The sequence below is a fragment of the Anabaena azotica FACHB-119 genome, from assembly GCF_014697625.1.
Classification (GTDB): Bacteria; Cyanobacteriota; Cyanobacteriia; order Cyanobacteriales; family Nostocaceae; genus Trichormus; species Trichormus azoticus_A.
Window position 1 is genome coordinate 1 of sequence record NZ_JACJSG010000063.1, and the last position, 40,882, is coordinate 40,882.

General features: G+C 40.2%; 28 protein-coding genes. 25 read left to right on the top strand and 3 right to left on the bottom strand.

Features of this window, described 5'->3' with window-relative positions:
• The first annotated feature begins 206 nt into the window (after nt 1–206).
• Nucleotides 207–482: a hypothetical protein gene (locus H6G83_RS30625; protein ID WP_190479159.1), complete on the top strand. Its 276-nt coding sequence runs from the start codon at nt 207–209 to the stop codon at nt 480–482.
• Nucleotides 483–813: 331 nt separating this feature from the next.
• Complete coding sequence (locus H6G83_RS30630; RefSeq protein WP_190479161.1) at nt 814–1,089, top strand: peptidoglycan-binding domain-containing protein; 276 nt, start codon at nt 814–816, stop codon at nt 1,087–1,089.
• Nucleotides 1,090–1,254: 165 nt separating this feature from the next.
• On the opposite strand, the gene H6G83_RS30635 is transcribed toward H6G83_RS30630, so the two are convergent.
• Nucleotides 1,255–2,262 (bottom strand): methyltransferase domain-containing protein, encoded by a 1,008-nt coding sequence (locus H6G83_RS30635; RefSeq protein WP_190479162.1) that lies wholly within the window; start codon nt 2,260–2,262, stop codon nt 1,255–1,257.
• 678 nt (nt 2,263–2,940) lie between these two features.
• Between H6G83_RS30635 and H6G83_RS30640 the strand changes: the two genes are divergently transcribed.
• The 19 genes from H6G83_RS30640 (at nt 2,941) to H6G83_RS30730 (ending at nt 34,610) form a co-directional block, all read left to right on the top strand.
• A complete protein-coding gene (locus H6G83_RS30640; protein WP_190479164.1) occupies nt 2,941–3,609 on the top strand; it encodes a caspase family protein in 669 nt (222 codons plus the stop codon).
• Between the two features lie 319 nt (nt 3,610–3,928).
• Nucleotides 3,929–5,743, top strand: a complete 1,815-nt coding sequence (locus H6G83_RS30645) for a fatty acyl-AMP ligase (RefSeq protein ID WP_190479167.1) — start codon at nt 3,929–3,931, stop codon at nt 5,741–5,743.
• A 130-nt stretch (nt 5,744–5,873) separates the two neighbouring features.
• Nucleotides 5,874–6,188, top strand: coding sequence for an acyl carrier protein (locus H6G83_RS30650; RefSeq protein WP_190479169.1), 315 nt, complete (start codon nt 5,874–5,876; stop codon nt 6,186–6,188).
• Nucleotides 6,189–6,430: 242 nt separating this feature from the next.
• The gene (locus H6G83_RS30655; RefSeq protein ID WP_190479171.1) at nt 6,431–7,846 is read left to right on the top strand and encodes a hypothetical protein; all 1,416 of its coding nucleotides are present in this window, start codon (nt 6,431–6,433) and stop codon (nt 7,844–7,846) included.
• A 387-nt stretch (nt 7,847–8,233) separates the two neighbouring features.
• Nucleotides 8,234–12,355, top strand: coding sequence for a type I polyketide synthase (locus tag H6G83_RS30660; protein ID WP_190479173.1), 4,122 nt, complete (start codon nt 8,234–8,236; stop codon nt 12,353–12,355).
• Entirely contained in the window at nt 12,345–13,586 is a 1,242-nt protein-coding gene (locus tag H6G83_RS30665; RefSeq protein WP_190479175.1) for a beta-ketoacyl synthase N-terminal-like domain-containing protein, read from the top strand. Before H6G83_RS30660 ends, H6G83_RS30665 begins: the two co-directional genes overlap by 11 nt.
• A gap of 4 nt (nt 13,587–13,590) precedes the next feature.
• The gene (locus H6G83_RS36310; RefSeq protein ID WP_190479177.1) at nt 13,591–14,850 is read left to right on the top strand and encodes a hydroxymethylglutaryl-CoA synthase family protein; all 1,260 of its coding nucleotides are present in this window, start codon (nt 13,591–13,593) and stop codon (nt 14,848–14,850) included.
• A 2-nt stretch (nt 14,851–14,852) separates the two neighbouring features.
• Entirely contained in the window at nt 14,853–15,617 is a 765-nt protein-coding gene (locus H6G83_RS30675; RefSeq protein WP_242044956.1) for an enoyl-CoA hydratase/isomerase, read from the top strand.
• Nucleotides 15,605–22,216, top strand: coding sequence for a polyketide synthase (locus tag H6G83_RS30680; RefSeq protein WP_190479181.1), 6,612 nt, complete (start codon nt 15,605–15,607; stop codon nt 22,214–22,216). Before H6G83_RS30675 ends, H6G83_RS30680 begins: the two co-directional genes overlap by 13 nt.
• Before the next feature lie 236 nt (nt 22,217–22,452).
• Nucleotides 22,453–23,574 carry a type III polyketide synthase gene (locus tag H6G83_RS30685; protein ID WP_190479182.1) on the top strand — a complete coding sequence of 374 codons (1,122 nt, stop codon included), beginning with the start codon at nt 22,453–22,455 and terminating at the stop codon, nt 23,572–23,574.
• Nucleotides 23,575–23,585: 11 nt separating this feature from the next.
• On the top strand, nt 23,586–24,185 hold the full coding sequence (locus H6G83_RS30690) for an isoprenylcysteine carboxyl methyltransferase family protein (RefSeq protein WP_190479185.1): 600 nt from the start codon (nt 23,586–23,588) through the stop codon (nt 24,183–24,185).
• A 408-nt stretch (nt 24,186–24,593) separates the two neighbouring features.
• Entirely contained in the window at nt 24,594–26,672 is a 2,079-nt protein-coding gene (locus H6G83_RS30695; RefSeq protein ID WP_190479187.1) for an SBBP repeat-containing protein, read from the top strand.
• Between the two features lie 303 nt (nt 26,673–26,975).
• A complete protein-coding gene (locus H6G83_RS30700) occupies nt 26,976–27,284 on the top strand; it encodes a hypothetical protein (protein WP_190479189.1) in 309 nt (102 codons plus the stop codon).
• Entirely contained in the window at nt 27,284–28,891 is a 1,608-nt protein-coding gene (locus H6G83_RS30705) for a GMC oxidoreductase (RefSeq protein WP_190479190.1), read from the top strand. The genes H6G83_RS30700 and H6G83_RS30705 overlap by 1 nt, the downstream gene beginning before the upstream one ends.
• On the top strand, nt 28,888–29,583 hold the full coding sequence (locus tag H6G83_RS36100; RefSeq protein ID WP_190479193.1) for an aldo/keto reductase: 696 nt from the start codon (nt 28,888–28,890) through the stop codon (nt 29,581–29,583). Before H6G83_RS30705 ends, H6G83_RS36100 begins: the two co-directional genes overlap by 4 nt.
• Nucleotides 29,584–29,597: 14 nt before the next feature.
• On the top strand, nt 29,598–29,882 hold the full coding sequence (locus H6G83_RS36105; protein ID WP_190479195.1) for an aldo/keto reductase: 285 nt from the start codon (nt 29,598–29,600) through the stop codon (nt 29,880–29,882).
• Between the two features lie 163 nt (nt 29,883–30,045).
• Nucleotides 30,046–31,344: a glycosyltransferase gene (locus H6G83_RS30720; protein WP_313937471.1), complete on the top strand. Its 1,299-nt coding sequence runs from the start codon at nt 30,046–30,048 to the stop codon at nt 31,342–31,344.
• Nucleotides 31,345–31,603: 259 nt separating this feature from the next.
• The gene (locus H6G83_RS30725; protein WP_190479198.1) at nt 31,604–32,947 is read left to right on the top strand and encodes an acyltransferase; all 1,344 of its coding nucleotides are present in this window, start codon (nt 31,604–31,606) and stop codon (nt 32,945–32,947) included.
• 154 nt (nt 32,948–33,101) lie between these two features.
• Entirely contained in the window at nt 33,102–34,610 is a 1,509-nt protein-coding gene (locus tag H6G83_RS30730; protein WP_190479200.1) for an aromatic ring-hydroxylating dioxygenase subunit alpha, read from the top strand.
• 88 nt (nt 34,611–34,698) lie between these two features.
• Here H6G83_RS30730 and H6G83_RS30735 read toward each other — a convergent pair whose 3' ends face one another.
• Nucleotides 34,699–35,976 carry a glycosyltransferase gene (locus tag H6G83_RS30735; RefSeq protein WP_190479202.1) on the bottom strand — a complete coding sequence of 426 codons (1,278 nt, stop codon included), beginning with the start codon at nt 35,974–35,976 and terminating at the stop codon, nt 34,699–34,701.
• A gap of 263 nt (nt 35,977–36,239) precedes the next feature.
• On the opposite strand from H6G83_RS30735, the gene H6G83_RS30740 reads away from it, so the two are divergent.
• Both H6G83_RS30740 and H6G83_RS30745 read left to right on the top strand, forming a co-directional pair.
• Nucleotides 36,240–36,443: a hypothetical protein gene (locus H6G83_RS30740; protein WP_190479204.1), complete on the top strand. Its 204-nt coding sequence runs from the start codon at nt 36,240–36,242 to the stop codon at nt 36,441–36,443.
• Nucleotides 36,444–37,097: 654 nt separating this feature from the next.
• Nucleotides 37,098–37,979: a M48 family metallopeptidase gene (locus tag H6G83_RS30745; protein ID WP_190479206.1), complete on the top strand. Its 882-nt coding sequence runs from the start codon at nt 37,098–37,100 to the stop codon at nt 37,977–37,979.
• A gap of 22 nt (nt 37,980–38,001) precedes the next feature.
• Here the strand turns inward: H6G83_RS30745 and H6G83_RS30750 are convergent, their stop codons facing one another.
• Nucleotides 38,002–38,205, bottom strand: a complete 204-nt coding sequence (locus tag H6G83_RS30750; RefSeq protein WP_190479209.1) for a hypothetical protein — start codon at nt 38,203–38,205, stop codon at nt 38,002–38,004.
• 362 nt (nt 38,206–38,567) lie between these two features.
• Here H6G83_RS30750 and H6G83_RS30755 point away from each other — a divergent pair, with 362 nt between their 5' ends.
• A complete protein-coding gene (locus H6G83_RS30755) occupies nt 38,568–40,643 on the top strand; it encodes a prolyl oligopeptidase family serine peptidase (RefSeq protein ID WP_190479211.1) in 2,076 nt (691 codons plus the stop codon).
• Between the two features lie 32 nt (nt 40,644–40,675).
• Nucleotides 40,676–40,882, top strand: a 207-nt coding sequence (locus H6G83_RS35025; RefSeq protein WP_206759009.1) for a hypothetical protein, incomplete at its 3' end; no start/stop codon positions are given.

Genomic DNA, 40,882 nt, shown 5'->3' on the forward strand with positions numbered 1-40,882 from the left:
TTTGAACTCGTAGACAATCATGGATATCGACCAATTAACCACATGCTTATGCTATCACAAAAAGCATAAAGCCGTCGTAGAACGACGGGGTTTTAAACCCATTTTTCTGATAAATAGCCTTTACTACTTTAATCTCAGCAATTGGATGGTGGGTAGGAGATTTATCTAAATGTTTGAATATATTTAAAGAATTGGAGTCAAAGATAATGGAAAGTACGTTTTTTGATAAGACGTTTCGTGATAGCGAAGGCAACATTGTTGTAGCTCAAGCGCCAAACCCACCCCTGATTGTTTGGATAGTAGCCAGTTTATTCAGTCTGATATTTACAACTGGCCAAATCAATACAGTATTAAACTTTGTGGCAAACGCCTCCTTATTTACTTGGGCATGGATGGAATTGTTTCAAGGTGTTAATTATTTTCGGAGAACGCTGGGTCTTGTGGTATTGATGGGTTTAATTGCATTACAAGTTATCCGGTAAGGCTTTTGATTTGCTAGCTTAATTTTATAGCAGACAACGGGAAACAGGAAAAAGTTTGAGCGTTAACTTAATAAGCTAACAAAGAAACGCAGAGGGTAGAAGGCAGGAGCAAATGGTGGCTTCTGCCTTTTGCCTCTTGCTTTATATGAGTGTAAATCTGCATTGCTTCAATTACCAACTTTAGATAATAAATCTTTCTTATCTTTGTAAATAACTTATCTTTCTTCACCATCAAATATGGTGGCAAGCAGCAAACTCAATATTAGTGGTGCTGAGAACAGTAACTCACCCATAACCAAACTAAACATCATTAAAAAAGGAAGAAATACTCATGGCTACTGAAAATAAAATTGCGATCGCCAATCTTACTGATGATTTGTTACAGCTGCAAAAACCTGTGTACTCCAGTTTAACAGTTGCTATCTTACAACAACTTCTAATCTCAGAAGGCTACGGTAATTTACCCGATGGGACAACCTTACCTGTAACTGGCAACTATCTGGACGAAACTGTTACTGCTGTCGAAAACTTCCAACAAGCTATGGGGCTTTCGGTCGATGGTGTTGTTGGTGCAAATACCTGGACTGCGTTAGTCCCAAATCAGTAATTAATCAGAATTTTTAGCATTCTGGGAAAAAGTTCATTAACGGTTGACTGTCAACAGTCAACCGTCAACAGCCAAGACGAAAAGATGTGCTTAAATACCTGAGAGGTGATTACTGCATATATCCTCAATATCAAGCTTGAGTAAAGAAGGTGAAAAATATGCTGTCTACCACTTCTTAACCAAGCTGGAAGGATTTTGCTCAACCAAGTTGCTGTCCATCAATTCTGTAGGTGAGTTCGCCCGTACAGCACGGAACATTCCAAATCGGCACAAACCTGTACCAAATGCTAAACGCATCAGCAAAAAGGTGGGAACCTCACGTAAAGATTTGACAAAACCAGATAGTCCAAAACGCAGCAAACCTTCCGGTCTGGCTATCCCTTGCCAGATTGAGTCTAACCAAGAAGGAAGGGTTTCTTTTGTCCAATCTGTTGTTATTACCTCTCCTTCGACTAATTTTGTCTGTTCTAGAAGCTCACTAAAGCCTTCTATGCTGGAAAAAGCTGGATGAGACCATTGGTCGAGGAGTTGCCGCATTACTGGTTTTTCCCAAAAATTTAGCGGCTGGCGGCGGTCATCTCTCTGATTCCAGTCAGCTACAACCAACAGTCCACCAGGCTTTAACACCCGCATTAATTCTCTGGCAAAAACGGCTTTATCAGGCATATGCGGGCCTGCTTCAATCGACCAGACTATATCAAAACTGGCATCTGGAAACGACAATGCCATTGCATCATCGACCGCAAACTGGGCGTTTAGCCCTTGGGGCGTTAAGTCCTGGGCGCGTTTTACCTGCTGTGGGCTGATCGTGATCCCTGTGACAGCAAACCCATAATCTCGCGCTAAAATCCGACTACTACCCCCAATGCCGCAGCCCACATCTAAAAGGGTGGTTCCGGGTGGTAACTTATCTAAACCACCCCATTTCACCATTTCATGTACAAAGTCAGATTTAGCTGCCAAAAAATCTTTCCTTCGTGGCGGCGAACCGTAGTGACCGAGGTGAATGTGTTCTCCCCAATAAAACTCTAGGATGCCGTCTACAGTCCACTCATCATAGGAGTTGGCGACTGTAACAGAAGATTGATACTTGCGAGGAGTTAGGAAATAAGCTGCAAGTGCGATCGCTAAAAACAGAAGAACACCAATTACAAAATATAGCAAGGTTGACATTGTTTTGAAAGCTGCCTATACACTTAACGTAGCTGGTTGACTAAAAAAACTCAAGTAGCATGGCCCTATGACTGACCATAAACTGCTAACACCACTGACAGTTCCACCTCCCTAGTTGCTCAATCCGATGGGACAACGAGCTAGCTGTCTGTGCCGAGGTAATAGCCAGTATGGACTTTAGCAATTCTATTCACGCTGAAATAAATGTACTTATTTATACGTCAAGCTATTAACTGCAAGTATGGCGTAATCTGCAAAGTTTGTTTACCTGTCGGCTTATTCATAAGCAAATTTTATAGATTGTTATAAAGGTATCATGTATTACTTTTTTATATTTACAAAAATTTACATTTATTTAACTTGAAGTTGCTTTTTATTCTGAAAGCCAGGAATTTTCTAGAAAATCACGAGTTACAAGACAAAAAATAAGTTAAGAAATTTAGCTTCTTTAGATTTTCTTCACATTACCTACTATCGTAAATTTACGGGTACTGGTAAGATTGTGTTGAAAGCTGTTCTGATGATTTGTACGAAAAAAATTTTAAAGCTAGCTGCTATGCACATAGCTCTGCATACGTCTGAAAACGTATGAAGTGAGGCATAAGATTGCTGCTTATGTTTTGACTGGGCTGAGTATGAGCCAGTTTTTGGTAGAGTAAATCAATCCAAAAATGAATCATGCAAATTGAACTGATTGAAACAGATCGTCAAGAAAAGACTTTTGTGGCAATTATGACAGATAGTCTATGTGTTGTTCCCTTTGGTATTGATGAATATGTAACTTGTTTTCGTCCATTGCAGGGCTGTGTAAAAGATGTAACTGCAATTGAAGAGTATTTACAAGGACAGGTAAACACTGATGAATACAAGTTACATCTGTGTGCATTATTGAACAAAGATGCTGCTCAAGAGGCAATCATTGATGGTTGTTGTCAGCATCTAAGCCAAGCCAGGAAAGAAGATGTGAGATTTCTGTATTATGCAGAGCATACTTCTCACAAGGAAACTGCGGAAGAGTTTTGGCCTATCCAACCAGATCGAATCAATGAAACGTTGGTTTGTGACGACAGCCAAAGTCCAGATAGATGGGACTTGGCAACTCAGGAAATGGCAAAGCTGAATGTAGAGGTAGCCCAGGAAAACCTTCATGCTACTATTGTTATTGTTAAGGATAATTGTCCCTCAAACTTGGATATTCGTAGTTGTATAGAAGCAAACACCGCAGAGCCTAACGCTCGTATTTATAGACCAAAAAGGCTATTAGATAGGTTGAGCTTGTCATATTTAGAAGTAGAACAACTATTAACTGAGGGCAGTCTGGCAAAATATCTCCATAGCTGGAATTGATCACAAGAAAAATTTATTTTTCTTGCAACTGGCTGCTTTCGCTGTTCAACGAAAGAATATCAAACCTGTAGCCATGATGAAAATCAAAGCTAAGAATTTAGGAAAAACCAGCATTGATTAAGTTAATTAATCATCGCAATCTGAGGGCGATCGCCTAAATATTGGTCAATAAGTTAACTAGAGATTAATAAAATAATTTTGAACTCTGTTGTCAATAGAGCAAGATTATTGACATGACTTATTTTTCCAGATCAACTACAAGCAACATATGTTTTTTATTGTTTTATTACTTAACAAAGAATAAATAAAGGAGCAATAGATGCAACTACTAAAGCCAGAAAGAACATCTTTGATAGATATCATCAGTTATAGATCCCAATCTCAACCTGATAAACAAGCTTATATCTTTCTGCAAAACGGAGAAGAAGAAACAGCAAGTTTTACCTACGAAGAGTTGGACAAACGCTCAAGAGCGATCGCCGCCTATCTCCAACCTTGGAAAGGAGAACGTGCTTTATTGTTATACCCCTCTGGATTAGAGTTTATTACAGCCTTCTTTGGCTGTTTGTACGCTGGGGTAATAGCAGTGCCTGTTTATCCTCCCAAACGTAATCAAAAGTTATCTCGATTGCTTTCCATCGTTAATGATTCCCAGGCTAAATTAGCACTGACAACCTCATCAATATTGCTAGACATTAGTCAAAGGTGGCAAGAAGAAACAGACTCATTAACTCAGTTGAACTGGGTGGCTACAGATAAGGTAGAAGCTGATCCTCAAGATTTTGTCCCTCAATTAATCACACCTGAGAGTCTGGCGTTTTTGCAATATACTTCCGGTTCTACGGGAACACCTAAAGGGGTGATGGTGACTCATCATAACCTGGTACACAATTCCGAGTGCATTAAACAAGCATTTGAACTCACATCAGACAGCGTATCAGTGAGTTGGTTGCCCACTTTTCATGATATGGGACTGATTGATGGCGTAATTCAACCTTTGTACACAGGTTTTATCGGTTATCTCATGCCACCAGTCGCTTTTCTCATGAAGCCGGCTTGTTGGTTGCAGGCAATTACCCGATACAAAGCCACTCATTGTGGAGGCCCAAACTTTGCTTATGATTTGTGTGTGAACAAAGTGAATGCCGAACAACTCAAAACACTTGACCTTAGTAGTTGGTATTCTGCTTACAGTGGGTCAGAACCAGTTCACAACACAACGTTGAAGCTCTTTGTTGAGAAATTTAGAGATTGTGGTTTTCAAGAGAAATTTTTCTATCCTTGTTATGGCATGGCAGAAGCAACTCTATTTATATCTGGAGGCTTCAAACAATCTCCACCCATCGTCAAATGGGTACAAACAAAAGCTTTAGAGGAAAACAAAATAGTAGATGTAACTCATCCCCATCCATCCTCTGAAGAAGGAACTAAACCGATAGTTGGATGTGGTCACAGTTGGTTAGATTATAAAATTGTGATAGCTGATTTAGAGTCTTGTGAACTTTGTGCCGATGGACAAGTTGGAGAAATTTGGGTATCTAGTGCTAGTGTGACTAAAGGCTATTGGAATCGTCCACAACAGACTCAAGAAACTTTTGAGGCTTATTTGAAAGATGGTTCAGGGCCATTTTTACGCACAGGGGATCTAGGCTTTCTGCACGATGGGGAGTTGTATGTTACGGGACGAATTAAAGACATTATTATCATCAGAGGACAAAATCATTATCCCCAAGATATCGAACTGACAGTTCAGAAAAGTCACCCTGGGCTGCGGCTGAATTGCGGAGCTGCCTTTACCATAGAGGTCAAGGGTAAAGAGCAATTAATAATTGTTCAAGAGGTAGAGCGTACTTATCTGAAGAAGTTGGATGTAAATCATGTAGTACAGATCATCACTCAAGCGGTGGCAGCAGAGCATGGTATACAGGTTTATGCCACAGTCTTAGTTAAGACTGGCAGTATTCCTAAGACTTCTAGCGGCAAAATTCAACGTCATGCTTGTCGGACTAAATTCTTGAATGGCAGTTTAGAAGTAGTCGAAGATTGGAGCGAAAATCCTCAATATAAATCTGGATTCATCCGTCTTCAAGATGAAGTTGAATCTATCTTCAATACTTTTGCCAAAAAAAGTTGAGCAAAGCAGAAGTCAGATGTAGTAGAGAAATTGCTTCTCACAAGGGAAATATTGTATCTGTTTCTATACTCTTCAATAATATTAAGATGATAGAAACCCGAATAAACGAACTACAACCATAGAGAGAAAGATGGAAACCTTAAATAATCAGATTAATTCAATTTCCAGCGATCGCGCAGTTGCCAAAAAACTACCCACAAAGGTAGAAATTCAAAATTGGCTCGTTAACTACCTAGTGGAACAGCTAGACTTAAACCCAGCCAGAGTAGATGTCTCAATTCCTTTTGATCGCTACGGAATTGATTCTGCTGCGGCAATAGTATTGGTAGGTGACTTAAAAGATTGGTTGGAAATAGACCTAGAACCAACTTTAATCTATGATTATCCATCTATTGAAGAGTTGGCTCGACACTTGAATGATTCCATCAGAGCAGAATATTTATGATCAAGTTGTCAGTATCAGCAGTCATCAACCATAAATTTTAAGCATAATATGATGCTGCTGGAGAGGTTGTGGGAAAAGTCGATATTTTCAAACATCCTCTGGGTTGCTTAGTAAAAAACTTCTCTACTCTTGTAGCTTTTCCATCCCCTTGAGAATATCTGGAACTGAATTAAGCTTCCTTGACGTTACCTGATGGTAATGAATCAACATTTCCTATTATTGACTTTGAGGTAAAACCAACAATGACTAGCGTTAATGTAAGGCTTAAAGACGAGGAATCGTCAACCCTAATAGAGAACAATAAAAACAAGCATCTAAAAGTCACTGAAATCACTTACAAGAACAACACCGAATCCAACTACACAGAAAAAATAGAGGAGTTGGATAAAAGCTTTAACTACAGTGCTAACAGTAATCATTACTGGAGCCATCCTGAACTGTCAATTCTTTACGGCACTCCGCTTTATGCAGAAGCCTCACACTCACAAAGAATTGCTCTCAATCATCTTTATTGGGTGACGCAGTATAGCCAGATTGCTGCTAGTGAAGCAAACACCATACTTTACAATGATGTAACGAATGGAGTGTTTTTCGCTATTGGTGGCTATGAAATGCTCTGCAAAGAATTACATTTGGAAAGCGACCAGGAAAAATCCCACATTCATGCTTTTCATACCATCAGTTATAAAACTAAGAAAGCTCTGCTGGGAAAAGCAGCATTCACTACTCCTGTAGAGTTAAATCAAAGCCAAGCTCTGGAAAATAATTCCCAAGAGAATGCAGCTAGCAAAGCTTTGCAAAAATTATTAGGTTACAAGCCCCTAAGTTCGACACCTTTAGCTTTAGAAGATGCTGCCCTCCGCTTACTAAAAAATATCAGACTCAAAAGCAAAGCAGACTGCTATTCCCCCTATTTAAATGAATTGGAGAAGAAAGATTTATTTCTTCCAGGCCCCAGAACAGGGATATTAAGAGTATTTCCTAGATATCTGCTGAGGTTGTTTACCTTAAGTTGGGGAAGTTCATCTTTCTTAGCTTCTCAATATTACTGCTTCCGCTACATAGCCAATATGCTGCTCAAAACAGCTGAATATGAATACACAAGGCATTACAGAGACTTAGAAAAAACAGGAGAATTCATCCCAACGCCAACAGAAGTTTCCCGTTACCATTTGTTGGATGAATCTTACCACACCACAATGTCCAAGCTGATTGCACAAGATGTATACAAGGATTTTGCTAAACCAACAGCATATGAAAGATACATGGGCAATTTGTCAGTCAAGGTAACGCAAAGTCGTCTGCTTGGTGGTCTTTCTGGCGGTTTACCTGCCATATTCCAAGACGATTCTTGGTTCACAATTTCATACTACAAGTTACTCCGCAGTCCTGTCTTCGATATGTCTCACGAAGAAACTATGCACTGGTTGGAGAAATGCTTGTGTCATGAACATGAAGGTTTTCATGTCAATCTCAAGTATCACCATCGCTTGTTAACAGACCTGCGTTACTTTTTCGGCGAATTCGATTATATGTGGCCTGTCAACCGGGAAATGAGTTTGATGGCTGAAGGGGGATCGATGGAAAAAGCCATCCAAAGAAATATCGAGTCCTTTAGAGACTTTTCTAAATCCTTTACTGCGGGGGCGAGTAAATAACCTGAAAATTGTGATTAAGGCTTAAATTCTTACTTAGGGATCAAAGCCAACAACATAAGGTAGTTGCATAATAAAGGGATGAATTGAATATATATAGGAATCCGATTTGATTTCTGTATCCCTTACGGGAGCGTAGCCATAAACATCTCACTACCTGTAAGCCGATGCACTGCTCACCACAAACATGATAAGGTGGGCTACGTATATTTCAAAAATCAAGTATGAATCCTATATATTTGCAATGTCCATACTGTAGCTCTAACTAAAACTACAGTATGAAAACGCAATAAAATAAATTCATCCCTTTGTCTAGCAACAATAAAAATAAATCTGCTTTTTGCAAAATCAATGTTTGTAGGAAGAGGTCAAGATATGAGGATAAGCACAATGGAAGCAATAGCTATTATTGGCATAGGTGTTCGCTTCCCTGGCGCTCAAAACCCTGAATCCTTCTGGCATCTCCTACGTGAAGGTGTAGATGCGATTACTGAAGTCCCCCCAGAACGGTGGAATGTAAATGAATTTTATGATCCGAAACCAGCCACACCGGGTAAGATGATTACTCGCTGTGGTGGGTTTTTGGATGATGTAGGTAGTTTTGATGCTGGTTTCTTTGGCATTTCCCCCCGCGAGGCGGAATGTATAGATCCCCAGCAAAGACTGGTTTTAGAAGTAGCCTGGGAAGCCTTAGAAAACGCAGGTATAGCACCACAAACATTGAATAGTAGCCAAACTGGTGTTTTCGTAGGGATTGGCAACTACGATTATGGCAGGTTGCAAAGCTGGCATTTCTCTCGCCTCAACGCCTACGATGGCACAGGGACAACCCTTGGCGTTGCGGCTAATCGCTTATCCTATGTACTGAACCTGCAAGGCCCAAGTTTAGTTGTAGAAACCTCTTGCTCTTCTTCCTTGGTCGCAGTTCACTATGCTTGCCAAAGTTTACGCACCCAAGAATCCAATCTGTGCTTAGTTGGTGGTGTCAGTTTAATGCTGTCGCCGGAATCACATATTATTTTTTCCCAAGCGAAAATGATGGCTCCCGACGGTCGCTGCAAAACCTTTGATGCTAGTGCTGACGGTTATGTTCGGGGAGAAGGATGTGGTGTAGTTGTTCTTAAGCGTCTGGGTGATGCGCTGAGGGATGGAGACAACATTCTGGCTACCATTAGAGGTTCAGCAGTTAATCAAGATGGTCGCAGCAACGGACTCACCGCCCCCAATGGGCCAGCTCAACAGGCAGTTATCCGTAAAGCTTTAGAAAACGCTGGAGTGACGGCGGATCAAATTAGCTATGTGGAAGCGCACGGTACGGGAACAGCCTTGGGAGATCCTATAGAAGTCAACTCTTTAAAAACTGTATTAATGAAGGGTCGCCAACCCAATCAAACTTGTTATATTGGCTCAGTTAAAACAAATATAGGTCATTTGGAACCAGCTGCGGGGATTGCTGGTTTAATTAAGGTGGTATTAGCGTTGCAAAATAAGCAGATACCACCTCACCTGCATTTTCAGCAGTTGAATCCATATATAAAAATTAATAATACTCCCTTGACAATTCCCACAGAACTACAAGAATGGAACGTCAATCAAGGCTCGCGTTTAGCTGGTGTTAGTGCCTTTGGTTTCGGTGGGACAAATGCTCACGTCATTTTGGAAGAAGCTCCTGAGTCGGTGGGAGTAGTAAAAAATATAGAGCGTCCTCAGCACTTACTCGCCCTATCTGCCAGAAGTGGAAAGGCGCTGCAAGAACTGGTAGAAAGATATGAAGAGTATATTGAATCCCATCCTGAGCGATCGCTAGAAGATATATGTTACACCGCTAATACTGGGCGATCGCATTTTCCCCATCGCCTAGCTATCATCGCCGACCACAAACAAGAATTAGCTGACAAACTATCTAAAATTATTGCAGAGCAAGAAGTTAATCAAGTATTTTTTAGTCAAAATTCTGGTGATAGCATCTCGCCTAAAATTGTCTTCCTGTTCACTGGGCAAGGTTCTCAGTACATCAACATGGGAAGACAACTTTATGAAACTCAAACCGTCTTCCGTCAAACCATAGACAAGTGCGATCGCATTCTCCAATCCTATTTAGACAAATCTCTTTTAGACATTCTTTATCCTGAAGATAACCAACAATTAAATAAATCACTCATTGACCAAACTGCATACACTCAACCCGCTCTATTTGCCATTGAATATGCTCTAGCCCAACTATGGCAATCTTGGGGCATCAAACCAGATGTAGTCATGGGTCATAGTGTAGGAGAATACGTAGCCGCAACAATAGCAGAAGTATTTAGTTTAGAAGATGGCTTAAAACTGATTGCTCATCGGGGACGCTTAATGCAGAGTTTACCTGATGGAGGTGAGATGTTAGCAGTGATGGCAACAGAGGAAAAAGTCAATCAACTCATAGCCCCATACAAAGAAAAAGTAGCAATAGCAGCCATCAATGGGCCTTTTAGCATTGTCATTTCTGGTGCAGGAGAGGTTATAAGCACAATCAGGGACAGCTTAAACGCCCAAGAAATTAAGACACATCAGCTACAAGTATCCCATGCCTTCCATTCGCCCTTAATGGAACCGATGTTGGCAGAATTTGAGGCAATAGCTAATACAATCACCTACAATCAACCTCAGATTTCACTGATATCAAACATTTTCGGAACCAAAGCACAAGAGAATATTGCCACAGCCAACTACTGGGTAAATCATGTACGCCAACCCGTGCATTTTGCCCAAAGTATGGAAGTCTTGCACCAAGAAGGTTACGAAATCTTTCTAGAAATTGGCCCCAAACCAATTTTGTTAGGAATGGGGCGCGAATGTCTCATAGGAAATAAAAAGCTATGGTTGCCAAGTTTGCATCCTAGTAGACCAGACTGGCTACAAATGCTGCAAACTTTAGGGCAGTTATACGCACAAGGAGTCAAGGTAGATTGGGCAGGATTTTATCAAGATTATTCCTGTCAGAAAGTAGCTTTACCCACATATCCTTGGCAACGAAAAAGGTATTGGATTACAAATTTTCAGGAAAGCCAAAATCAAGACAAAATTAGCTCTATATTCGAGGGGGAAACAACAATAACTAATGGACATATACAATTGCAGGAAAGACAAATGAATGAAAACGAAATATTACAAAAACCAAAATTAACATTATCCAATCCAGAGTTACTGTCTTTTCCCAAATCTCCATCAAAAGCAGAAGAAACTCCCATAAAACAGCTATCTCAGACAGTTCCAGCAATTCAGTCCAAACCTGCCGAATCTCATCAGCCACAAGTTGAATCGGCAAATATTGCCCAAACACCAAGCAGAACAACATTAAATAATGGCAATGGTAATCTTGCTCAAATCAAACAAACTCTTAAGGAAAGTCTAGCCTCAGCCTTGTATACAGATATTAGTGAAATTGCCGAAAATCAGAAATTTATTGATTTAGGCTTAGACTCTATCGTCGGGGTGGAATGGATTACCACCATCAATAAAAAATACAATTTAAATCTCAAAGCTACCAAGCTCTACGATTACCCAACCTTATTAGATTTGGCGAAATACATCAACCAAGAAATTTCCTCAGAAGAAACTCCCACAAAACAGCTAGCTCAGACAGTTCCAGCAATTCAATCCGAACCTGCTGAATCTCATCAGCCACAAGTGAATATTGCCCAGACACCAAGCAGAACAACATTAAATAATGGCAATGGTAATCTTGCTCAAATCAAACAAACTCTCAAGGAAAGTCTAGCCTCAGCCTTGTATACAGATATTAGTGAAATTGCCGAAAATCAGAAATTTATTGATTTAGGCTTAGACTCTATCGTCGGGGTGGAATGGATTACCACCATCAATAAAAAATACAATTTAAATCTCAAAGCTACCAAGCTCTACGATTACCCAACCTTATTAGATTTAGCAAAATATATCACCCAAGAAATTTCTTCTGTCTGTGACAGCAGATTACCCCAAGATAGTCAAGAATCTGCGAAAGCATCTTCACAAAATAATGGTTCATCTGGAGATGCAGGTGAATACACATTAAGCCAAGATAGTCAAGAATCTGCAAAAGCATCTTCACAAAATAATGGTTCATCTGGAGATGCACAGGCAGATTTGCGGCTGCAATTACGCTCAATCCTAAATAAGGTAGCAAATAAAGAATTAACTGTTGAACAAGCAAATCAAATCATTCAAGAACTCAAACAAAAAGCTGCATCAAGTAGTAAAGTTCAAGGTGATAGCACAAATAATAATCGCATCTTGCAAATAATTAAAAAATCCGTTTATGAGGTAGAACCAAAATTAGAAAAATACCCCCTCAAAACTACTGATAGCCTAAAACAATTAGGCGTTGATTCAGTTAATCGGGCAGAAATTCTCACAATGGTGATGGAAGAGCTAGATTTGCATATTCCCCTAATTCAATTAGCTGGAGCGCAAAACATTGGAGAGTTAGCTGATTTATTTGCAACTAAATTGGAAGCGCATCATGGGATATAGTTCCGCACCAATAAGAATAGAGATAACTGGTATGGGAATTGTTACTCCTATTGGGCAAGGAGTAGCAGCTTTTCATGATGCTCTGTTGGCTGGGAAAACTCAGTTTGGTTATCTCCAACGATCTGGACGTGAAGGGTCTAGATCATTTATTGGTGCAGAACTTCCAGATATTAGTGCTAAATCTTTGCTACCTGAACATAGCGGGCTGTTACGCACTGCTTCATGGAGTAGTCAAATAGCTAGCGTAGCTGTTGCTGAAGCTTGGGAAGATGCACAACTATCTTTAGGTAGATTTAACCCCGAACGTATAGGAATTGTCGTCGGTGGTTCAAATTTCCAAGAACGTGAAAAACAACAAATCTGGCAGCGTTACCAATCGAACCCTGAGTTTATCCGACCAACTTATGGCGTTACTCTTTGGGACACTGATGTGATGAGTTTGATTTCTCAGTGTTTTGGGATACAAGGCGAAGGGTATAGCGTGGGTGCAGCTTCTGCTAGTGGTGCAGTTGCTATCATTCACGCTGCTCGACAAATTTTAATGGGAGTGACTGACGTAAGCATTGCTGTTGGCTGTTTGTTTGACATCTCGCAATGGGAATGTCAGGGATTCACAAATCTGGGAGCGATGGGAACTGTGCGTTTTGCTGATGCGCCTCATCTTGCTTGTCGCCCATTTGACCGAGATCATGATGGCTTTATTTATGGAGAAGGTTGTGGGGTTGTAGTGCTGGAAAGAGCTGACCATGCTCAACAAAGAGGAGTCAGGTCTCATGGGCAACTTCTGGGTTGGGGATTAGGTTTAGATGGAAAACGGACTCCTGAACCATCTCAAAAAGGAGAAGAACAAGCCATGAATGCTGCCTTGGCGATCGCACAACTCCAGCCAGAGCAAATTGATTATATCAATACTCACGGCACAGGCTCTCCTTTAGGTGACAAAACAGAAGTAGCTGCGTTGAAATCTGTAGGATTATCTCACTGTTTACTCAATTCCACAAAGTCTCTCACAGGTCACTGTTTAACAGCAGCCGGAGTGGTGGAGGTCATTGCCACTTTATTGCAAATGAAGTTTGGTTTTTGTCATCCTACCAATAACTTAGTTAATCCCATTGATCCCAGCCTAAATTGGGTCAAAGAAACCTCTATTAAAGCTGATATTCAATATGCCATCAGTAACAGTTTTGCTTTTGGCGGCATTAATACAGCTTTATTAATCAAAAAGGAGTAAATCTGTGCAACAAGTGGGAATTGAAGCTCTAAATATATATGGAGGCGCAGCTCAATTAGATGTGCAAATGTTAGCACAGGCACGTCACTTGGACACAAGCCGCTTCGATAATTTGATGATGAAAGAAAAAGCGGTTTCTCTCCCCTATGAAGATCCAGTTTCTTATGCTGTGAATGCCGCCAAGCCAATTATCGATCGCCTCAGCGATGCTGACAAGCGACGGATAGAAATGGTGATTACCTGTAGCGAGTCTGGTATTGACTTCGGCAAGTCGATGAGTACCTATATCCAAGATTACTTGGGTCTGAGTCGTAACTGCCGGATGTTTGAACTCAAACAAGCTTGTTACTCAGGTACAGCCGGCTTGCAGATGGCAATCAACTTTATTTTGTCGCAAACATCCCCAGGCGCTAAAGCTTTAGTTATAGCCACCGATATTTCTCGGTTTACCCTGGCAGAAGGTGGAGAAGCGTTGAGTGAAGATTGGTCTTTTGCCGAACCGAGCAGTGGTGCAGGAGCAGCCGCGCTTTTGGTGAGTGATGTTCCCTACATTTTGCAAATTGATGTGGGATGCAACGGTTACTATGGCTATGAAGTCATGGATACCTGCCGACCCAAGCCAGACTCAGAAGCCGGAGATGCAGATTTATCATTGCTTTCTTACTTAGACTGTTGTGAAAATGCCTACCTGCATTATCAAAGCCGAGTTGAAGGTGTAGACTACCAAAAATCTTTTGATTACTTGAGCTTTCATACCCCTTTTGGTGGCATGGTCAAAGGAGCGCATAGAAATATGATGCGTAAGCTAAAAAGGGCGAAACCACAAGAAATTGAAGCCGACTTTCAAAGAAGGGTGATGCCGGGATTAGTCTATTGCCAACAAGTAGGTAATATTATGGGGGCGACAGTATTTTTATCCCTAGCTAGCACAATTGACAATGGAGATTTCAGCCAACCTCGCCGAATAGGGATCTTTTCTTATGGTTCTGGCTGTTCCTCAGAATTTTATAGTGGGGTTGTTAGTCCAGAAGGGAAAGAAATTCAAGCTCAACAAAGGATTTCCTCACAGTTAACAGCACGCTATTCTTTAAGCATCGAAGAATATGAACAGTTACTCCAATACAGTCGTGCAGTAGCCTTTGGCACTCGCAATGTCACCCTAGATTACAACATCTTTCCTGGTTTGTGGCAACAAATTGAAGGTAAGGGTCGATTAGTGCTGAAACAAATCAAGGAATTTCACAGAGAATATGAATGGGTGTAACTATGAACTATCAAACTTTAAAAATTGATTATCAAAGTGCTGTACAAAGGATTCAAATATATCGACCCGAAGCAAACAATAGCATCAATAGTCAACTGATTCAAGAATTATTGTCAGCTTTACAAGCTGCGGAAGCAGATGAAACAGTGAAAGTGGTAATTTTAGAAGGGCTACCTGATGTTTTTTGTACAGGGATGGATTTTCAAGAAGTAGCTGACGGCACAAACATCGATGCCAAAGCGAGTTCTCATGATTACTACAACATCCTCAAACAAATGTCTCAAAGTAGCAAAGTGATTGTGTCACTTGTACGAGGCAAAGTACAAGCTGGGGGAGTAGGTTTAGTAGCAGTCAGTGATATAGTTATCGCCGATGAAACTGTGACATTTGTGTTATCAGAATTATTATTTGGTTTATTACCAGCTTGTGTTTTACCATTTTTGATTCGGCGTATAGGATTTCAAAAAGCTTATCGTTTAGCATTAACAACTCAGGAAATATCTGCATCGGAAGCTTATACCTTGGGCTTGGTTGATGAATATGGCAGTAATACTAATAAGTTAATTAGTCAATATGTTAAACGTTTAAAATATTTACCTTCATCTGGTGTAAAAGAGTTAAAAAACTATATTAGTCAGTTATGGATTATTCAATCAGAAACTCAAGAATTAGCTGTTAATAAAATTTCTAGTTTGTTAGGCGATCCTACTGTTCAAGCAAAAATTAAGCGCTTTAATAATGAGGGTGTATATCCGTGGCAAGCATAAATTTTAAATTAGATTCAGTTAAGAGCAGTTCCGAGGTAGTACAACTGCTAGATTTGGGTAACGGTGTTGTTCAAATTACGATGCAAGATGAGGAGAATTGTAATACCTTCTCTTCACAAATAATTGATGGATTATACAAATGTTTTGGTGCAGTTGCTCAAAATAAGAGTTATAAAGTAGTGATTTTGACAGGCTATGGAAATTACTTTTGTTCGGGTGGGACAAAGGAAGAGTTAATTAAAATTTATAAGGGAGAACTGCAATTTAATGAGTTAGATTTTTTTAGAATTTTACTAGATTGTGAAATCCCAGTAATTGCCGCCATGCAAGGACATGGTATTGGTGGTGGTTTTGTTTTTGGTTTATATGCTGATTTAGTTGTGTTGAGTCAAGAAAGTATTTACACAACTAATTTCATGAAGTATGGTTTTACTCCTGGGTTGGGATGTACATTCATTGTACCTACAAAATTAGGCTCTGTATTAGGTCAGGAAATGATGTACACAGCCCAAAATTATCGGGGGGAAGAGTTAGCCAACAAAGGTATTCCTTTTCCTGTTGTACCGAGAAAAGAGGTATTAAACCATGCTCTCACTTTGGCGCATAAAATTGCCGAAAAACCCAGATTATCTTTAGTAACCTTAAAAGCACATTTAACTGCGGAAATTAGAAAGAAATTACCAGAATTTCTAGAAAAAGAACTAAAGATGCACGATATTACTTTCCATCAATTAGAGGTAGCAAATCGGATTGAGGCAATTTATGGTGAAACTAATGTTAGTAGTCAGTCAGAAATTTTAAATCAAACAGATATTCAAAATCAAGTGTCTCCAATTTCGAGACAGAATCATAAACAAGAAACTATAGAAAGTTCTCCTGCTTTTGAACAGGTTCAATTAAAAATATCTAGTTATGGCTTATTAAATAGTTTAACTTTAGCACCTTTGCAACGTAAGGTTCCGGGATATGCTGAGGTTGAGGTGCAAGTCAAAGCTGTGGCTGTTAATTTTCGGGATGTAATTAACGCCCTTGGGATGCTCAAAGAGTACAATGAGCAAAAATTTGGCATTACCAATGAGGAAAATCTCACCTTTGGTTTTGAAGGTGTGGGTACTATCGTAGCTGTTGGGGAAGGGGTGAGACAGTGGCGAGTCGGCGATGAGGTGATGGTCATCGGCGTGCATGACGCATTCAGTAGCTTTATTGTTTGCCCAGTCAATAACCTAGTGGCTAAACCTGCTAACCTGAGCATGGTGAGTGCAGCTACTATTCCCATACCCTTTTTTACGGCGGCTCACGGTTTGTATAACTTAGCCAAAATTCAGCCAGGGGAAACAGTTTTAATTCATGCGGCTGCAGGTGGGACTGGACAAGCGGCTGTTCAGTTAGCTCAACTCATGGGAGCGGAAGTATTTGCTACCGCTAGTCTAGGTAAGATGGATTTTCTCAAGAACCAGGGAATCAAGTATATCATGAATTCTCGGACTACGGAGTTTGCCGAGCAGGTGATGGAAATAACTCAGGGTCGCGGGGTGGATGTGATTTTCAATAGCCTGACTCATGGAGAGTACATCCAGAAAAATATAGATATCCTGGCTTTGGGTGGACGATATGTGGAAATTGGTAAGCTGAACATCTGGAGCCATGAGCAGGTTGCTCAAAAGCGTGCGGATGTCAAGTATTTTCCTTTTGATTTAGGGGATGAATTTGCTCAGAATAATCAATTATTCTCGCAAATTTGGGGCAAGTTGGCTCAAAATTTTGAGCGCGAACACCTGAAGCCATTAAATTACAAAGAATTTGCGATCGCCGATGTTGTTGAATCCTTCCGTTATTTACAGCGTAGTCAGCATATTGGTAGGGTGGTAGTAACCATGCCAGAGTCTACCTATTGGCAGGAAGAATTAAATGGCGATCGCTTACATAATCAAAACCAATTGGTAAATCAGGAAGATGTACTGCATCAATTACAATCAGGTACAGTTTCTTTAGAAGCAGCAGAAAATCTTTTATTAGGCTTAACTCAAGAAGAACCACAGCCAGTTGAAAATGGTCATAACCAACTGGTAAATCAAGAAGATGTACTGCATCAATTACAATCAGGTACAGTTTCTTTAGAACAAGCAGAAAATCTTTTATTAGGCTTAACTCAAGAAGAACCACAGCCAGTTGAAAATGGTCACAACCAACTGGTAAATCAGGAAGATGTACTGCATCAATTACAATCAGGTACAGTTTCTTTAGAACAAGCAGAAAATCTTTTATTAGGCTTGACTCAACCAGAACCACAGCCAGTTGAAAATGGTCATAACCAACTAACTAATCAAGAAGATGTACTGCATCAATTACAATCAGGTACAGTTTCTTTAGAACAAGCAGAAAATCTTTTATTAGGCTTGACTCAACCAGAACCACAGCCAGTTGAGAACGGTCACAACCAACTGATTACTAAAGATAACTCAGAATCAATATTATCTTTACAAAATGCAAGAGAAATAACTGGAGAAAAAGCTGAGAACCTCTTATTAGAAGAAGTAGAATCAGCAACTAAAACAAATACTGTTATTTCCCGTCCTGTTAAAAACACAGATATAGCTATTATCGGTATTTCCTGCCGATATCCGGGGGCTAAAAATTGGCGAGAATTTTGGGAAAATTTAAAAAATGGAGTTGACAGCGTAACAGAAGTTCCCCCTGGAAGATGGCAAGAAAAAGAATGGTATCATCCAGACCCAGAACATCCCGGAACTTCCTATTCAAAATGTGCTGGTTTCTTAGATGAAATTGACAAATTTGACCCCTTATTTTTCCAGATTTCACCAGTAGAAGCTCAGTTTATTGAACCTCAGCAAAGAATCTTTTTAGAGGAAGCTTACCACGCGATTGAAGATGCTGGATATGCTGCTGATTCTCTTAAGGGTAAACAGTGTGGAGTGTTTGTTGGTGCAGGAACCAACGGTGATTATAACAGGTTGTTGTCACTTGCCGGATTAGATACTAACAGACTGGCGCTCACAGGAAATTTGCTGTCGATGATACCAGCAAGAATTGCATATTTCCTTGACCTGAAAGGCCCAGTAGTTGCTCTTGATACTGCTTGTTCATCTTCACTAGTCGCTGTGCATCAAGCTTGCGAAAGTATTCAACGGGGAGAGAGTGAACTGGCGATCGCTGGCGGAATTGCTATCATGGCCACAGCAGACTTCCAAGTATTATCGAGCCAGTTTCAAATGTTATCGGCGGCTGGTCGTTGCAAAACTTTTGATGCGTCAGCATCGGGAACAGTTTGGAGCGAAGGTTGCGGTGTTGTCCTCCTCAAAAGCTATGACCAAGCCATTCGTGATAACGATCATATTTATGGCATTATCAAGGGTACAGGCGTTAATTATGATGGTAATACAAATGGCATTAGCGCCCCCAGTGGTCAGTCGCAAACAAGTTTAGAACAAAGGGTTTATCACAAGTTTGGCATTAATCCCGAAACTATTAGTTATGTAGAAGCGCATGGTACAGCCACACCACTAGGCGATCCTATCGAGGTGGAAGCTTTAACAGAAGCATTTTCGCAATGGACAAGCAAGAAACAGTTTTGTGCGATCGGCTCGGTAAAAACTAATATTGGTCATGCAGCAACCTCTGCGGGAATTTCCGGTTTAATTAAGACAGTTTTATGCCTCAAGCACCAGAAATTAGTGCCTTCGTTACATTTTGACCAAGCCAACCCACATATTGATTTTGAGAATAGTCCCTTCTATGTCAACACAGAATTGAAAGATTGGCAAGTAAGCGATCGCCATCCCAGACGAGCGACAGTTAGTTCCTTCGGTTTTAGTGGTACAAATGCTCATATAGTCGTAGAAGAAGCACCTTTGAATCTTCAAGGTAGCAATTTGAGTGAGCGATCGCACCATATCTTAACCATATCTGCTAAGTGTGAGCCAGGTCTACAAGCGCTAGCACAAGATTATCAGCAATTTTTAGAGACTAATTCCCCAGATGCGATCGCAGATATTTGTTTCAGTGCCAATACGGGAAGGTCGCATTTTGATTATCGCCTAGCTTTAGTAGCTGAATCTAGAGAAAACCTAGTTCAACAGTTAAAAGCCTTTGCCACTGGGGAAGAAACAACAGGACTTTTAGCAGGTCAAACCACCAGCCAACCGCCCAAAATCGCCTTTTTATTCACAGGTCAGGGTTCGCAGTATGTGGACATGGGAAGGGAACTGTATTCAACCCAACCTGTATTCCGCCAAGCTTTAGAAGAATGCGATCGCATTTTACGCCATTATCTAGACAAACCCCTGCTGAACATTTTATATCCTGCATCCGGGGATACATCACCCATAGATGAAACTGCTTACACGCAACCAGCAATCTTTGCCATAGAATATGCCCTAGTGCAATTATGGCAATCCTGGGGAATTCAACCCGATGTAGTCATGGGTCACAGTGTCGGGGAATATGTAGCGGCTTGCGTGGCGGGAGTTTTCAGTTTAGCAGATGGGTTAAAGTTGATTGCCCATAGAGGTAAGCTGATGCAAGCATTACCTGCTAATGGCAAAATGGTATCCGTAATGGCGGATGAAGCAACGGTGAAAACGGCGATTTCTGCTAGTGGGTTAGAAGTGGCGATCGCCGCCTACAATGGCCCTGAGAGTATAGTCATTTCTGACCACAAAGACAAAGTGGATATAGTCAAGGCGCTATTAGAAGACAAAGGCATCAAAACCAAAGAATTGACTGTTTCCCACGCCTTTCACTCGCCCTTGATGCAGCCAATGCTGGCAGAATATGAAACCATAGCCACACAAGTCAGCTACAAAGACCCTCAAATTACCTTAATTTCTAACGTTACCGGGGAAAAGGTAGATGAAAGCATAACTACAGCCAAATACTGGGTGCGTCACGTCAAAGAACCAGTCAAGTTTGCCCAAAGTATGCAGACCTTGAACAAAGAAGGAAACTGCATATTTTTAGAAATTGGGCCGAAACCAATTTTATTAGGCATGGGTCGTCAATGTCTACCAGCCGATGCAGGCGTATGGCTACCTTCCCTCAGACCAGGAGTCAAAGATTGGCAACAGATATTAAATAGTCTGGGACAATTGTATGTGCAGGGAATAGAGGTAAATTGGTCAGAATTTGACCTTGACTATCCTCGTCGCAAAGTGACATTACCCACCTATCCATTCCAACGACAACGATATTGGGTAGAAGCTGCTGAGGATGAACAACAAAAAGTAGCATCTCTCCAGCAAGAGAATACATCCAGCCCAATTTATCATCTCTTGTGTAAAGGGGAAACAGAACTTGTCAGCAGCGAGTTAGAAAAATTAGGAGTACTTTCGCCAGAGGAAATTCAGCTATTACCCAAGCTACTAAAGCTATTAGTTGAACAACATCAACAACAGTTGAAAATAGCACCTACTCCTACCCAAAACGAATCTGCTAAAAGCGATGAAAAAACTACACCTTTCAAGTCAGCATCCAGTAATAAAGGTGAGGAAATCTTAGCAGCAGATTCAGAAACTCGCAAACAATTATTAAGGATTTATATTGGTCAATTATTAGCTAAAGTAGTAGGAATATCTCCTGCTGCTCTCAACTGGCAAAAGCGCCTTTCTGAACTGGGCTTTGACTCTTTGATGGCTACTGATTTAAGAAAAACCATCGAAAGCAACTTACAGGTGGCTGTTCCTGTAGAATATTTGTCAGAGCTAAATATTGAACAGTTCTTAATCCAAATACTTTACCTAATTGAACAGAAGTTTCCCAAGGGAAATGTGCAAACAGCCAATGCAACTATTGATGAACAAAAAAGTTCCATCAATTCAGTGGAAAAGGTTGTAGATAACAACCAAAAATGGGTTAAAATCTCACCGCGAAATTCTCAACCTCTGTTTCGTCTCTTCTGCTTCCATCATGCAGGCGCTAGCTCTTCTGTATTTAATTCCTGGTCAGAAAAATTTGCCTCAAAAATAGAAGTTTGCCCCATCCAATTACCTGGAAGAGGGAATCGACTTAAGGAACCTGCTTTTACTAAAATCAAGCCTCTAGTGCAAACTCTTGCACCAATTATCAAGCCATACCTAGACATTCCTTTTGCCTTTTTCGGTCATAGTATGGGAGCGCTAGTAAGTTTTGAATTAACTCGTGAACTGCGCCGACAAAATTATCCTACTCCCGATTACTTATTTGTAGGCGGGTATCGTGCGCCCCATATCCCAGATTTAAAATCACCAATTTATAAACTTCCTGAACCTAAGTTTATTCAAGCTCTTTCTGGTTACGGGGGAATACCTGAAAATATGTTGCAAGACCAGTTCTTCTTGCAAACTTTTCTGCCGACTTTCAGGGCTGATTTTGAGCTTCTAGACACATACTTTCACACAAAGGAAGAACCCCTAGAAGCTCCTATCTATGTATTTGGTGGTCTTGAAGATCATACCGTTGGCATCAAAGAACTTTCTGGTTGGGAGGAACAAACTAAAGCTAACTTCAAGCTGAAAATGTTTACTGGCGACCATTTCTTTTTACGGGGAGTGGAGGATGAAATCATCAAAATTATTGAAGAAACTATTTTCTGTACAATTAATTAAGGAAAATAGAAAGTAATGAGTTGGGGATTTATATCATGTCCGCTTAAATACTTATCATATATTGGGGGCTGGTAATAGGTAATCGGTAATAGGTAATGGCTCACAACAATTATCTATTAGCTATTACCAATTACCGACCAAAACAACCATATTATAAGTAATTAGCCGAACTTGATATTAGACCCAAACTCATTAAGAGTTTTCCAGTCAAACAAATAAAACAAGTAAAATTTGCCATGAGTTATATAGTTTCTACAACAACAGCATTTCCCGAACAGTACTATCCTCAAACAGTATTAGCTGCTGCTTTACGCAGGTTTTTTACTGTAGCAGATTTAGATTTTGATCTAGATCAGATTGATCGTTTTTTCACAAACGTTAAAATCGACGGTCGTTACTTTGCTCTACCATTAGATTCCTTACTCGACCCGCCCACATGGGAAGTAAGTATCAATAGAGGTTTGGAAGCTTCTTTGAGTTTAGCTGAAACTGCTATCAATAAATTGCTGGAAAAAACCAACATCCAACCTCAAGATATATCTTTGTTGGCATCTGTCTCTATGACTCCAGCAATTCCCTCTTTAGATGGGCGGTTAATGAACCGAATTCCCTTTTCTTCTACCATAAAAAGATTACCCATGAATGGGGTAGGTTGTATGGGTGGAGCTTTTGGGATTTCTCGCGTTGCTGATTATCTGAAAGCACATCCAAAAGAAGCAGCAATTCTATTTGCAGTAGAGATTTCTTCTGCTTTATGGCAAGGTTCTTTACAAGCAAATTTAACTTCATTAATTCGCCGCCTTCCAGAAAATCCCTCTTTATATAGTGAGATTATTATGGATATTATTACTGCTGCTTTGTTTGCAGATGGTTGTGGCGCAATTTTAATGGTAGGAAAAGAGCATCCTTTAGCGAAATCAGGACTACCTCAAGTCATTGATAATCGTTCCTTTTTAGTTCCTAATACAGTGGAAATAATGGGACTGGATGTAGTTGATAGTGGTTTTAGAAATATTCTCAGACCAGAAGTATCGGATCATCTCAAACAAGGATTAAGACCATTAATTAATGGTTTGCTGGCTGATAATAAGATTGAACCTGAGAACTTATATCGTTGGATTGTACACCCTGGAGGCCCGAAAGTAATCGATACAGTTGAAGCAGAATTTGGATTAGATAGTCGCACTTTGCAATTGAGTCGAGATACTTTAGCAGAGGTGGGGAATATCTCTTCTGCAACAGTGCTTTATATGCTAGAGAAAGTGCTATCAGGGGAACAGTCTCCTCCTGACTCCTATGGACTGGTGGTAGCAATGGGGCCTGGTTTTGCACAGGAAGCAATTTTACTCAAATGGTAGGAGGGCATGATATGTTAACGAGGTATATCTTCCTGGGGATCATTTTTGTAGTTTTTCTGCAACGAATGATCGAGTTGCGGATCAGCAAAAGTAACGAAGCGTATATGCTAGCTCAAGGAGCAAAAAAGCATAGCGATAATTTACTAGGTGCAGTGAAAGTGCTACAAATTAGTTGGGTAATAGCTGCGATCGCTGAAGTTTGGTACTTTAATCGTCCTTTTAGCCTCCCTTTAGCCGCCGTCGCTGTATCGCTAACAATAGCAGGACAAGTCTTGCGTTACTTATCCATGCAGGCTTTAGGCCAACGTTGGACTCTCCCAATTATGACCATACCCAATATGCCTGTAGTAGATAAAGGCATTTATCTTTATCTACGTCATCCTAACTGGTTGGGAGTCATCCTAGAAATTGCCGCACTACCATTAATTCACGGCGCTTATTTAACCACGATTGTTTTTTCTGTTGCTAACGCTTTCATAATTAGTAAGCGTGTTCAAACGGAAGAGGAGGCTTTAACCCAAAATAGTAACTACAGTTTAGTTTTTGCCAACAGACCTCGTTTTATCCCCAAAATCCCCTTGATTTCCTCAGCAACCTCTGGAGGTAACTGAGCAGAACCTCTGGAGTATGGTCTAATAGACATTAAGCTTTTGCAGCGCTGACAAACTTCTCGATACCTCTATCAGCCTTCATTGGCAGTTAAGAAGATTAGTTAAATAAGAACGAAATTCTCGATTTACCCGACTTTCCGGTAGCCAAAGCGCAACCCCTCTTATATCCAGTCCAGTTAATTAGTGATGATTGCGGCATCCGTGTAAAAATCGGGAAAGCTTCTTTCCCCCAGACCCCTACGGTCTTAATGGTCAGTCCCTAACAGGGAATGAGATTATACCCTCTTGCCGCTCCTCGTCACAAATTTCTTAACATACCTTAATTTATTGTCATCTTAATTTATTAAGAATGACAATAACAAATCCTAAACTTCAGTGTAACAACATAAAATCAACCTTTTTGCTGCTATGACAGACAATAGAAAAATATCAAGAGGATTTTCCCGCGTAGGCGATAAAAAAATCAGAACAGCCTTGCGCTCAGTCGATGAACAAATAACCCAGTCCTTAAGCTCAACATTAAGTGAAGTTCTGCCAAACGAGCTGCAAACATATATCAGAGCCATCTTACAAAGGTCTGGTCGCACCGACGGGGCCAGTCTTTTAACAGGCCCCAATGTTGATATATCATCATTATTTTTTAATGAAGATCCCAGTAAGAATTTTCCCAACACTTTTGCTACATATAGTAACGTCCTGACAGTTTCTAGCGATATCAATTTCATCACATCAGAAGATGCAGAGGTCAAAATCATTTGGGGTCGTCATGGAAGTGATAGCCTAACTGGTTTTGACCCTGGTGTTGATAATACTGGTAAACGCAGAATTGATATTTTTGTCGGTGATTTTATCGACGAACAATTTAATCCTATACCTGGCGCATTGAACGCAGGTAAGTCTTGGTCAGACAGATTTATTTTGGGTGATTGGCAAAAATCCTACTATGTTGAGGATGACGAAACTTTAGGTTTAAACCAATCAGCTCTAATTTTAGACTTTAACCCTAATGAAGATACCATTCAACTGCACGGCGATCGCCAAGACTATGAAATAGTAAACACTAGCCAGGGAACAGCAATATTTTGGCGCGAGAGGGATGGTTATGACCTCGTGGGCATTGTAGCTGGAGTCTCTGATTTGAGTTTAGATGATGACTACTTCCAGTTCACGGGCAACAAAGCACCAAAAACAGTCCTCAAGGAGGCTGAACATATCGGCACTACGGCGAACGATTACATATTTAGTTCCACCGTAGATGCTCAGGGCAATTTCTTTGTTGGCGGAGGAACCGGTGGTTCTTTGGCAGGAAGCAACATAGGAGCTAGGGATGCTTGGCTAGCCAAATATGATAGCAATGGCAACCTGCGATGGAGTAAACAATTTGGCTCAACCGGCACTGAAAGCGTATGGGCTATGGCTAGTGACGGAAGCAATGTTTACGTTGCGGGAAACACCACAGGCCAGCTAGAAAATAATACCTCCAAAGGCGGCAACGATGGTTATTTAGCTAAGTACGATAGCGACGGGAACCAAGTGTGGATTAAACAGTATGGGACTTACACACTTGAGGAGTCATATAAAATTACCGTCGATTCCAGTGGCAATGTTTACACTGCTGGTCACACTTTTGGTAGCTTGGGTGGGCCAAACCAAAACTTGGGACAAGGTGAAGTATTTGAATTACCATCAACAGATGGCTACGTGGCTAAGTTCGATAGCAATGGTAATGAATTGTGGGTTGCCCAGTTTGGTACGATCACACTTGACGACAATTGGGGTATCGCAGTTGACAACAATGGCAATGTCTTCGCTGGAGGAAATACAAAAGGCAGCTTCGGAGGGCCAAATGCCGGGCCAGCAGGCGAATATGATGCCTGGCTAGTGAAGCTGAACAAAGATGGTCAAACTGATTGGGTGAGACAATTTGGTACTCCCAATTATGACTTTATGTGGGATATTGAAACCGATAGTGTAGGCAATATCTATGCTACCGGATGGACTCTGGGAGACTTGGGAGGAAAAAATGCCGGCTCTTATGATGTCTGGCTGGCCAAGTACGACACTAATGGCAACCAGTTATGGATTAAACAGTTTGGCACTAGTGCAGATGATGCACCCAATTTAGATGGGATAGATATAGACGCAAATGACAATATCTATCTGACGGGAAATACAAACGGCAACTTAGGAGGAGCTAACGCTGGATCTTATGATGCTTGGGCGGCGAAGTTTGACAAGGATGGCAACCAGTTATGGCTCACACAGTTTGGTACGCCCTATTATGACACCGCTACCACGGTCACTGCCGATAATTATGGTAAAGTTTACGTTTCGGGAACTACTGAGGGAAGTTTGGGAGCTACCAATGCTGGATCTTATGACGCTTGGTCGCTCAAACTAGACGCTGATAACGGAAAAATACAAGATTTTAATTCTTCTAATTCTTATGACTACGCGGGTCTTGGGAATGGGAATTTTTCAGTTTAGGGCAACATGAATCAGATTTGATTTCTGTCTCCCTTACGCAAGTGTCATCATCAAACTAACTGTAGGGTGCGTCAGCCCCAATAATTTCGTACAGATTTAAGGATTTTCCACATCTGACGCACCCTACCCCAAGTGCCATTGCGTAAGTTCTGTTCTGTATCCCTTACGGGAGCGTAGCCATAAAAGTATCTGTAGGGTGGGCATTGCCCACCAAATCTATAATCAGGAGTTATATTTCCAAATCCTGATATTAAAACCTGAAAATACTTATATATCATCCTTTTAGAAATCACATTGCTATTGATGGTTAAGAAAGTGTTAATAGAACAGTTAAATGAAACCCAAACGCGAAGGCTCAAATTAGCTAGAAACCTCGTTAACATATCAAAAGAAGCAGCTGAAATCCAACATCTAGTAGAGCGTATTCCTGAGATCATGTGTACAAATGACCAGCTGCGTCCACTTTGGGAGCGGTGGGAAAAAGCAGGTATGGATGCAAAATCGCCATATAAGTCTTTCTCTCGTCAAGAGATTGCCATCTTAAAGGCATTCCTTGAGTATATCAGCTACGCCAGCGATCGCTTTATCTCACAGATTCATCAAGGTAAATAATGAAAATTCAGGCAAAATACTGTGTGATTGGCACTGGAGCCGGTGGCGGCATTGTCGCCTACAAACTGGCTCAGTCCGGTCAAGATGTTGTAGTCTTAAATACTGGTAAGATCCCAGAGCAAAACATATTTGAAAATGAACTGACGGCAGAGCAAAAATCTAATTTTGGTATAGGTAAGAGCATTACCTTTCCGATTAAGGATCAAGCAGACTTCAGCGAAGAACTTTATGCCGATGTTCCCGACAAAAGTACAACAAAGATTCCTCCAGAAGTCTTTCTGCACTTTCAAATTCAACATATAAACGGACTTCAGAACCTCTGGAATGGAATTTGCCTGCGCTATTCCCAGGAAGATTTTGCTAATCAGCATAATCATAATGGAAATTGTCAATGGCAAGTATCTTATGAGGAAATGGCAGACCATTATAGTGCGGTGGAAAAGCTGGCCCTCGTTGTCGGTAGTCAAGATGGACTTTCACAATTTCCCGACGGCGATTTTATGCCACCAAAGCAACTGCGTGACATTGATGAACTCTTCCTCAGCAGCAATAAATACCTTGAACACCCAGAGCTAGTTTTCTTCAACAACCGCAAAGCCATAGACCTACGCGAATATTCCCTGCACAAATGTGTGTCTTGTGGCAGATGTTTTAGTGGCTGTCGCTCTGGTAGTGTATACAAGTTTTCGACCCACTTATATCCGCAAATCAAGCAGCTAAAAAACTTCCGTCTATTTGAGTACGCCCGTGTGATTAAAGTGGCATCGGAACCAGGGCAACAAGCTAAAGTGATGGCGATCGATGAGCGCAACCATACAGCGATCGAAGTATCTGCTGATGTCGTAGTTATTTCAGCTGGAGCTATAGAATCCGTTAGGCTGCTGCTTAACTCCTTTTCTCTCCAGTATGCAGGTATGGATCAAGTAGGTAAATACCTTCAAGATGTCCCATCCGTTGGACTGGGAACGAGTTTGATGAAAACTTGGTTCAAACCAGTTTCCGCGAACAGAGGATATGGAGATCATGTTCTTGTGGGCGGTAAGCTGAAAGCCAAAGATACAAAATTTCCTTTTGTAGCTCAGTTTTGGTCGGATTTTATGAAAGACCCAATATATCTAAATGACATTAATTTTCTGCCCCGCCCTTTGAAAAAAATAGTTGCTAAACAAATTTATCGCAGCACAGCTGCTTTAGTTTTATGGGGGCCTTCTGTGCCACGAAAGGAAAACCGCCTGGAACTTTCAAACGATCTCGATAGATATGGGCAAAGACAACTGAATGTACTCTACCAAAGAGATCCCTTAGAGCTTGTGTTTAACCAGCAACTGGAAAAACTAGGGCGAAAACTCCTTCGTAATGCTTCTGGTTTTGTCGCCAGCCGCTTCGCTAGCCGTCCCGGTAAAGGCATTCATTACTCAGGTACGTGTCGAATGGGGGCTACGCCCGATCAAGGTGTTGTGGATAAAAACCTGAAGTTTTATGGCGCTGACAATATTTATATTTGTGACGGGGGTGTAATTCCCCAACTTAGCGAGAAACATCCGACATTGACAATCATGGCTCTGGCGCATCGCTTAGGCGAACATTTAATCAGGAGATACTCATGACATACACACAAACTGCAACCAAGCCATCAAGAATTGTTCTTGGTACAGATTGGATGATTGCTTATCCCAACTCAAGTAAGTGGAACATCTTGCCTGCTAACAAGGCGAATAGCCTTTTAGAAAAGGCTGTTAGTTTAGGGATTAATGCTTTTGATACCGCCAGAGTCTACGCTAGTGAAGGTATCCTTGGTAGATTTATCACAGCTAACAAAATTGACCGAGAAAAGATATTTATCATCTCCAAAGGCGGTCATCCAGGTCTGTTTTTCAAAAATCCAAAACCTATTAGTAATGAGCGCTTACAAGAGCAACTAGAAACCTCACTCAAAGCCCTCAATACAGAATATCTTGATGTATTTTTACTTCACTATGATGATCCCAGCGTTGCGACTGACGATATCGTTAGCTGGTGTTTAAACCTTCTGGAAACTGGCAAAACCCGACAAGTAGGTTATTCTAACTTTTCTCTGCATCGCCTCAAAACTATCACGAAAGCTTTAGAGTCTGAAGGACATATTCCCTGGGTGAGTGCAGAGTTTAATTGCCTTCCTGTGCAAAATGAAAGATGGAAGGGCGCACAAAATATCTCGCAAAATTTTGACTACCTTCAGTTTTTAAAAGATAAGAATATTCCATTCCTTGCCTATTCTGCTCTTGGTAGGGGCTATTTAAAAAAAAAACAGATCAAGTAAAAAAAGAGTATCCTATGCCCAAATCTCTTGATGTTTTTCTGCAAAAAATCACAGGTGAGAAGAAAAACCAAGACACCCCGGAAATGATTACACAAATTAGTAAACTCACAAGCTTAAGCGAAAAATATCAAGTTTCGCCAGTCATTATAGCCCTTGAATATGTTTTAAGATTTTCCCAGGGTTTTTATCCTGTTTTGGGTACTTCTAACCCCAATCATCTAGAAGAAAGTCTTAAAGCCCTGGAAGTCAACTTAACTGTAGAAGATTTTGCTGATCTTTCTGTAGTTCCAACAAAATGATAGCTATTATCACAATCCCTTGTAAGTACGTGACGCTAGAAGTCTAATTGTTGCTTACATTCATCCAAGTCTCACACACCCTACTGTGATTGATGGCCAGTTGCGGTAGCCATTCAGGAGGGTATCCAGAGAATGACGATTACAGGCGATCTAATTGAATAATATGGCGTTTCCCCAAAAAAGCATGACTCATTTTGGTATTGTTTGCCCTAGCGCACCTGGTCACTTGAATCCAATGTGTACTCTAGGCTACGAATTGAAAAGGCGCGGTCATCGCGTTACTATCTTCGGCATGACAGATGCTCGAAATAAAACTTTAGAGGCGGGATTAGAATTCCAACCTGTAGCATTAAAAGAATATTCCGAAGCAAAGATAGCAGAGTATTATGCTGAATCAGGCAAAATGAGCAAGTTAGCTGCATTTCGCCATACGATTAAATTTTTCCGAAATACAGCAAGTATTATGCTGAACGAGTTACCTTCACTCATAAAAGATACAGGTATAGAGATATTATTAATTGATCAAACTTTCCCTTGGGTGATAACTACTGCTGAATATTTGAATATTCCTTTTATCACCATTTGTTGCGCTTTAATGATGAATAGGGATATTTTAGTTCCTCCTTTTTATACTCCTTGGCAATACAATCCTAGTTGGTTGTTTTCCTGGCGAAATCAAATAGGTTATAAAATACTCGATTACCTCACTCAACCAATTCAAGATACGATTGATGAGTATCGTCAAAAATGGCAATTAGGGAAATTCGTCATAAATTATACTTTTCATCCCCAAGAACTGGCACAACTAACCCAACAACCAGCCGAATTTGATTTTCCACGCAGTTCTTTACCTGCGTGTTTTCATTTTACTGGCCCATTTCACTCTCAAGCAAGTCGAAAACCAGTTGCTTTCCCTTGGGACAAACTCAACGGGAAACCTTTAATTTATGCTTCAATGGGAACATTACAAAATCGGCTGATCGGTGTTTTTGAAAAAATAGCCGCAGCTTGCCAGAATTTAGACGCTCAATTGGTAATTTCTCTAGGAGGATCTGCCAAACCAGAATCATTACCAAAATTAGCCGGAAACCCAATATTAGTGGAATATGCACCCCAACTAGAGTTACTTAAAAAAGCTACTTTGGTAATTACTCATGCAGGACTGAATACTGCTTTAGAGTCTTTAAGTAATGGCGTACCCATGATTGCGATTCCAGTGACTAATGACCAACCAGCAGTAGCAGCGCGGATAGTTTGGAGTGGAACGGGAGAAGCTATACCTGTAGATAAGTTAACCGTAGAAAACCTGCAAAATTGCATAAATAAGGTATTAACAGATGATTCTTATAAAAGAAATGCTTTGCGAATTCAATATGCGATCGCATCTTCTGGAGGAGTTAGCAGAGCCGCCGATATTATTGAGAAAGCTGTATTTACTAAAAAGCCAGTTTTAGCTTGCTAATTTTTTTTAATTTAAATGAAGACAGAAGCTTTATTGGGGTAATTATTGATGTAGTAAACATTTTTTATCTTAAATAATTGATGAGGACTTACAGCTTGGTAAAATATGAAGATAATTCTCATTGTGATGTTGGAAGGCTATTGCTGTTATTGTGGATAAAAGAAATAAAATCGCGCTAAATTTATATTTCAATTTAGCAACGCCAAACCCTTAATTTAAAAATAGATAAGTCAACTAAATCAACGAAGATATATTATTGATGAAATCAGAAACATTTCTTGTTCAAGCCAATAACTATAATAAACAATTGATAGCTTGTTCTTTTACAGATCAATTAATTAGAAATATTTATGTTTCTGTTGTTTTTTTCTACAGAACAAGTATTGATTGTGATTTACTCATAGATGCCCTCAAACAAGTACTGAGTGATTTTCCAATTTTTGCGGGAGTTTTAATAAATATTAACCACAGTTTGTTCATAGATTGTAACAACAAAGGTGTGCTTTTCTCTATTAGAAAAGATAATAATTATACATTAGATAAAGTAATTCAGGAACTACCGAAAATCAATCAAAAAAGACTTGTCAATATAATTAACACCAAAAAGGCTATATTAAATCAAAGTCCAATAATGACTATTCAAATCACCTATTTTGCTTGCGGAGGGATGACGCTTGGTGTTTGTTGGCATCATTCAATTGGAGATATGCACTCATTTATGTGTTTTATGAAAGCTTGGGCAAATAAATTCAGAAAGGAAGACTATCCTTTACCTCTAATTGTTAAAGACAGAGATAAATACTCCGAAAGCAACCTAAAAAAAAATAGCAATTCCATTCCTGGGGTGAGACATTTGAATAGGATAGAATTGTTAAAAACAGGATTTTATATACTATTAGGTGCTTGTACTAGAGCTAATTTACACTTTTATTTTTCTGAGAATGAACTGAAAAATATGAAGCAGGACTTCTTGGAAAAAACTAATCAAAGGTTATCTACAAACGATGTTTTGTGTGCATACATTTTCCAGATAATTTCCGATTTAGATGTCTACAATGAAAAAAGATATTTATCTATAGTGGTTGATTATAGAAGCAAAGGAAAAATTCCCCTAAACATTTTAGGAAATTATGTTACAAATTTAAATACAATAAGCCATCAAAAGGTAGATCCTTATAAATTAGCTCAAAAATTAAGAGAGTCACTTGACAATTTTCAAAAACAACATCTGGATTTCTTCTCTACAAAAGAATATATTGAGCGCAACGGGGGAATTGAAAAAATTGACCAGTTTGTTCCTATACCTATCGACCCTCTAAGAAGAAACTTGTTGATTTCTAACTGGACTAATTTTGGTGTGTATAATGTAAGATTCGATGAGTCATATCCATTCTTTTTTACTTCTTTTGGAGATGATAAAATACCCTGGTTATCGAAAATAATGAATGGATTTTCAAATAATGGCTTCATATACTCTGTTTCTTTGCCAAACAAATTAGCTAAAAAACTAATGGAGGAAGATAACCTACGCAAAATACACAAATATCGGCATCAAGAAGAGATTATGCCAGAGTTAGTAGAAGAATTACAATGGTTATTGTAGGATATCTTTTTAAAGATTAGCTATGTAGCCAGGCTCCTTAGTTGGGTAGAAGTTAATACGAGATACATAAATATTTTTTTGAAAATAAGACAAATTAGCCTGATTTTTTAATTTTCCCAAACTCTACCAAATTAACCTAATACAAAGGAGAATTATGAGCGATATTAGGACTTCACAAAGTACAGTTAACATCGAGTCACCAAAGGTAAACGAAACAGAAGAAAAATTTCAGTGGACAAAGCAGTGGTATCCTATTGCCATAGCAGAGTGTTTAGATCCTTCCAAACCCCAACCTGTAGAGTTATTGGGAAAGAATTTTGTCTTATGGCGGGATAAGCAAGGCAAATGGAACTGTTTTGAGGATCTTTGTCCCCACAGACTTGTTCGTCTTTCAGAAGGTAGGGTTGAGTCTGATGGAACCTTATTATGTGCTTATCACGCTTGGCGCTTTAACTCCGAAGGAAAATGCGTCAGTATGCCTCAATCTAAAGACAAGGAAAGTGAGGCACAAAATTGCGCTAGTAGTAGGTCTTGCGCTACAGCTTATCCTCTTCAAGAAAGACAAGGACTGCTGTGGCTGTGGCCTGAGTCTGGTTCACAAGCTTTAATTGAAAGTAAATTAAGAGAGCCGCGAGTTATCCCTGAACTCGAAGAAACGCCAGAGCGAATTGTTAATAGAAGTGCGTGGAACATCCGCGATCTGCCTTATGGTTGGGATTATTTTATAGAGAATGTTGCAGATCCCGCACATGTTCCCGTTTCGCATCACAATATCATGGGTAGCAGATACAAAGATGCAGGCTATTTTGATATGGTGAGTGTGCGAAAGTTATCTACTCAAGAAGGATTTTCTTTTGAAACTAAGCCTGCTCCGCCTGATATCGAAACATTAATTAATGATTTTCAGCCTCCTTGCGTGATGCGAGTTTATTCTGTTGATAAGCGAGGATGCAAATATATCTTGACTTTGTATGGTGTTCCTATCCGTCCAGGTTGGACTCGTTTGATTGGTAGTCAGTTATTCGTTAAAAATGACAAAGGAGAGGTTCCCAAAAAAGGTCTAGGTTTTTTTGCTTTGCCTATGCCTATTTGGTTAACTCACATTCTTTCTTCTATGTTGCTGCATCAAGATTCAGTTTTTCTACATTACCAAGAAAAATTTATGGCGCAGTCTCTTCAAGAGAAATGGTTGGCTAGAGTTTATACTCCCAATCCTTCAGATAAAATGGTCATCACTTTTCGTCAATGGTGGGAAAAAAGAGCTGGTGGGGAAATACCTTGGGATAAAAACTGCGATCGCCAACTTCCCCCTCCTGAATACGACAAACGAAAGCTATTCGATGTTTGGAATACTCACACCAAAGATTGTTATGTCTGTCAACAAGCATTGAAGAATATCAATCGTCTTTCTCTAGCTGCTTATGTTGTTTCAATTGGTTGCTTAACTGGGGGAATAATTGCTGATGCTCGTCATATAGCTCTTCAAGCAGTACAATTGTCTGTCTCTCCAGAAGCCTCTTCATCAGTTATGAATTGGGTTCCACCTCAGAGCTTTTGGATCGCTATAGTTGGCGCGGTGCTATTTGCTTTAATAGGCTATTTACTGAAAAAACTCACGCGCCTATTTTATGTTTATGAATTTGAGCATTCTCACAATCATTAATTTTTGACCTTGAGTGGACAAAAATAGCTACCAAGATCCCCGACTTCTCAAATAAGTCGGGGATCTGAAGCTCACTAATTTTCACAAATCAATAGCTAGCTACAGGTTTTTCCATATCTTGTATGATGGCGATCGCCCTTGCTATTCCATCCTCAGCTTGAATTTTCGACCCTAGATTGGCCGCACGCTGACGCATGGTTTGATCTGTCATAGCTGTTTGAATCGCTTCCGTCAGTCCCTCAACCGTTAATTTCTTACGGGGAATAGGTTCTGGCCCAACCCCTAATTCGGCTACACGTTTTCCCCAAAACAACTGATCAGCACCGAAAGGAATAATGATAGAAGGAACACCGGCTCTAAGACCTGCGGCTGTTGTGCCAGCGCCACCGTGATGTACAACAGCCCCGACACGCGGGAAGAGCCACGAATGGGGGATTGAGTTCACCATAAAAACTGTATCTGGTAAATCTTCCTTGTATAAACCTCCCCAGCCAGAGAGGAATATGGCACGCTGTTGAGTTCTTGCAAGAGCTTCCAAACAGAGGTCGGCGGTTTTTCCAGGGTCTTGATTGCTCATACTCCCAAAGCCTATATAAACGGGGGGTGGGCCGTCCTCTAGAAAAGCCATCAAGTCTGAAGGCGGAGTCCAATCAGATGCTGAATCTAAGAACCAATAACCAGTGACATGAATCTTGTCATCCCAATCAGATGGTTTGGGGATCACAGAAGGACTGAAACCATAGAGAATTGGAGACTTATGAAGGATATCGCTATTGTATGGCCCCCAAAAAGGGGCGGAGGGCAAGTCAAGAACTTCCTTTCGCGCTTGGCTATCGCCTAACCGAGATGGCTGCCATACAAACTGTTGGGTTAAATGATGTGAAAAGCGATTAAAAATACCTCCCAGTTTGGATAGAGATTGGGGAAGTATCACACTAGGAAAGGCTTCTGTAGGAGTAAAAGGAACTACGTAAGCCTGAACAAACGGAAGCCCCAACTTTTCTGCAAGGGAGACACCAAGATACAACCCCCCCATACCTGCAAGCACTAGATCAATTCCCTGACAAGCTGCTAAACCTTCTTTCGCCCCATCAATAGCTAGTTGTTTCCCTTGTTTGATCATCTTCAATGTTACTGTGAGAAAATCCCCTTTCTCTACAGCCCCACGCATTTCTTCGCTCTGAATAACATCTTGTACATTCCCTTTGATAGGCCAGAACTCTATCCCATGCGAACTTACTAGATTTTCAAAGTTTTCATGGGTTACTAATCTGACCAAGTTACCGGCTTTTTTTAAGCCCGCTCCCAAAGCAATATAGGGTTGAACATCCCCTTGAGTTCCTAACGCAATAATTGCAATTCGCATAAGTGTCACCGCAATAATTTTGGAGCTACATTACTTACTATCCTAAATACATTGCCAAGAAGTTGGACAAGCCTTTATTTTGACTTTGGTTTTCACCCAATATCACAGGGAAAGACAGAGGACAGAAGGTTATAAAAATAATTCCTCTCTCTATTAATCGGGTTGTAAGTCGTCTGTGTTACAAATTTCAACAAAAGTAGAGTTGAATTTTGGCAGTTTGGATTGTTGTTAATTTAGTGTAAGCTAGTCTAACTGCAATATTCATGGCAAAGGCATCTAATAGACTCCCCTGTGAAGCTAGCCCTGTCAAAAAGCCAATTATCTCCAAATTCATTACCTGGGCTACTACGCCCAAAGGAATGTCAACGCTGCTAGGTAAGATGGCATCCAAAATAGCGATCGCATCAGCTATCTCTTTGATTATTGCTCAGGGTAGCGTTGGCAATGTCCATTCTTTGCAATCATAGCAGCAGTTATAGTAATGTCATCTATCCACGGTAGTACAATGAAGCTAGTATTCAGCGATTGATTGTTACAACTATCAGTGCTGTAGCCGGAGCTATGTTTGCAATCACTTTGAGAAGCAATTCATTATCACTAGCGCGTGAGCAAGATTTTCAGGTTTTGAGTCAGCAGGGTTGTGAAACTTAGCCAACAGACTTTGATAATTTTCTCGAAATCTGAAATTATGTTATGTAAATCTCCACATTTTGCAGCTGAATGATGCAGATATCCGAGTAGCTGAACTTCTTAAACAGTTATCAGTTATCAGTCATGACGGCCTATGCTGGGAGATAAATAAGCGCCAAAATACGCCTTCCACCAATTGATGTGGTGTTTCACCAACTCATTTAAGTACGGGCGGGTTTAACTGACATATTTGTTTTCCTCATGAATTTTTTACTGAACCCGCCCCTACCCGCCCCTACTTATATCAAGTTCGGCTAATTACTTATAATATGGTTGTTTTGGTCGGTAATTGGTAATAGCTAATAGGTAATTGTTGTGAGCCATTACCGATTACCGATTACCTATTACCAGCCCCCAATATATGATAAGTATTTAAGCGGACATGATATTACTGTTCACTGTTAAACAGGTTAACTAAAAGCTCAAAACCCATGACGAGAAAAATATTAGCAGGACTAAGTTCACAAGCTTACGAACACCCTTTTGATCGCCAAGCCTTAGCAGCTCTGCAAAAAATACCAGGAGTCTCTTTGCTCATTAAAAAAATTAACGAGTACGGTATTGATCGCTTACTGAGGTTGCAATGTCTTGGTAGTGAAATAAGAGTCACTTCCCGAAATTTCCCGCAATTGCATGAGACATTTGTGGAAGCTTGCCAAATTATAGATATTGATCCAGTTCCTGAGTTACATCTGTGTCGAGGTACAGGTCATATTGACACACATATTATTGGGGTAGAAAAACCGATTATCAGTATTAATTTAGAAGCAATGGAGTGGCTGGATAGGGATGAGTTAATTTATTCCTTGGGACACGAAGCCGCTCATATTAAAAGCCAGCATCTAATATATCATCAAATGGCTATTGTCATGCCCGTTTTAAAAGATTTGATGAGCAACAGTACATTGGGATTAGGTGGCTTAGTAGCTAGTGGGATGGAGTTGGCTTTATATAATTGGCGAATGATGGCTGAGTTAACAGTTGATCGTGCTGGTTTGCTCGCTTGCCAAGATATTAACGTAGCAATTAAAGCCCTGTTGAAAGCCACTGGTTTGCCCCCAGAATACTTAAATGATGTTGTAATTGAAGATTTTATTTCTCAAGCCCGTGAGTTTCCATCCGTTAGCTTTGACAGCATAGATCGAGCAACAAAAGTATTAAGTTATACTAATAATCAACTTTCTTGGTCGGTGATGCGTACTCATGAATTATTGAAATGGATTGACTCAGGCGAATATGAGAATGTAGTTCAACAAAAAAAATTGGAGATTCCAGAAACAACAGAGGGGTGGAATTTTTTATCTTCTTGGTAGATTTTAGACTGGCGATAGCTACTCAGTCCAAGAAATCTTTATAAATCGATTCACGCCCAGCTTGTTCGGCTGCTTGGGCTGTGAAATATATTTTGCGTTCTCCGAATACAGCACCACCCAAACTGAGAAACCGGAACTGCCAGCAATCGGTTTCTGTGTAGAAAACCAGTAAAGTCAACCCCCTGATACCAACAAGTAGGTGAATTTTAACTTGGTTGTCTGTCATTACTCAGGTGCTATGCCTCGTTAGTACTTTAGTTATTTATTATGGCAAAGGACTTGCTTGACGGCGACGGTACAAGTAATGGCTAATATTTTACCGAAAAAATGGGGAGTGGAGAAAAAAGCGCTATGTCTATGTTTATTTTTCAAGGACTTACGCAACTGGTAGTTGGGGTAGGGTGCGTCAGATATAAAAAATCCTTGAATCTGTACGAAATGATTAGGGCTGACGCACCCTACAGTTAGTTTGATTATAACACTTGCGTAAGTCCTATTTCTTTAATTACTTTGAGCAGATAAAAATAAATGTAGTAGTGCTGAGGACTAGCCTTGTACTATGGAAAGTAGAGTTTTTCATTGATTAATATGTCATCTTCTCCAAAACCTCTAAATTATCCACTGCCTCGTAAGAGCGATCAAATTGATGATTACCACGGTACTTTAGTCGCAGATCCTTATCGTTGGTTGGAAGATCCAAACTCAGAAGAAACTAAGGCTTGGATTGAGGCAGAAAATCAAATTACTTTTGCTTATCTGGGTGAAGTTGCTGTGAGAGAAAAAATTCAACAGCGTCTCACCAAACTTTGGGACTATGAAAAATATGGCATTCCCTTTAAGGAAGGGGAAAATTATTTTTATTTCAAAAATAATGGATTGCAAAATCAAAGCGTTCTTTATACTTTAAAATCACTCGATTCTGAACCAAGAGTTTTACTGGACCCCAACAAACTTTCTGCTGATGGCACTGTTGCACTTTCGGGTTTAGCTATTAGTGATAATGGTAAACTTTTAGCTTATGGTTTATCTACTGCTGGTTCTGATTGGCAAGAATGGAAAGTTCTTGATGTAAAAACGGGTGAAGAATTACCAGATCATCTCAATTGGATTAAATTTTCTGGTGCATCTTGGACAAATGATAATCAAGGTTTTTTCTATAGTCGTTATGATGAGCCAAATGCAAAAACTAAGTTAGAAGATGCCAATTATTATCAAAAGCTTTATTATCATCGCTTGGGTACAGCCCAATCTGAAGATATATTAATCTACCAGCGTCTTGACGAAAAAGAATGGGGTTTCAGGGGTGATGTAACTGAGGATGGTTGCTATTTAATCATTTCAGTTTGGTTAGGAACTGATTCTAGAAATCTAGTTTTTTACAAAGATTTAACTCAACCGAATGCTGAGGTTGTAGAACTAATTAGCCAGTTTGAAGCAAATTATAGTTTTATTGAACATGATGAAACTGTGTTTTATTTTCGCACTGATTTAGATGCCCCAAGAGGTAGAGTAATTGCTATTGATATTGCTAGACCAGATAAGGAAGCATGGCGAGAAGTTATTCCTCAAAATCAAGCTACATTAGAAAGTGTAAATTTTTTAAATAATCAGTTGATTTGTGATTATTTACAAGATGCTCACTCCCAAATCAAAATATTTGACCTCAATGGTACATTCATTCAGGATGTAGAATTGCCAGGGCTTGGTTCAGTGAATGGCTTTGACGGTAAACGTTATGATACGGAAACTTTTTATAGCTTCACTAGTTTTACAACCCCAGTGACTATTTATCGCTACAACTTGATAACGGGAGAAAGTGAGCTTTTTAGGCAACCAAATGTAGATTTTAATCCAGAGGATTACGAAACTAAACAAGTATTTTATCAAAGTAAAGATGGTACGCAAGTACCGATGTTTATTACACACAAAAAGGGGATTAAATTAAATGGCAATAACCCTACTTGTCTTTATGCTTACGGTGGTTTTAATATTTCGCTAACCCCAAATTTTTCTGTAAATATCTTGGTATGGATGGAAATGGGCGGTATTTATGCTTCGGCGAATTTACGCGGTGGTGGGGAGTATGGCGAAGAATGGCATCAAGCAGGGATGAAGGAGAAAAAGCAAAATGTCTTTGATGATTTTATTGCGGCGGCTGAATGGTTGATTGCTAATAATTATACAAGACCTGCAAAGTTAGCGATCGCCGGGGGTAGCAATGGCGGTTTATTAGTCGGTGCTTGCATGACTCAGCGTCCTGAGTTATTCGGCGCAGCTTTACCAGCAGTTGGGGTGATGGATATGTTACGGTTTCACAAATTTACCATCGGCTGGGCTTGGACTGCTGAATATGGTTCACCAGATAAAAGAGAGGAGTTTCCCCCACTCTATGCTTATTCACCACTGCATAATCTCAAACCAGGTACAGCTTACCCAGCTACTTTAATTACTACCGCAGATCACGACGATCGCGTAGTTCCTGCCCATAGTTTCAAGTTTGCTGCAACCTTGCAAGCGGCTCACAATGGCAATGCACCAGTTTTAATTAGAATTGAAACTAAAGCTGGACATGGTGCAGGTAAACCGACTACGAAAATTATTGAAGAAGCCGCAGATAGATGGGCTTTTTTGGTGCGGACTTTGGATATTGATACTGAGTTGTAGGTAACTTAGGCAAGGAGTGGAGGGAGTGGGGAGTGGGGGGAGATGAGGGGGAAAGGGGAAAGGGGAAGGGGAAAAAAGAAGCCTTTAACCTCTGTCTCCTGTCAACTGTCAACTACTCATTCATCTACCTCAACTACTCATTCATCCACCTCAACTACTCATTCATCCACCTCAACTACTCATTCATCCACCTCAACTACTCATTCATCCACCTCAACTACTCATTCATCCACCTCAAC

Excerpts from the sequence above, each read along its gene's own strand:
- H6G83_RS30720 (WP_313937471.1), top strand. The coding sequence starts at position 30,046 with ATGGCGTTTCCCCAAAAAAGCATGACTCATTTTGGTATTGTTTGCCCT.
- H6G83_RS30700 (WP_190479189.1), top strand. The coding sequence starts at position 26,976 with ATGGTTAAGAAAGTGTTAATAGAACAGTTAAATGAAACCCAAACGCGA.
- H6G83_RS30690 (WP_190479185.1), top strand. The coding sequence starts at position 23,586 with ATGTTAACGAGGTATATCTTCCTGGGGATCATTTTTGTAGTTTTTCTG.
- H6G83_RS30725 (WP_190479198.1), top strand. The coding sequence starts at position 31,604 with ATGAAATCAGAAACATTTCTTGTTCAAGCCAATAACTATAATAAACAA.
- H6G83_RS30695 (WP_190479187.1), top strand. The coding sequence starts at position 24,594 with ATGACAGACAATAGAAAAATATCAAGAGGATTTTCCCGCGTAGGCGAT.
- H6G83_RS30635 (WP_190479162.1), bottom strand. The coding sequence starts at position 2,262 with ATGTCAACCTTGCTATATTTTGTAATTGGTGTTCTTCTGTTTTTAGCG.
- H6G83_RS36105 (WP_190479195.1), top strand. The coding sequence starts at position 29,598 with ATGCCCAAATCTCTTGATGTTTTTCTGCAAAAAATCACAGGTGAGAAG.
- H6G83_RS30735 (WP_190479202.1), bottom strand. The coding sequence starts at position 35,976 with ATGCGAATTGCAATTATTGCGTTAGGAACTCAAGGGGATGTTCAACCC.
- H6G83_RS30705 (WP_190479190.1), top strand. The coding sequence starts at position 27,284 with ATGAAAATTCAGGCAAAATACTGTGTGATTGGCACTGGAGCCGGTGGC.
- H6G83_RS30665 (WP_190479175.1), top strand. The coding sequence starts at position 12,345 with ATGGGATATAGTTCCGCACCAATAAGAATAGAGATAACTGGTATGGGA.
- H6G83_RS30640 (WP_190479164.1), top strand. The coding sequence starts at position 2,941 with ATGCAAATTGAACTGATTGAAACAGATCGTCAAGAAAAGACTTTTGTG.
- H6G83_RS30655 (WP_190479171.1), top strand. The coding sequence starts at position 6,431 with ATGACTAGCGTTAATGTAAGGCTTAAAGACGAGGAATCGTCAACCCTA.
- H6G83_RS30660 (WP_190479173.1), top strand. The coding sequence starts at position 8,234 with ATGGAAGCAATAGCTATTATTGGCATAGGTGTTCGCTTCCCTGGCGCT.
- H6G83_RS36100 (WP_190479193.1), top strand. The coding sequence starts at position 28,888 with ATGACATACACACAAACTGCAACCAAGCCATCAAGAATTGTTCTTGGT.
- H6G83_RS30675 (WP_242044956.1), top strand. The coding sequence starts at position 14,853 with ATGAACTATCAAACTTTAAAAATTGATTATCAAAGTGCTGTACAAAGG.
- H6G83_RS30685 (WP_190479182.1), top strand. The coding sequence starts at position 22,453 with ATGAGTTATATAGTTTCTACAACAACAGCATTTCCCGAACAGTACTAT.
- H6G83_RS30750 (WP_190479209.1), bottom strand. The coding sequence starts at position 38,205 with ATGACAGACAACCAAGTTAAAATTCACCTACTTGTTGGTATCAGGGGG.
- H6G83_RS30740 (WP_190479204.1), top strand. The coding sequence starts at position 36,240 with ATGGCAAAGGCATCTAATAGACTCCCCTGTGAAGCTAGCCCTGTCAAA.
- H6G83_RS30625 (WP_190479159.1), top strand. The coding sequence starts at position 207 with ATGGAAAGTACGTTTTTTGATAAGACGTTTCGTGATAGCGAAGGCAAC.
- H6G83_RS30630 (WP_190479161.1), top strand. The coding sequence starts at position 814 with ATGGCTACTGAAAATAAAATTGCGATCGCCAATCTTACTGATGATTTG.
- H6G83_RS30730 (WP_190479200.1), top strand. The coding sequence starts at position 33,102 with ATGAGCGATATTAGGACTTCACAAAGTACAGTTAACATCGAGTCACCA.
- H6G83_RS30645 (WP_190479167.1), top strand. The coding sequence starts at position 3,929 with ATGCAACTACTAAAGCCAGAAAGAACATCTTTGATAGATATCATCAGT.
- H6G83_RS30755 (WP_190479211.1), top strand. The coding sequence starts at position 38,568 with ATGTCATCTTCTCCAAAACCTCTAAATTATCCACTGCCTCGTAAGAGC.
- H6G83_RS30650 (WP_190479169.1), top strand. The coding sequence starts at position 5,874 with ATGGAAACCTTAAATAATCAGATTAATTCAATTTCCAGCGATCGCGCA.
- H6G83_RS30745 (WP_190479206.1), top strand. The coding sequence starts at position 37,098 with ATGACGAGAAAAATATTAGCAGGACTAAGTTCACAAGCTTACGAACAC.